The following is a 57,671-nucleotide window of genomic DNA, read 5'->3' as shown; positions in this document are numbered from 1 at the left end:
GTCACACTTTAGGTAATGCGTTACGCCGCATTCTTTTATCTTCAATGCCAGGTTGTGCTGTAACTGAAGTTGAAATTGACGGTGTACTTCATGAGTACAGTAGTAAAGAAGGTGTGCAAGAAGACATCATCGAGATACTGTTAAACCTTAAAGGATTAGCTATAAGTTTAGAAGGTAAAAACGAAGCTGTTCTTACCTTAACTAAATCTGGTGAAGGCCCTGTAACGGCAGCCGATATCCAACATGATGGTGATGTAGAAATTGCAAATCCAACCCATGTAATCTGTCATTTGACAGGTGATGGCTCTATCAGTATGCGTATAAAGGTTGAAATGGGACGTGGTTACGTTCCTGCTTCAACTCGACGTGATGCCGAGGAAGAAGATCGTGCAATTGGACGTTTGTTAGTTGATGCTTCATTCAGTCCTGTTGTAAGAATTGCCTATGACGTTGATTCTGCACGTGTTGAACAACGTACAGATTTGGACAAATTAGTCTTAGACATGGAAACTAACGGTACGTTAGATCCTGAAGAAGCAATTCGTCGCGCTTCAACTATTCTAGCTGAACAGCTAGATGCGTTTGTAGAGCTTCGTGATGTAACTGAAGTAGAGCCAAAAGAGGAAAAACCACTGTTTGATCCTATTTTGCTTCGTCCTGTTGATGACCTTGAACTTACTGTTCGTTCAGCAAACTGCTTAAAAGCAGAAGCAATTCAATATATTGGCGACTTAGTACAGCGTGCTGAGGTTGAACTTCTTAAAACACCTAATTTAGGTAAGAAGTCTTTAACCGAGATCAAAGACGTCTTGGCGTCTCGTGGTTTGTCTCTGGGCATGCGCCTAGAAAACTGGCCACCAGAAAGCATAGCTGATAACGACTAAGTCGATCATCGTTTTTTAATAGTTGAGATAAGGATTAACTTATGCGCCATCGTAAAAGCGGTCGCCAGTTAAACCGTAATAGCAGTCATCGCCAGGCGATGTTCCGCAATATGGCAAGTTCTTTAGTAAAACATGGCGTTATTAAAACGACTGTTCCTAAAGCTAAAGAACTTCGTCGCGTTGTTGAGCCACTAATTACATTGGCCAAAACCGACAGTGTTGCAAATCGCCGTTTAGCGTTTGCTCGTACACAAGATAAAGAAGTAGTAGGTATTTTATTCAACGAACTTGGTGCTCGTTACCAAGATCGTCCTGGTGGTTACACTCGCATTTTAAAATGTGGTTTCCGTACTGGTGATAAAGCCCCTATGGCTTATGTTGAACTTGTTGACCGCCCAGCAGTAGAAGATGCAGCTGAAGTAGTTGAAGAAGTTAGCACAGAAGCATAATTTAGTACTTGTACTAAATTTATTCTGACGATATTAAAAGCGGAGCTTAGGCTCCGCTTTTTTGTGTGCTAAAATCGCTACTGTAAGATAAGAACATTAGCTAAAGCTTGACCCGCCTAGTAATACCTCGTATAACAATTGTCCATTAATAATAAGGTCAGCCATTATGTCATCACGAAATCCTATCATCGCTGTTACCGGCTCTTCGGGTGCTGGCACTTCTACGACAACGGAATCGTTTGAACATATTTTTCGCTCATTAGGCATTACATCCGCAACCGTTGAGGGAGATAGTTTCCATCGCTACTCGCGCCAAGAAATGGATTTAGAAAAGCGCAAAGCGAAAGAACAGCAACTTAAATTAAGTTACTTTGGCGCTGCGGCCAATGATTTTGACGCCTTAGAAGAATTATTTAAAGATTACTCAGAAACAGGTAAAGGCAAAGTGCGCCGTTATCTGCATACATTCGATGAAGCTGTGCCTTATAACCAAATGCCCGGTACTTTTACACCGTGGGAAACTTTGGGTGAGGGCACTGATCTACTTTACTACGAAGGGTTACATGGCGGGGTTGTTACCGAGAATAATGACGTAGCAAAGCATGTTGATCTACTCATTGGTATGGTACCGATCGTTAACTTAGAATGGATACAAAAGATAATACGTGACACCGACAAGCGTGGTCATAGTCGTGAGGCTGTAACCCAAAGTATTGTTAGAAGTATGGAAGATTACATTTCATTTATCACACCACAGTTTTCGCGGACCCATATTAACTTTCAAAGAGTCCCCACTGTTGATACTTCAAATCCTTTTAGTGCTAAAGCAATTCCAACGTTAGACGAGAGTTTTGTAGTGATTCGTTGCCGTGAATCAAGTCAACTCGACTTTCCCTATTACCTCAGCATGATCGATGGATCATTTATGTCCCGCATGAATACCTTGGTTGTCCCAGGCGGAAAAATGGGTTTAGCGATGGAATTATTATTAACCCCGTTAATTAAAGACTTAATGCTTAGAAAGAGTGAAGCAAACAAACAACTTGATTGGATGAGTGATTTGTAACCAAAAGCTGATATTTTTTAAGCCTGTAACAAATTGTTTGATTTGACCTTTACTGCTCCTGTCGTTCTTCTTCTTTTCTCCCTGAGAATCATTTCTTATTTTTTTGCAGGGAGGAAACAATGAGTACGACTTAAAGAATTTAAGGGCAAGCGGTATTTATAACAAGTCAATGAATACCGGCTAGTATCTAAGCCTTGGTATCTTGATATTGCTGTTTAATCATTAAGCTGACTTTAGCTTCTGCAGGATGATTAAACAGGCAATATAAAAAGCTCAAAGCGTCACTAGGGTAAAAGAAGGTTACCCTAGCCGGCACAATGATAATGATAGCCAATGTGTTATAGGCTAATAACCTCGAAGTCGTGAGTAATATTAACCGACTTATTAAGCATCAATGCTACCGAGCAATATTTATCGGCAGATAAACTGACCGCACGCTCAACATGTTTAGTACCAACGTCGTCACCTTGAATAACGAAATGTAAGTGGATATCAGAAAATAATTTTGGCACAGAATCAACGCGCTGAGCTGATATTTCAACTTTACAGCTGGTAATAGTTTGTCGTGCTTTTTCTAATATACTCACCACATCAACTGAAGAACAAGCGCCTAGAGATATTAAAACACTTTCTAATGGGCTAGGGGCCAGAGCACCTGCGTTCGCATCTAATACAATTGTGTGGCCACTTTCAGACGTGCCGATAAACATTTCTTCGCCGATCCATTTTACTTGTGCTTTCATTTATATCTTCCTGAGTGTTAAATTCAGCTGAATTTTAACTAGTTATAATAACATTAGCTACTAACTCCAATGATATTTGTTGTTGAAATCATATCAATGGCGGTTAGGTGAAACTGACATTATGTATTTTGGTAATGATCATATCGGACTACCAGGATTTTATCACCAACAGACAGTTTTAAACCGACCAGTGTCGTAGAGTCAGCGGTATTAATTGACGTTAATTTAGCGTATCAGCTTAGCGATACTTTACAATTATCGGCCGGTATAAATAACTTATTTGATAAGACACCCGATGAGCTTGGTGAGGATGAAGTCTTAAACTTCATTACCAATAGCGCCTTTAAATACCTAGTCAGAGCGCTACCTTATGGCTTCGATGGTATGAGCTATTACGCATGAGTAAACTTTAGTTTCTAGACACTAGTTTCTAGTATTTAGTATTTAGTATTTAGTTTAGAAGGTTAAATTTTATTATCAAAAGAGCACTACTTAGTAGGGCTCTTTTGATTTAAGAACAGTCATAATCTGAGGTTTGAATAAGCGTCTGGTAAATAACTGAAATTAATCTAGGCATCTATTGGGAAAGTGGCCCACCCGACAGGAATTGAACCTGTGACCACACGCTTCGGAGGCGTGTACTCTATCCAGCTGAGCTACGGGTGGTTTTTGATTTGTGTTACGTAGATATAACAAACAATAAGTTATCATTCAATAAGAATAAAATCATCTAATGATCAAATTGATTGTTAACGCTTTATTATTCAACTTTCCTTTTAGAGGCAGTGCTGTATCTAGCTAAACCCTAGGAGCTTATTGAAAAGATTTAAGCGCGGCAAATACTATAGATTATCGTCGTTTATGTCTAGAAGATTGCGAAATTTATTATCTAAAAGCTTCACTTGTGAGTTATTTATGTAAATTAGCTTTAAATGCACTATTAATCTGGCTGTATAACAAGGTGTTTACGCGGTTTGCACTATGCGACGAATAGGTCGTCACATTAACATAAGATTAATACATTGTTAATTAAATGGGGGGAAAGATGTACTTTCGTTATGAAGATGCCTAAAGTTAAGGCCATAATATCTTTTATCTCAAGACCCTATAAGTAAACACTTGCCTATGAAACGATTCTTAATTGTATTTACCTTATCACTTATCTTAATAGCGAAACCGTTATTGGCTCAGTCATATGATACAGAAGTTATCAGCGCTGAACTTTACCGTGACACCATTGAACGTACTGGAAAGCTTGATTACAAGAGAACATTGAGCCTGTCATTTAAAACTAGTGGTTATTTAACGTTACTCAGTATTGACGAGGGCGAGAAGTTTAAGCAAGGGCAATTGTTAGCGTCGCTTGATATTACTGAGTTAACAGAACAGAAAAATTCCAACTATGCACAAATGACACAAGCAAAACGTGAAGTTAAACGCATTACGGGTTTAATGGATAATCAACTGGCTTCTGAGCGCGATATGGACGCTGCTATCACTCGAGTAGAAACTACTCAGGCGGCCTATCAAGTCGCTTATTATAATTTAGTCAAAGCCAAAATATACGCACCGTTTTCAGGCGTTGTTTTAGCCCGCGATACAGAGCTTGGTGAGTTCCAAAGCCCAGGCCATCAAGCACTGAAAGTTGCCAAGCTAGACTGGGTGGTAAAAGTGGCACTAACGGGCCAAGAAATTAGCCAAGTTAGATTAGGTCAAACAGCCAGCGTCGCTTTAAGTCAAACCGGTATGGTTGAAGGCGTTATTAGTAAAATCCCTGCCATGGCTAATGAAAACAGCCACTTATTCATTATTGAGGTTTTGTTACCGAAAATAAAAATAACCTCAGGTATGATCGCGGGACAACTTGCCAGAGTTAGTATTGCTTTTGAAAGTGACCAGTTTGTTTATCAGCTGCCAATAGCAGCACTTGTTGCTGTTGATGACGAAGGTAAAGCCATTGTTATTGTACAGTCATCAGATGATTCAATTTTTAAACAGCATAGTTTCCAAGTCTTCCAGATAGGCAATGATTATGTCTACTTAAAAGCAGTGCGTAATGACCAAGCTTTAAAAGTAGTTACTACAGGTTGGCAAAATATCGTCGTGGCTGGAAATTAGTTATTATGCAGCTCCCTGGTATTGCCATAAAAAATGCTCAGTTTACCTTCACTATTGTTGTGCTGATGGTACTTGTTGGCATATTTTCATATTTTCATATGCCTCGTTCTGAAGACCCTCAATTTGATATTCCAATTACCATGCTGGAAATTATCTACCCAGGCGCGTCACCTACTGATATTGAAACCTTAGTGGTTGACCCGCTTGAAGAAGAATTTTCTGATATTGAAAGCATTAAAAAAATTGAGTCACAAATTAAAAATGGTGGCGCCCGCATCGAGGTAACTTTTTTATATGGTAGCGATCCAAATACCGCTTATAACGAAATTAAGCAAGCGGTATCAAAGGTCAAACCAAGCTTACCTGAAGGTGTGCAAGATCTCTTAGTGTTAAAAGCAACACCCACTAGTGCTGCTATTATTCAGTTGGCTCTTTGGAGTGAAACCACTGACTATAAAAGTATGGAGTTTCACGCAAAACAACTTGAAAAACGCTTGGAAGCCATTGAAGCGGTAAAAAAAGCCGATATATGGGGTTATCCAACACAAGTTGTGGCCGTAGATTTAAACCTTGCGATGTTAAAACACTATGGCATTAGTATGCTCACCATTAATAGTTTGCTACAAAAGCGAGCGATTAACATCACACCAGGTTTTGTTGACGCTAATACACGGCGATTTAACGTTAAAACCAGTGGTAACTTTCAACATATTGACGAGCTAAACAACACAGTGGTATTTTCGAATGACACTGGCGTTATTCGTTTGAAAGATGTTGCCAGTGTCGGTTTTTCTAGTAGAGAGCCTAGCTATTTGGCTTACTACGATACCAAGCCTGTGATATTTTTGACGGTAGAGCAAAGGTCAAATACCAATATATTTACGCTCACTGAAGCTATTGATGAAGAAATATTGGCGTTTAGACAAACCCTGCCAGACACCATTAAAACAGCCATGTTGTTTAAACAATCTGACGGTGTAGAAAGTCGCGTTAATGGCTTTTTTGATAACTTATGGCAAGGTTTAGTACTTGTCGGGCTAATGTCATTAATATTTTTAGGCTTACGCGAAGCTATTGTGGTCATTATTGCCATCCCATTGTCTTTTTTAATTGCTATTGGTTGGCTCGATTTTGCCGGTTTTGGCCTGCAACAAATGTCTATCGTGGGCTTAATTATTGCCTTAGGATTGTTAGTTGATAATGCCATTGTCGTGACAGAGAGTATTCACCGGGAAAAGAAAAATGTACCAACTTTGGCGCAAGCCTCGGCATTAGGCACCAGTAAAGTCGGTTGGGCCATTACGAGTGGCACAGTAACGACCATGTTGGCTTTTTTACCCATGCTTATGCTGGCGAGCGATACAGGTGATTTTGTGCGTTCGATGCCCGTGACTGTGGTATTGGTACTGTTGGCGTCTTTACTAATTGCCTTAACACTTACCCCCTTACTGGCTAGTAAGATTTTTAGTCAAAAACCCAGTAAAATTAAAGCGCTACAACATTATTCCAACCTATTTGCTGAGCGCTATTATGTTGGGTGGCTAGATCGTTTAATGAATGTAAAACTTATCATGTTAGTGCTCGCCTTCGTCGCCTTATTTGCTATGGCATCTCTCTTTGGGCAAGTAGGGGTGAGCTTATTTCCTAAAGCTGAGAAAGCAATGTTGTTAATTGACGTTGAAACACCGGCTAATTCATCATTAGATTATACCAACGATGTTATGCACTCGATGACCGCATTTATTAAAACTCAACCCTATGTTGATAAAGTTGCCCTTAATGTTGGTAGCTCTAATCCCCGTATTTATTACAACGAAATTCCTAAACGTGGTGTAGCAAGTTATGGTCAAGTGCTATTGGTGTTGCAGTCATATGATGAAACAGCAGTAAATACTTTAGTCGAGGCGTTACGAGCAGAATTTTCACAATGGCATCAAGCAAAAATTACCGTGAAAGAATTTACTCAAGGCCCGGTGACTGATCAGCCGATTACCGTTAGATTGATCAGCGAATCCTTATCTGATCTTGAAGATGTTGCTGGTGATTTACAAACTAAAATGGCTGCAATTGAAGGGGTGATTAATCTAGATAATCCTATTGGTATTGCCAATACTGAATTAGCCTTAGTGATAGATTATGATAAAGCTGCACTGTCAGGCATTGACATAAACCAGTTGGATAATAGTATTCAAACCGCGCTTTCGGGCACATTTATTGGACAATTTAATGATGTTAATGGTGAAAACTATCCTATTTTAGTGCGTCGGCCTAAAAGTGGTTTAACCGGGCTTTCTGATATAACGATTGTTAATCAACAAGGTGAGAGTATTCCTTTAGGGCAGTTTGTTGAAATAAAATTACAGAAAGGCCGGACAGATTTTTTTCATTATCAAAAGTTACGTATGGCACGTGTATCATCTGATGCAGCCCAAGGTTATTCTGTGCAAGCCATTACCAGTGAAGTGGTTAACTACCTAGACAAATATACATTGCCAGCAGGTATGTATTACCGCTTAGGGGGAGAAGAAGAGTCTCGACAAGAATCTTTTTCCGGCCTGTCACAAATTATGTTAATAACAGCTATCGGTATTTTTGCTATTCTAGTTTTGCAATTTAAATCATTTTCACAGCCACTGATCATTTTTACTTCAATACCTTTTGCTATGGCAGGCGCAGTATTTGGCTTGTATTTAACTAACCTGTCATTTTCTATGATGGCTTTTATTGGCTTGATAAGTCTCTTTGGTATTGTGGTTAATAATGCTATTATTTTAATCGACACAACCAACCGAAATTTATCAACAGGTTTAGATAAAAAACAAGCTATTTTATCTGCCAGTGCCACGCGTTTTACGCCGATATTATTAACAACAATGACGACTATTGGCGGTTTATTACCCTTAACCCTTTTTGGTGGCAGTTTGTGGCAACCCTTGGGTGTCGTTATTATTTCTGGCTTATGTGTCTCGGCTATTGCGATTTTTATTATTGTGCCCATACTCACCGAGTTATTTACAAAAACAGGTTCTTCAAGAAAGATCTAAGTATAATTTATGGATTTTATTGGTTTATTAGGCTTCTCTTTAGCCGTCGTGGTCTATGCATTACTCGCACTGCTCATTATTGCTGCCCGTAACCGCAGCTTAGTTGCACAGGCGGTATTATTTTGTACCTTAGCCACGTTAAGCAGTAATCTAGTAGCTGCCCTGCAAATTAAATTAGGTTATAGCCTGCAATGGGCTATGTTAGCAGATGGCTTTAAAATAGCCTGTTGGTCGTTATTAATTATTTTATTTAATACTGAGCATCGTGACTTTAAAGCACTGGTGAGCAATTACTACGTTCGCCAATACCTTAGTATTTGGCTACTGTTGATGTTGGCTTGTTGGTTGGCAAGTTACTGGTTAGATCACGCCTACAAATATATATTCCTGCTGTTTCTCGTGCTTAATTTGTGGATATTGGTGTTGCTTGAACCGCTTTATCGCAATGCTAGCCGAGAAGTACGTTGGGCTATTTGGCCATTGGTCGTCGCTCTTGCCAGTGTCGCTATATTTGACTTTGTGCTATATGCACAAGCCGCTATGGTTGATGGCATTAATTTTAACTTTTGGTTTAGCCGAGGTTTCTTAGCGCTATTTGTGGCACCATTTTTATTGATCAGCATTCGCCGTATTAACAATGGCGAAGTGCGTATTTTTGTTTCTCGTCACGTTGTTTTCTACAGCTCGATGTTGATGATAGCAGGCGCTTACTTACTGCTAATGTCAGTTACTGGTTATGTTATAAATTACCTAGGTGGAGAATGGGGTGGGTTAGTTAGCATTGGCTTTTTAATGCTCAGTGGTATTGTCCTTGTTGCTTTGCTGATTACAGAGTCTTTGCGCCGTCGTGTTAAAGTTTTTATCGCCAAAAACTTTTTTGCCAATAAATATGAATATCGCGACGAGTGGTTAAACCTGATTGAAAAAATTGAAACGGCTAGCGGCGAAAGCCATTATCAAATGGCAACACAATTTATGATGTCTAAAGTAGATGCTTCACGTGGGGCGATCATTAAAAATCTTACCAACCAGCAATATCAAATTCAATACAGTCATGGGCTTGAAATCAATGAAGAGATGGAACAGGAGTTTTTGGAAGTAGGGCTATTCTGCCACCAAAAAGGTTGGATAGTTGACGTCAATGAATACGCAAATTCTCCTTTGCTTTATCCTGAGTTAACCTTAGATGTTGCGCTATATCGGATTAACAAGATTCAAATTATAGTGCCAATATTTATTGGCAAAGCATTTTATGGCTTATTTTTACTTGCTGATGAAAATGAACTCAAAGGACTAAACTGGGAGGACAGAGACTTATTATTTGCCATATCTAAACAACTTGGCAACTTTATTTCACTCTATGAAGCCACCGATAAACTCAGTGAATCAAAGCAATTTGATGCCTTTAATCGTATGTCAGCATTTTTGGTACATGATCTGAAAAATGTTCAGGCGCAATTAGCCTTAATTACTTCGAATGCCGAAAAGCATCGAAATAATCCTGAATTTATTGATGACGTTTTTGAAACGGTCGAATCAGCAACACAAAGGCTAGGAAAAGTATTGTCTCAACTGCGAAAAAAACAGATTGAGCAGTCTTCTCATCGCCATACAGATTTAGCTACAATCGTTCAAAAAGTTGTTTCGCAATGTAATCAAAGCTTACCAAGGATTGAATTTGAGCAACATGGTAGTTGTGTGACTTATATAGATAGTGAATCCTTTCAGTCTGTTATGCATCATTTGATACAAAATGCACAAGAGGCAACAACAAAGGATGGTTGGATAAAAGTATCTCTTGTTGAAAAAAAACGTACCATTAGAATTATCATTGCAGATAATGGCTGTGGCATGAGTGAAGAATTTATTAAAAGTCGATTGTTTCGACCTTTTGACTCGACCAAAGGCAATGCTGGCATGGGCATTGGGGTATTCGAAGCAAAGCAGTTTTTTGAAAATATGGCGGGTATGATCAAAGTAGCAAGTACGCCTAAACAAGGAACAGTTTTTACTATTGATCTGCCATTAAAATTAGCGGGCGCAATAAGCGGTCAAGATTTACTATAAGGATCCAACCAGCATGGAAAAGATGTTAATCGTAGACGATGATAAAGGAATCCAAAAGCAATTAAAATGGAGTTTATCTGATTACGATGTTGTACTCGCAGGCGATCGTGAAAGCGCGATTGCTGCGGTTCGCCGTCATGAACCTAAAGTTATCACCTTGGATTTGGGCTTACCACCTGATGCAGCAAACGCCTCAGAAGGTCTCGCTGCATTGCAAGAAATTTTGACTATTGCACCTCATAGTAAAGTTATTGTCATCACCGGCAATGATGATCGAACCCATGCGTTAGCAGCGATTTCTGCTGGCGCGTATGACTTTTATCAAAAGCCGATTGAAACTGACGTGATTAATGTCATTGTTTCTCGTGCATTTAGTTTGGCAGCAATTGAAGAAGAAAACCTGAAAATGCGTGCGCTTGCCAGCAGTGATATGGGTATTATTGGCAACAGTGATAGTATTGAACGTTTGCGCATGATGATAAAACGTATTGCTCCAACCAGCATAACGGCTTTACTGTTAGGCGAAAGTGGTACCGGTAAAGAGGTAGCGGCTAATGCTGTGCACTTAGCGAGTGATCGTAAAAAAAAGCCTTTTATTGCGATAAATTGTGCCTCTATCCCAGAGACCTTATTGGAAAGTGAATTATTTGGTTTTGAAAAAGGCGCTTTTACTGGCGCGCATCGGGCCACTAAAGGAAAAATTGAATGTGCAGAAGGCGGGACATTATTTCTCGATGAAATTGGTGATATGCCCTATAGTTTACAAGCCAAATTGTTACGCTTTTTGCAGGAAAAAAATATAGAGCGTCTTGGCGGCCGACAAGAAATTTCAGTTGATGTCAGAGTTGTTTGCGCGACAAATCAAAATCTTGAACAGATGGTTGCGGATAAGACCTTTCGAGAAGATTTGTTTTATCGTGTTAGTGAAATCACTTTAAATATTCCGCCGTTACGTGATCGAGATGAAGACGTCATCATCCTTGCACAGTACTTTCTTCAACATTATGCTATGGAATATAAGCGTAACGTTAAAAGTTTCTCTGAAGATGCACTAAGCGCGTTTAAAGTGCACAAGTGGCCAGGTAATATACGTGAGTTACAAAACAAGGTAAAGAGTTCGGTTATTATGACGACGGGCACACAGGTAACCGCAATAGATTTAGGTTTCTTTGAGCATCAAGAGCAAGAGAAAAGTTTTGAACCTTCACTTAATTTACGTGTAGTTCGTGAGCAAGCTGAATCAATCGCCATTCAAAAAGCCTATAGGCTATCTGACAGCAACATGTCTAAAGCAGCTGATTTGCTTGGTGTAACTCGGCCAACACTTTATTCATTAATAGAAAAGTATGAGTTAAAAGTTAATGCTTAAATTTCATTTAACTTGATGGACTAAAATTTAGCTTACATGGATCCTAGGGCTGATAATCTAGCCTGGGTCATTTTTTTTAAGTCGGACTTCAGTCCGTCAATCGTTAAGTGGGAAATTAACTTGATAGGCCAAAAAACATTCGCAGTGGCTACTATTTTATCGATTGGCATTTAGCTCAACCTACGCTTAATCTGCGCAGGCAAAGCTATAACCATAAAGTGGGTTATTTTTGTGTGCTCTCGTCTGTATTGGTGTAAATACGGCTTTTATGTTTGAGTATTTTATCAACATAACGGGCCATTTTTATTTTTTGTTTTATATTACCTTCCAGTATTTCTTCTACTTCTCTTAATATCTCTTTAATGCTTTCCACTTTTTCTGAAGAATTTACCACAACTTGACTTGGCTCATTACTGGCCAGCTCTGTGGTATTTAGTGAGCCGGTAAGTTCAACTTCCATTTCTTGTGCAACTTCATTAATCGCATCAGTGTCTATACTTTTCAGTTCCTCCAAAAAACCAAATAAAAGTAACCGGTCGACAAAAATATTTATCTTTCGTGGTACACCGAGTGTTTTCTCATGAATGAGGTCAAATGCCGTATTTGAAAACAAATCATCTTTAATACAACCGGCCTGGTGCAAGCGATGATTTATGTATTCTTTCACCTCTGCTTTTGATAAAGGTTTCAAATGTGCAGAAGCGATAATACGTTGGCGAAATTGCTCCATATTAGGCGCTTGTATAATGCCTTTTAACTCTTCTTGGCCAAGTAAAAAACTCTGTATTAAAGGTTTATTATCCAGCTGAAAATTAGACAACATACGTAACTCTTCAACGGATTCACTCGGTAAGTTTTGCGCTTCATCAACAATTAATAAGGCTCTTTTTCCTTGCTGATGTAATCGAATCAGAAATTTTTCAATGCCTTGCAGTAAATCTGCTTTGCTATTACCAATAACAGAGATATCAAACTCTGAAGCGACTAATTCGAGTAATTCTTGAGGATTAAGCCTAGTGGTAACAAGCTGCGCTGCTACGATACTTTTATCGGCTAAGTTATTTAATAAATTGCGGGCAATAGTCGTTTTACCTGTACCTATAGGCCCAGTGACCACGATAAAACCTTCACCTTGGTCTAAACCATACTGTAGATAAGACAACGCTCTTTGATGATGACTAGACGCAAAAAAGAATCTCGGATCAGGACTTAATTGGAAAGGTCTTTCTTTAAAACCATAGTAAATTTCATACATACTGCTAAAAGCCTTTGGTGATTTTGGCGCTAACGCGGCCTTCTTGATAATTGAGTGGAGCATTGTCAGAGCTTCTGTTTAGATAGCTCAGAGCGAAATTAAAAGACAATACACTATTTAATGATGTTTCGTAGTTTAGTTGGTAACGTCGATACCTATCGGTACGCTCTAGCTCGGTAGCAATCTGCAAGCTAGTTTCAGTATAAGATAATTCAAAACCAAGACTAGAACGACCACTGACTTTTCGCTTTATGCTTAAACTAGCTGAGCTCAATTCGTCTTCAATACGGGTGTCGAGATTTTCGCGATTTTGCTGACTCGCACTAAAACTAATCGTTGTGCGCGGCAGTGTTAGTGAAGAGTTCCAGCTAAGTGTTTTATTAAGTGAAAAAACGTTATCTTCTACTAAAGTAAAATCTTGAATTGTCAATATCACAAAGCCCTGATCATCAGGTTCATTAGGATTTTCAGGAATAATAGTGTCACCCTCACTGAGAATACACTCCTCTATCAGTAACGAATTATTATTAGGACATAAATAAAATCCGACAATGTTAGCCGCAAAATTATTACGAGTTAAGGCCTGGATATCTTCAACATAACTAATGGTGTTGGTTAAGCGCCTATTGCTATGGGTTAAATCAACGCCATAACTATTACCATAAAAGCGTTCAGAAAAGTTTGCTGATAGTTTGGTACGGGGTGATGGTTGCCATAGCACTGCAGCATCAACATAGGCTTTTTGCTCATCGCCATCAATATCGAGTTTTTTACCATTTGGCTTATTATACGAAGTAGTGAGACGCAGTCGGGGAGAAATTAACCAGCGTAGACCTAAACCATATGAATTTGATTCCATTGAACGACTTGAATTATTAAAAGCACCACTATTGTCTTCATTATAGTAGCGCACAAAAGGATTGATTTTATAGTCAGAGATTAACCCTATTATGGCTTCACTTTGGCTCTGTTTACCATTCTGGTTATTGTTGCTTAGCTTTTGATAACTATGCTGTAGTGACCAAAAGACATGTCGAGCGCTTGTGCCGTTGGTACTGTTGATATTGGCAACTACACCTTGACGATTACCAATGTTATCTTCTGAATTGGTTTGACGATAGCCCAGAGTAGAATTTAAGATAAAATCACTATTATCAATATTATACTCAAGGCCACCGTTATAGGTTTCTACTCGCACAGTATCGGCTGAGACGATATCTGCTAAGGCATTTCTACTGCCATTACGGGATTGGTTTGAAATATTCACAGTACCAAAAAGTATAATGCCGTTAGGCCAAAGCTGAAACCGTAAATCACTCGCTACCGTGTGGTAGTCATTATCAAGTTTATGATCATGACTATAAAGTGCAGAATTACTTTGCGACGACAAAGTGAATTTTGCTTGTTGTGCGGTATAACTGGTTTCTATATCAACCCCAGCTTGGCTTACTAAGCTAGCTTGTTGATTATTAGAACCTAAACTAACATTGTCAGTATAGGTTTCATCAAGATGAATGCTCGGATCAAATTGCCAGTCACCTGCAAAGACGAAATTAGAGCAAATCAATGAAATAAAAACAGCATTGAGTTTAGTTTTTTTCGCCATACCCATAACCGTAATATCCATACAAATCCTTATGAGATTTTATTGCTTTATTAAGCACTATCCCCAATGCTAAATCTTCATTGAGGTGTTCAGTAGCAGCTTTAACATCAGCAATCGAAGTCTTTGATTCCTCAACAACAATCAGTGCTTGCCCCATTAAATTCGCCAGAACTAATGTTTCTGTTGTACCAATTAACGGCGGACAATCAAAAATAACGATGCGATCAGGGTAACGGTTAGCTAATTCACTAGCGAAGTTTGCCATCTTTTCACTAGCCAATAACTCGTTAGATAAATGGTGGGGTTTTCCAGCAGGGATTAATTTTAGCTTATCTATGTCAGTATCGTAAATTATATCGCTTACTCGTTCTGAATCACCCAGTAAGTAGTCGATAATACCTGGGTTTTCTTTAACACCCAGTTCACGTACAACACTCGGACGTAATACATCAGCATCGATAAGTAATACGGCTTTATCTTGCTCTAAGGCAATGCTTAAGGCTAAGTTTATAGCAACAAAGGTTTTACCTTCATTGGGTTTAGCACTACTCACCATAATTAAATTACTATGGTGAAGTGTTTTTGCCGCATTGCCGAAAGCATTATTGAGTAGTTTGCGCTTAATTTGACGAAACTCGTTTTTAATACTTTCTCGGGTGCCATTATCAATTAAGTAACCACGTTGGGCTAAGCCTATTTTATCAAGTGCCAATACCTCTTTGGGACCTAAATCAGTAGTATCTTTTTTAACCTGCTCCTGTGGAGAAGGTTGTCCTATATACCCTGAAGTGTCGGTATTTTTCTGCTGTTGTTTTGCAAGCGCTTTCTCGATGATACTCATAAATTATAAAATTCCTCGGAACGGCGCTAATATCGCATTGGGCGCTATGGCATAAAGTATAAAAAATGTCAGTATAATTAATAGCACGCTATTAGAAATAATAAATATCAGGGTTTTTCTTTTATGCCAGCGCTGCAGACCAAGATTTTCTGTCGCTGATACAATCCCAAAGACAGGAATGCCGGTGATTTTTGATACCTGACTACTGGAAGTAACCACGGGGTTAATTTGACTAAATAATAGAGATAAACCAACACCAACACCAAAAGCCAATATAGTCGAGCCAAATAAAAATAGTATGCGTTTGGGTCCTGCGGGCTCTGTAGAGGCTCTAGGCGGATCAATCACTCTAAACTGTATAGGATTAGTTGTATCACTTGCTTGCTGCGCTAATTTAGCAGTTTCTTGACGATTTAGTAGCTCTTCATACTTGTTTTTAGTAATGTCATAACCGCGATTAAGTGAGGTTAATTCCGCTTCAATTTCCGGCAGTATATGAATTTTACTTTCTAGCGCTTTAACTTGCTCACGATAATCTTTCGCTCGTACCGTAGCGGACGCAACTAAACTTTCTAACTGATTCACTTGTATTTGTAACTGTTGAATAACAGGGTTTTGGCTCGTTGAAAGTTTATTCCTATCACCACTATGAGTGGCATTTAAATATTCATCAATCTCTTTAGAACGTTTATTATTTAAGTGGTCAAGCCTACGTTTAACTTCTTTTACATCGGGGTGCATTTCAGTGTAACGTAATTGTAGCGAATCTAAAGTGGCTTCTAATTCAGCAATACGCTCGTCATAAGTGGTTTGAATACTATTAGAGTTCATAATGTTATTTTGGGCATTATCGTTACTTGACGGTGAAGAGCCTAATTGTGCTTTTGCTGACTCTAATTGCGTTTCTTGTTCTAGTAAACTCAACTCGGTTATTTTTAGCTGTTCTTTTACAATATTTAATTTTTGATAATAACCACCATATTGATCAGGTAATACACCACTATATTTCTGCTTAAAATCAGTTAACCTAGATTCAGAGGCTAATAAGCGATTTTCATAGTCTTTTATTTGCGTACTTATAAACTTCTGTGCTGAATTAGAATCATTGCGATTTTCGCCCAAAGTGTTTTCAATAAACACCGTTAAGGCAGAGTTAACAACATTTTTGGCCATTTCAGGATCTTTATGTAGGTAGGTAATGGTAAATATATTATCGTTTCGACCGCCGGTTTTTTTAATAATGATATTAGATTTTAATCCATCGATTAATGACTCATAATCTGCTGGGGTTTTAGCCTGCACATCAAGATCAGTCATACGGGTAATTCGCTCTAAGTTCGGACGACTTAGCAACGTTTTAATCATTAATCGAATTTGCACTTCAGGGTTCGTGTTAACCGTTAAGCCTTTTAACAGCGGACCTAGGATAGATTGAGTGTCAACGTAAATTCGGGCATCAGACTCATACTCATTATCCAGTTGGGCAATATAAACCCATGCCAGTGGGCATATTAACCAAGTAGATATAATAATAAAGCGTCGCTTAAGCCAAATGCCTTTAAGGTAATCTACAATTTGTTCTATAATTTCTTGCATTCCTGACCTCTAAAACAGGTAAAAAAGGTATTATGTTTAAAACCATGTTTCAGGTATTACAATAATATCGCCAGGTAATACATCAACATTAGCTGATATTTCCCCATTTTTAATTAAGTCTTCAATAAATATATCATATTGTTTTTGTAGACCGTTCTCTATTCGCACTAGTATTGCGCCGTTGCCATTGGCAAACTCGGTTAAGCCTCCAACCCTGATCATTACGTCTAATAACGTCATATGCTGAATATAACTAACCGACTGGGGCTGGGCTGCTTCACCAATAATACGGACTTGCTCACTAAAGGGTCCAACAAAATTATTAACCGTTACGGTCACCACAGGTTCTCGCAAATAGGTAGCAAGTATTTCTTCAATTGAGCGGGCAAGTTCCGTTGGTGTTTTGCCTGATACGGGAATATCTTCGACTAGCGAAGTGGTGATCATACCATCAGGACGGACGACAAAGGTGCCAGACACCTCAGGATTACGCCAAACAAAAATATTGACCACATCGCCAGCACCAATTAAATATTTGTATGAGTTAACATCAACAGTATTTGACGGGTGAAGCTGGGCAGGAGGTAATGTAGGTGAACTACATCCGGTTACAATATAACCTAGTGCAAGAAATGTCAGTGCTTTTAATGTATGAGTCATGCATTTTTCCATGGTATGAACCTTCTTATTTACAACTGTTTTTATATAAGCGATCAGATTGTAACTGTTTTTTATATAAGCGATCAAATTGTATGTGATTTTTACATTTGATGCACATTATTTAATGTATTGTAAGGATATTGTAAAATCTAAAGCATTGTAAAGATATTGTTAATGAAGTGAATTAAATATACTAACATTTCAAATACAAATCTTTACATTTAGTAATGGATCAACTCTAATAATGCATCAACTCTAATACACACCCTAGAAAATACAAGCATTGCATGCGGGTTTATTTTTATTCACTGAAAAGGAGCTTTCCAATCTTATGTCGAGCCTTAAATTTCGCGACTTATCTGCGGGTAGCAAGTCCTTAGTCTTAATTGAATTTTTCTGTTTTGCGGGCGCACTTTTGCTGAGCCTATACTTAAATAGTTTATTTAATTTTGTTGTTTACGATACACAAAGTATTGCGCTAAACGTGTTGTTTATCCAGGCAATTGTGTTTGCTTTAATGGTTCAGCTTTCATGTTTGGCAATGGGACTTTATAACTCAAAATTAAGGGAGAACTTGCGAGGCATAATGAAAAGATTACTGGTATCGCTCGTTATCGGTTTCTTTATTGTTTTTTTGCTCAACCCTATTTACGGTGCTGGCGCCGTAGCTATTGAGTTATTAGCTACGGCGTCATTGATAAGTTTTTTCATAGTAAGTGCTGTGAGGTGTTTAACGCTACAAATAGACTTTTTTAGTTTCAATAAGCGCAATATCCTAGTATTAGGAGGAGGTGAACGTGCCTCGATTATAGAAAGGCGAATGCGTCGTGAAGTTGACCGAAAAAACTTTTTTATTCATGGCTTTGTTGTCATTAATGGCGATGCTGACCATGGCATCATCAATGAAAATATCATTAAGTTAGAGACCTCATTAGTTAATTACGTGTTAGAGCATCAAATTGATGAAATTGTTGTGGCCAACGACGAGCGCCGAGAAAACCTACCTGTGGATGAACTTTTTGCCTGTAAAATTAGGGGCGTTGAGATAACAGAAATCCTTGACTTTATAGAGCGTGAAACAGGTCAAATCGCTGTTAATTTAATTTATCCAAGTTGGGTTATATATTCTAATGGCTTTGCATCATCTAATCATCTGCGAAACACTTTAGACTGGATTTTTAATGCAGGTATAGGCTTTATTTTATTGATGGTTACTTGGCCTATTATGCTAATGACTAGCCTATTAATTAAGTTAGATGAGGGGTTGAAAGCGCCTGTTTTTTATTTCCAAGAGCGTGTTGGCGCAGATGGCCAAGCTTTTAGTATTATTAAATTTAGAAGTATGCGACTTGATGCAGAAAAAAATGGTGCTCAAATGGCCTCAGAAAATGACGATAGAACCACAAAAACTGGCAGGTTTATTCGAAAATATCGTATTGATGAACTACCACAAATATATAACGTAATGCTGGGTGAAATGGGTTTTGTTGGCCCTCGTCCTGAGCGTCCAGAGTTTGTTCAGCAGTTGATTAAGAATATTCCATACTATAATGAACGTCATAACGTTAAACCGGGCTTAACAGGTTGGGCGCAACTTAAGTACCCATACGGCGCTACAGAAAATGACTCTTTCGAAAAACTAAAATACGATTTGTATTACATCAAACATCGCAGTTTTATGTTGGATTTACTGATTTTAATAAGAACAGTTGAAGTCGTTTTATTTGGCAAGGGCCGCTAAATTTCCTGTCCTAAGCCCTTTAAATTCAAGTGTATATGCATTTTAATTAAAGCGTTAGCGTCAAAGAATAATTCCACATTTATGTAGGTTTTACAGGGTAAGATGAATCACTTAAAACCCCCTTGTTAACCGCTATTCGTTAACTGAAAGCTGACAGCTAGCAACTTAAAACTTCAAGCTGTTGTTATCATTTAAAGGGTAGGTGCGTTAAGACACAACTCCATAAATCTTCTTTCATTAAAGGGCTCAGAAATCGAGAATCGTCCTAATTGAAATTTGTTAGGCTTTAATTGTTGATTGATAAAGTACCTAAAAGTGAAAGCAAGTTGATATCCTTGTCGATCTATTTCATCAAACATGTCTTTGTTGTAGGTTGAGGCATTGCCCACGGGGTAAGAAATAGACACTATTTTTTGAGTTAATTTTTCTTCTAATAACATTTTTGCATGCGATAATTCATGCGATAGTTCTTTGGCAGTTAAACTTGAAAAAATACGATGCGAATGTGAATGAGCACCGATTGCCATGCCGGCAGACTCCATTTCAGCTATATGCGCCCAAGTCATAAATTCACTGTCATAATGCTCTAATACCAAGCCAGTAATGTAGCGCAATTCTACTAATTGCTTTTCTATAGGCGCCGATGCCAACTTGAATTGGCTGAGTACGGCTCTAATTTTCTTATTTAACGTTGTGTTAGATAATACAATCGGTTTATGCCACGAAGGCAGACTCAGTTCATCTAAATTACACTGGCGAACATGCCAGGCAATTTCATCCCACCAGGGAACAACTTCTGATTCAATTAGCCCAGTAGCAACAAAGAAGGTTGCGGGAACATTCATCGCCCTTAAAACAGGAAAAGCTAATTCGTAGTTATCTAAATAACCATCATCAAAGGTAATGTAAGCGAGCCTTTTATCAACTACCTGGCCACTATTGACTATGGCGATAAAGTAAGCTTGATTGATGATTTCAAAATTATTTTTAATAAAAGACACATGTTTTTCTAAGTCTTCTACGCTACAAGAAAATATATTAGGGTCATACTTGCCTTTATTAGCGTCACCTATACGGTGAAAGTTAAAGCAATAAATGCCATTTTGTCGATAACGCCATAATATTTTTGTCATGCCTAAATGACGGAAAATTCGCGTTCTAATTTTATTCATCAGCATGCGCTATTTCGCAATGAAATCAGGTTTGGGTAAGATATAATCACGGTATTGATGAGGACTTCCTGCCTCATTTGCTTCGGCTGCTTTAATCATATTGTACATTTCCCTGCTATTAACGTAATGCAGTTGATGACGCTCACCATCGTTGTATTTAGCTTCTAAATAAGAAAACATATCATCAACAGGTTTCCCTAATAAAACGTCCATATCTCTTTCTTGTGTACCATGAGTGTGCACTTTAATGAATATCCAATCAGGCTTGCCCTTAACATGCACATCAGCTTCTACCCATAAATCAACACGCTTATCAGTTGGCTCCATGCCTTTTCTAATGTCAGCGTTCTCGATTTGAGGGAAAATGCCTTTTTTTAATTTTTTCCAGTTCAACATCAATGGACCGTTCACTATCATAAGGTCACCCCATGGGCTTCCTCCCACACTCACGTCAACACCCGTGTTATGCGATTTAGGTTTAAGCGCATCATCTTTGGCGTAATAGATACTATTAATGGTTTTAGGTTGTGTACTATGAGGGGCCGACGGATAGGTAAAGTCTGCGTAACAACCGGTTTCTTTTAAAACAATTAATTCGTCGTTTACACCACAAAGCTTACCGTCATGGCCTGAATTGTCTAATGTCCAATTACCATGAATAAAGCCATACATTAATTGCCCCGTTTCTGGGTGATGAGACAAGGCACCATGGTCATTATGTAAAATATGACAAAATTGGCTAATAGAGGCTCTTAGGTTATCAGAAGTGTCATTGTCATGATGCAGGTGTACTTCTATCTCACCAAAACCAGCGCGACATAATTTTGCGATTTTATCTAAATGTTCAACGCGATACTCTTCCTCGGGGTAGAAAAAGGTATGTTGAGGGTGTACACCGTTGGCATCAAGGTGTTTACTTGCCATGGCTGGATATTCTTTACACCAACGGTCAACACGGCTGCGTTCAATATCAATGTTATTTGGCTTACCCCATTGTGGTTCATAGTGATCAACAAAGGAGAAAATAATATGTTTGGTATTTGCCGCGTTGTGGGCTGGCTTGTTCATGCGTTGTTTAATGTATTGTGGCAGCCACTCCTGCATATTTTTTTTCTTTAAAATAAGAAAAAATAGATATAAAGCTATTATAAATAAAAATAAAATGATCACTAGCGAGTTGTCCTTTGCCATGTTCCCTGCACGTTGGAACTAAAATACTTAATGAATCCACACATCAATGCCAGATTCATTGCTACAAAAAATGCTAAAAGTGCGATTAACGTTGGTGTTTTCTTGCCATCTGCCTGTTGTTTAATGCCATAAAAGGCAGTGACATAAAATATTAATTGCGCTGCCAGTATCGCTTGATAAAAACCACTATCAAGTAACAGCACATTGCTAATCAGGGCGAGCAACATCAAATGTGGCACAAACCATCGGCAGACTTTATGGCTAATATAAGCGACAAAGCGCCAACCTAATAACGGGTTTAAAGCCCAATACATCTTAAAAAAAGCTTGGTAATTACCTAAGCCAATGCGCACTCTTCTGCCTTTTTCTTCGGCAAGGTTTGGGGCTATCTCTTCAACTGCTATGGCTTCAGGATCGTAAACTAAACAAAAACCTTGCTTTGCCACATTCATAGCAATTTGAAAGTCATCAACAATGGTGTTTGCAGGCAATGGCATAAACAGTGACTTTCTAATCGCATAAATAGCACCATTTGCCCCTTGTAGCGCATTCAGTCTAGATTCATGAAATTTTAGCACTTGTTCGTAACGCCAATATACGTTGTCTTTATTGTCACCCGTATCGCCATCCACTAAATGCAGCTCACCGCAAACCGCACCAATTTTATCATTGTTAAAATGCCGAGCTAATTGCGCTATAGTATCAGATTGAAAATGGGTATTAGCATCAGAAAATATGATGATATCGTCAATGGTTTTTTCAACTAAGTCATTTAAAACACTCATTTTTCCTCTGTTGGTGTTAAAAATATGCACATATAAATTTTCGATGTCAAAGGCTGAGAGTATGTCTGCGGTTTGATCGTTACTGCCATCTGAGCCAATTAATAACGTAAGCTTTTCTTTTGGGTAATCTAAGCTTAATAGGTTTTCTATTCTGGCTTTGATGCAAGACTCTTCGTTATATGCAGCAATAATGACAGTAACAGCTGGGTAATCCTTAATATTTAAGGTCCGGCGTTGATGTCTGCGCCATAAATACTTAGTGTCACTGAAAGCTTGTTTAATACCACTAAAAGTAAATAAAACTAACGGGTAAATAAAATAACTGTAGATAATTATTGTGACGCTAATCCAAAATAAGCTTTCCATTAACGTGCTGCCCCGTGATTTTTTTTCACATACGCTTTGGCAGGTATACCAAGCATAGTTGAGCCTTTATCAGCATTTTTAGTCAGTACGGCATTAGCACCAATTTTCACATCATCAGCGACGGTGAGCCCGCCAATAATTTTTGCACCAGCACCAACAAATATATTGTTAGCTAAAATAGGTGATTGACCTTTTTCATCGCCAATAACCACGCCACTTTCTAGGGTGATATTATAGCCGCCAACCACCTTAGAATTAATAACGACGCCAATAGGGTGCATAATGACAAAACCTGGGGCAAAGTCAGCACCACTACCGATAACACACGCATTTAAAAATTTATTAGCCCATTGAAAAAAGTAAGCCAATAAGCCAAGTTGGTGAGTAGCGCACCATCGCATACATCGATACAGCACATTAGCGCTTGTACCGTCAGCCATGAAAATCCTGAGCATACTGACATCAGCACCATCTTGGGCAAAAATTTGTTGTTTTCTTCTTAAGTCAGCTTTTAAATTATCCATTTCACTTAACATCTCGATTTATATCTAGATTAACGAGCGATAATAACTGCGCGGCGTTATGCTGCCATTGGCGCTCGCTTTCAATATAAGCACGGGCATTTATACCGACGGCTTTATGCGCTTTTCTATTATTAACAATGTCAAAAGCTTTGTCGATACAGGCTTGTTTATCACCTGCGGGAAACAACCAACTTGTAACGTTATCTCGAACAACCTCGGCAATAGGACTAAAGTCAGGAGCAATCATGCCTTTGCCCATCGCCATAAATTCAAATAATTTCATCGGTGAACCATAATCATTTGAATCGGGTAATATCCCTAAGTCCATGGCAGATAAATAGGATGAAACTTGGTGATGTGGCACTTTACCCGGTAAAATTACTTGCGATTCAACTCCGGCTTCAATCACCTTGTTTTTAATCCCCTCAAAAGCGACACCATCGCCTACTAGCAATAATACTAGTTCAGGTGTTTGTTTTAATCGATGGCAAACTAAATCTACAAACCAGTCAATACCATGCCAATGCACGAATGCACCCACATAACCCAGCACTATTTTGTCTTCAATACCGAGTTTACTTCTTAAAGCGCAGCCTGAGCTTTCATCAATGACAAACTTATCTAAGTCGGCCGCATTGGGTGAAACAACCGAGTTGGCAATCTCACCGTAGGCTTGCTCAGCGACTTGCTTAAATCGCGTTGAAATAAACACTAAGCCAGTAGCATTTTTAAAAGTCCAAGCCTCTATTTTTGCCGCAAGCTTTTTAAAGCTTAATGCACGCACCCTTTGAACTTGGCAAGAATCGTTAATTTCTAACACTATAGGTAAGTTATGACGTTTTGCCCACCAAACACTGGCAAACATAAATAAAGAATAACGTTCATAAATAAGGGTAATGTTTTTTTCTTTTACGGTTTTTCGTAAACGTATTACTGCGATTAAATTGAATGCAAGCTCAAACAGTTCAAAAACAAACTGTGGGACATGTTTGGTAAGATCAGACAGTATAGCGAAACTGCTTTTTTTGGCAGGTGTATGCTTAACTTGTTCAGACGCTAATTCTGTTTCTTCTGCTTCAGGTTCTGCGCCAGGTAAAGATAAAATATCAACCTTATTATTTAACTGCCTCAAGCCTTTAACAACCCCGCGAATATGCACACCTTCAGCACCTCTGCCACGGGTTCTATGATGAAATAATATATTCACTAGTGTTTATTCTCCAGTGCGTTAAAGCTATAGCCTTGTGCAAGCCATTGTGGAATTAGTATATCGAGTGCATCAATGCAGCGTTCGTGGTCGTCATGAAATAGAATAATATCGCCAGACTTAACGGGTTGTTTTAAAAAACGCTCAACAATTTTATTAGTAGGCTCTTTTAAAAAGTCCATCGAGTCTCTACTCCAATGTACGGCCGTTATTTTTTTTTGTAACATAGCAAACAGAAGTCTCATATCCCAGCGTCCTTGTGGAGCTCTAAATAATGTACATGACCGCTCTGTTGTTTGTGAAATAATTTTGTTTGCTTTGTCAATTTGCATTAATTTTTCAGCAAGTGAAATTTTATTAAATGCAGGGTGATTGTATGAATGATTAGCAATAGTATGCCCACGTTTATGTATTTCAGCCATTAAGTTGGGGTTTTTTTCAGCACGACTGCCAATAACAAAAAAGGTTACTTTAATTTGATATTTATCGAGTAACGGTAATAATTTTTTTATTACATTAGGCACTGGACCGTCATCAAAGGTTAAATAAATATTTTTTTCTTGCTGATTTTTGCTTAATAAAAACAATCGGTCGGGTAATACATATGACCTAAGTAGATACTTTAGTTTATGGAGCATTAAATGACCATACCATTAGTCAAAGAAAAATATATTGTAACAGTAACCATTTAGATTTATACCCTGCAATGTATAATTTAAAACTTATTGTAACGATAATAGAGGGATTTTTTATCTTATTAAAAGTTAAACCCAGTAACACAATAGTTTATTTTTCAAAGCTAAAACCCAGTATTTCAGCTGAGGTGTAGCATTTTATAATTCTCTCTGATTGTACCCACCACACTTCAAGATGCAGAATTTAGCAGCTGAAAATCATCATTAATTCCACTGCCTAAAATATCACTTGTTTTAGGCAGTGTTTGACTAATAAAAAACTCCTCAATTTTATCTCTGAATTCCTTCGCGGTTGAAAAATATTTATGATTTCTGACATGCTCATTCATTACCTTCCATAGCCGTTCTATTGGGTTTAAGTTTGTGCTGTAAGGCGGAAAATTATGAAGTTCAATATTAAGTTCATTCGCTTTATCATGCCCTTTTTTTATCCAACCGCAACTTACTTTCATCGCTTGGGTTGGATGCATAGCATCCATGAAAAATATAGGCTTATCAATTTCTTGAGATTTCAGCTCGTTATATCTCTCAATAAAATCAGCTTGTTTTGCTTCATCAAATTTATGAGGCACACCTTGAAGATATTTATAGATAAAACTATGTTGATGAAGCCATTTATTTAACCCTGAAATAGAAAAACGAATCTCGTAGGTTATCCTAATATATTCAATAATTTCATAAGAGCAGCGATAAGTTTGTAGCATGGGGTGAGCAACAACTTCATCTGTTTGTATTTTATTCAAATAAAGTTGTGAGCCACCATTTTCAGGGGCTAACTTATTTTTACTTACATAATCATCAAGATGCCAGGCGATAGTCGTTTCATGAAGTCGTAATGCCTGAGCAATCATCGACGTTGACCAACCTTCTGAACGAAGTAAAGTTGCTTTAATTCGATCTCGAACACGGCCATCAAGACTTGCATCATGCAGGGCTTCAAGATATATTTTTTGGTCGGTGGATATTTTTAAGTTTTTCATGAGGGATATCATGAGCTTAATTATTATATAAATCAAGCATCTCATTGAACACGGGTATATAGCTCTTCGTAGATATTTGAAATTACATCTATTGAAAATCTATCTCTAACTATTTTTTGGGCATTGTTCGTCATGCTAACTATTTTTTCTTCATTATCAATAAAATAATTAATTGCAGTTTCTAGCTGCTGAGAACTGTTAACATCTATTAGTAATCCTGATACCTGATTTGTAATTATGCTAGAAATAGCACCCACTTTTGTCGATATTACGGGTATGTTATTGGCCATTGCTTCAATTAAAGTCATGGGTAAACCTTCAGTATTTGACGTGATTAATAAGACATCAATGGAAGAATAGATGATATTTTCATCTGGTTGTATACCATGAAATACAATGTTTAAATTTGTAGCTATTGCTTCACTTTTTAATTGTTCCAAAAGGGGGCCGTCGCCAAATATTTCGACACTGATATTTTCCATATTATAATTAATGTTACCATTTTTTAATGTAGAAAATATTAATGAAATATTTTTTAATTCAATAAGCCGTGCTACTACACCTAACCGTATCTTAATTTCTCTCTTTGGTATTAGCGCCTTTTTACAGGGAATAACCACTCCATTACCAATAACGGTGATTTTTTCAGGGCTCCAATTGAAGCGCTCTTTTGATGCTTTTCCTGCAGATAAAGAAACAGCCGTAATAGTGTTGAGAAATGGGCGTGATAAAGTATGAGCTAATTTTAAAAAAGCTAATGGCGGGTTTGTTTCACCATGAATAGTGTAAATTGTTTTTTTAAAAAACCATAATGGTAAAATTAAGCATAGAGAACGGAGTACAGGGCTTGAATGAAAATGGAGTATATCTTTGTTTCGACAAATGCTAATGACTTGTTTATTTCTACTCAAAAATGAGCCGGATATGTAATGCACTTTTATCTTAGTGTTTTGTAATTTAATCGCAAATACATCTGTGGGTGAACCATAAGAAATAATATCTACTTCATAACCTTTTCTTTTCTGATATTTTACTAAATTGCAAACCAACTTTTCAGCGCCACCAATATTCAAACTACTAACAAAGTGTACTATTCTCATACATTCACTCGTTTTTTATGTTTCAAAGTCGATGCAATGTTAAGTTAGCATACTTTTATTAATTCAACGCTTTGTCTAGATGAACTTATCATACTACGAAATTTATAAATTTATAAATTTATTTATATTTCTACTATTATTGTTGATTTTAAATGAGAAATCACATTTGCAGGTTACCGTTACTAAACATAGAAAAGAATAAAAATATTTTTAACTATGAACCTAGCTAACTGTTATTCCTCAATAACAAAGAGATTAATTGTTTTTTATTGTTTTCCCAAGAAAATTGTTGACTATGAAGCTTGATGCTTTCTCTATCCCAATACCTAGCTAGAATATAGTCTAAGCCTTCTGCTACAGCTGAGTCTGATTGAGCAGATATTATTTTTCCACAAATATTTTCATTTACTACTTCAGGTATACCACCAACATTAGTGGCTAAAACAGGCGTGCCACAGGCCATTGCTTCAAGTACCACATTGGGTACTCCTTCATTATAGCTGGGTAATGCTAATAATCGTGCTTGGTTAATAAGTCCAGGAAGTTGATCGTGATCAACACCGCCAAGTAATGTAACTTTATCACTAATTGCCATGTTTTTTGCTTGGCTTGCTATTTGGCTACTCAGGTTACCTGGGCCTGCATACAGCAACTTTAGTGTCGGATATTTTGCGCTTATAGCTGCAAACCCGTTAAGTAGCTCAATAACACCTTTTTCTTTTTTTAAATTACCGACGTATAAAATGTAATTATGATTGTTTGGTTCGAATATGGAATCTTTAACTTGAAATTTTTGATGATCTACACCGTTGTAAATCACATGAATTTTTTCTTTGTCGATACCCATAGTGATCATTTCATCCGCTAACGCTTGAGAAACTGACAAAATACCCTTAGCGTTTTTACTGGCATTAACTATTTGCTTAGCACGGGCAGGTATTTTGCCATGTAAGTTAATGTCACTTCCGTGTACTTTGAAATAGAAATCGCAGTTCATTAACTTGCTAACCCAGCTAGCAGATACGGCTTCAGGAAAAGCCCAACTGGCTAATATTTTTTTAGGCTTATTACGCACTAACCATAAACCTGAATGCAGCATTATCGAGGCAAACATCATAGCGCTATAAAATCGACGACCAAGTTTTGGCAGATAAAAGTAGGGCACATATCGTAAGCTTTCTGATTGTTTAATCTCTTTTCTATGCAAAAACCAATCTGGAAAGGCAATAGGCACCAAAACACTTTTGCTAAAGTCATCATCGAGTTGAGCAAATTGCTGGCGGTTAAATGTCGCTCGATTAGGCTCCCAAGGTAACGGATATAAATTCGTCAATATTACTAAAGATGGTTTGTTGTCACTAGACTTCACAAATGGTAACCCTATTTTTACCGCTGGCGGTTAGCGGAATATCATCAACCATATTAAACACTAATTGTAATTCATTTTCAGCGTATTTATTTATTTCTTTAGCAATGTCATCTTTGTTTTGTTCAGTAAAGTGCTTATTGGTAATCAATAGTATCTGCAAACTAGATATTTCGTTTTGCTTAATTTGAAATTTATCTATACCAATAAATTCTTTAAATAAGTGTGGAAAAAGCTCGCCGGGAATTAATTTACCCGACGCGGTTTTAATAATATCGAGTTTACGACCATCAATACTGCTCATAATGGGTAATGGGTTTTCGCAGCCGCAAGGTTGGTCTGTTAAAGTCGCTCTATCGCCATTTATATATCTAATTAACGGCATGCCATAATTATATAAGTCGGTTACAACCAAGTCGCCAGATTCACCGGTTATTGACTGGCCTGTATCGTTAACGGTTTCTACTACTAGGTGATCACTATTAATATGCAGGTTTTTATATGCTTGGCATTCTGCTGACATCAGCATAAATTCACGACAACCAAAAGTATCATAAACTTCACAGTTAAAAGCTTTTTCGATAATTTTTCTTTGAAATTCGTACAATGGCTCGGCGCCAGTAAGAATTGTTTTCGGGGAGAATACCGAAATATTGTGTTCAATAATAAATCGAGCTAATACATATAAAGGGTTCACATAAGAAACCAGCGCGGTAGGTCGATAATTATTTATCTCCTCAACATAGCTAGGCATATTATGGGTATTCATGGCAAAAGAATTGAGCATTTTTCGATTGTAAAAAGCATGATATAAATTATTCTTAAGTGTTTTTAACTTTGTTGGCTGGCCTATATCAGCACCCCATAAATATAAAGTTTTTTGACCTAGGCCTGCATCTAGCCAGCCGTATCCCCGCCACATAATAGCTTCACGCCGTGTATTGCTGTCGGTGTTTAATTCAAACCTAAAGAGTTGCCCTGTCGAGCCTCCTGTTGCTTTTTTGATATTATTAGCATAGTTTTTAGCAACTAACCCTTGGTAGTGCTTGGTAATATCGTCTTTGCTGACCAAAGGAAGCTTTTCAAAGTCATTCATATTTTGAATATCATCAATTGAATCAATCCCCGCTTTGGCCCACATCTCAGGGTAAAATGTTGTGTTGTCAAAAGCATGAATAAGCAGCTTTTTTACTTCATTCCATTGATGCGATTTTAGCTGTTCAGATGACCAGGTTAGATGAGACTCGTATGCATTCAGATAAAAAAGTAAATTTTTACCTTTTATTTTTTCGTAAAGAGGCATGAGCAATTTTTGCAGCAACGAGGGGTAAAATGGCATGGTTTAATCCTTTATACAAATTTTTTGCAATGTACTTAACTCAAGCCTGTGAAACCAAATAAAGACTATTCATTATTATAATGTCAGCCACCATATCTAAATTGTGAATTGTCTCTGTCGATATCAGGGCCTTAAAGCGCATTCTTAATACCGGTCGATTAATGCCAATGGCACCTTTATCATGTTATGAACCTAGTAGTATTAAAATAGCGCTAAATTACAGTTTTAACAAATTAATCACTAATAATTAACCTAAAAATCACCTGGTAAGATTTAATAATAGCCGTTGTTCAACCCTGAATTGATCCTATCAATTGCATCGAATTCACCTTGGCCACAAGCAATAGCACTTAATGGTAATTCATAGCTAGCTGTGTACTGAACACTATTTATCAACAACATGATTCATATGTAAGTAATTGATTTATTTTATTAATTTATACTGGAAAATCACTGAAATTTGGCTCGTATACTAGCAAAGAATAATGCTGGTAATTTACCTTAAACAAGGGATAATACTTAGCCGTTTGCATTTATTGGGAGTTTTCTGCAGTGTCTGAAATATTAGTATCAATTGTTGTACCTGTGTACAACGGTGAAAAGTATCTTAAAAAAACTATTGAATCAATTCTTGAGCAGACTTACTCAAATTTTGAGCTGTTACTAATCAACGACGGTTCCATAGACAGCTCTGCTAAGTTGATTGACAGTTTAGTTGCTACAGATAACCGAATTAAAGGTTTCTCCAAAGAAAATGGTGGCGTAGCAAATGCCCGAAACTATGGAGTGTCACTTGCCAAAGGTGAGCTGATAGCTTTTTGTGACCAAGATGACTTATGGCTGCCAGACAAGCTTGAAAAACAGCTTCCCCTCTTTGAAAACCCTAATGTTGGACTGGTCTATTGCGGTGCAGTCGTTGAAGCGCTTTTATATGGAAAAACCTCCAAGGGTAGTTTAGCCAATAAGCAAAGAGGGTATGTGTTTGACCAGTTAGTGCAGTTAAATATGTTAACGTGTTGCACGGCTGTGGTACGTAAAAAACACTTATTAAAAGCAGGTGGTTTTGATGACGACTTGGCTCTTATGGGGGTTGACGACTGGCACTTATGGTTGAAAATGTCATTGATATGCGAATTTGATTTTGTGCCTGAGCATTTGGCGGTTCATGTTTTTCATGGCGACAATTACTCCTCGAATGATGAGAAAATGCATCAAGCCGAACTGGTTTGCTTAGTAAAAATTAAAGAGCTTGCCACGCAATGTGATAAAACTGCTCAATGGGCTGATATCATACAAAATCTACATATACGCTATGCGCAATGTTATGTGTCTGCGGGTTTGTTCAATTTGGCGGGCGATACTTTTATGCGTGCCCACCAAACGAGAAAAAATAGTTTATTTTGGGCCAAAGGGTATATGCTAAAATTAGTGCCTGATTTTGTTTGGAAAAGCCTGCAAAATGCCAAACGCACTACTGCTAAATAAATCACCATTGAAAAGTCAAATAAGTAGCACTAAATGACAGACACTCAGGATCTTAAAAGTCAGGTATTACAATCACTTAAATGGGTTGCCTTAGGTAAAGTTGCCACTCAGGTTGTTCGCTGGGCAATGACATTCTGGGTTATAAGAATGCTAGTGCCTGAAGACTATGGTGTTGTTGCTATGGCCGACATAGTTTTTGGCTTTCTGCCGCTTTTAATTGGACCATTATTTACGCCTGCGCTTATTCAAGCAAAAAACTTGTCCCAAAAAGCACTCAAGCAAGCTTTTGGCATGATTATCATTCTCTACTCTGCTATTTTCTTTTTACAAATAGGCTTTGCTGATGCTATAGGGGCTTTTTACCAATCAGAAAACGTCGCCAGTATTTTAAAGGTTAATGCTTGGGCTTATCTTGTTATCGCACTAAACGTTATCCCATCAGCCTTGTTAGCGCGCAGTATGGACTTTAAACGAATATCCATAATTGCTGCCATAGCAAATATTACCGCAGCTCTCACCACCTTAGTTTTGGCCTATTTGGGCTATGGTTTTTGGGCACTCATTATAGGCGAAATGGCCTCGTTAATCTTGCGAACTATTTTGATACTAGCGATTAAACCTATTACATTTCTACCTGAATTTAAAATTTCCGAAGTCACACAATATATGAAGTTTGGTGGAATATTAACCTTACATTCTATTATATTTTATGTGTTTTTACATATGGACATCGCCATTGCCGGACAGTTTATGTCGGCTGCTGAGGTAGGGTTATATGCTATAGGATTACATATAGCCCTCATGCCACAAAAGAAAATGCTCCCCTTACTTAAAGAAGTAGCGTTCCCTGCCTTTTCTAAAATTCAAGACCAACCCAAACGTATTAACGCCTATATTGTGAAATCACAAAAATTGAGCCTTTTGGTTACTATCCCGGTATTTTGGGGCCTTGGGGCAACAGTTGACCAAATTATTCCGATTATAATTGGCGAAAAATGGAGTGGTGCCATTATACCCACTATGATCATTTTATTTGTTATGCCGCTGCGTTTTAGTGAAGAACTTTTCAATCCAGCCTTAAAAAGTCTAAAAAAGGTGAAACACTTATTGGGTAATATCCTCATTATGCTGGTTATCATTCTCATTTTTCTGCTTTATTTCATGGATATGGGGGCAACGGGTTTGGCATTGGCATGGGGGGTTGGCTTTCCACTTTCATACCTCATCATAGCAACGAGAAATTGTCGTTCTTTTAAAATACCCGTAACCGATATTTTGAAAAGCTTTCTCTCACCTATTATTGCAGGCATACTGATGATCGTTTCTGTATTCTTAAGTAAGGAATGGTTAAGCGCTGTCGTCATATCCAACCTGCTTGGACAAATCGCTATTGGCGCAGTAACCTTTGCGGCATCAATATGGTTACTGGATAAAAAATCGCTTGTGGAAATGAGTACTATGCTCAGAAATAAAAGGGCTTAATTTATGGAAAAAGTTAAACAGCTATTTCTATTGTGCATTAACTTGTTTCTTTATGGGATAAGCCAGTTAATAACTAAAAAATCAGGTTTATGGGTATTTGGCGCGTGGTTTGGCAGTCGCTATAGCGATAATCCTAAAGCGTTTTTTGAATATACCAATCAACATCAAAAGCAGATAACCGCTATTTGGATAAGTAAAGACCATGCTGTTGTACAAAGTGTGCGTGACCAAGGATACAGGGCCTATCACGCAAATAGTATACTAGGCTTATGGTGGCAAAGTCGCGCCCAATTTGCCTTTGTTTGTCAGGCGTTACAAGACGATCTTTACGCACCTTGCATAAGCAAGCAAACCATAGTGGTGAATTTATGGCATGGCTTGCCACTTAAAAAAATTATGTATGATGTTTTTGGTGAAAAAGTCATTCACAAGAATGTTATTGGTCGATTGTTTGATTACTTATCACCTTATGAAAAACAGCGAAATGACTACCTAATTGCCACTAGCCCTGAAACACAAAAAACCTTGTCAAAAGCTTTTCGTGTACCGATAGAACGCACATTGATTACTGGTTTCCCTAGGAATGATGTTTTTTTAAACTTACCTGTTAAAGCAGAAAACACACCTTATCAATGTATCTATATGCCTACATTTCGCGGTGGTCAAGGCAGTGAATGTGATTTGTTTGCTCAATATGGTTTTGATGTAAACGTTATAGATAGCGTGCTCGCGGAAAATAATATAGCACTCGTTTTACGTATGCACCCGGTTAACAAACCTCCACAAGCCCTTATTGAACAAATTCAGCATTCCCGCAATATAGAGATTGATTACTCAGCAGATATTTTTGACACTATAGCTTTATATGACTGCATGGTGACTGACTATTCAGGAGGTTATTTTGATTTTCTGCTGTCCAATAAGCCGATTCTTTTTGCGCCGTTCGATCTGGAGAAATATAAAAAACAAGAGCGTGATTTATATTATCAGTATGAAGACGTAACGCTGGAGCCATACGCATATAGTTGGCCAGAATTGATTGATAATATCGTCGCGACTAAGCAAGAAGGTATAAGCGCCAATTACCAACAAGCTTACAATTTATTGAAAGTTAAATTTCATCAAGCCAGCGTTGGAAATGCTCAGCTATTTTCTGCGGAGCTCTATCAGCGCCTTGAGCAGCTTAAAATTAACTAAGCGGTCATTATTTTTATCTTGCTGCTATTGGCAAAGGCTGATTATCCCCATTGAAATAAGTAGTCGATCATTCTAAAGCGGTTTCATATGTAGGATCTTAAGGGTTAGTTCTAAAATGTATCACTGTTCTTCTGAATAAAAGGTGCTTTCGTGTCTTATTTATGATCTTATTGTTTCGCCAAAAATAACAAGTAAATAAGACACGAAGCCAATGAACCTTACGATATTAACAGAAAAAATCAATGCTATTTTTAATGAAAAAAAACTTTTAGCTTTAGCTAGAGAAAAGAAGTTTCTTCTACGCTCTCGTCAACTCAATCCTTTGAAATTACTGTTATCAGCCATTACGACTTTAGGCAGCCAATCAAAAGCTAACTTGGCGGACATCCACCGTCATTATCAACATCTCAGCGGCATGACGATTAACTATAAACCTTTTCATAACCAAATTAAAAAGACACAGTGCCATGACTTTTTCAAAGAATGTTTTACATACGTAATGCAGTCTTGGGTACTCCAATCATTAAAACTAACGTCACTTTCAACAGGGGCTGCTTTCCCTTTTTCGCAAATAAAGTTACATGATGGTTGCTCATTTCAAGTACACGATAATTTACAACAGATTTACCCTGGTCGTTTTAAATAACGTTTTCCTGCGGCTGTTGAACTTCACGTTACCATGGACTTACTCACTGGCAGCATCGACTACCTAGCATTAGGGCCTGATACCGCGCCAGAAAGACCGCATGCACCGCAAGCAAGCTCATTACACGATACGTTATTACTCACCGATGCAGGTTATTTTGATCGCAAGAAAATCATAGAAATCGATAAACAAGGCGGTCATACCATTACTCAAGCAGCCTGTAGCATTAATCCTGTTGTGGTGGAAGCTTATGACTTTCAAGGAAACGCTTTAAATAAAGCACAAGGTAAAAAATTAAACACATTAAAATTACGTGATAAAAATAGCACGCTTGATTTAAAAGTACGCTGGCCCAGATATGACTTTAATTTTCGTGTCATTGCATTTTGGTATAAGAAGAAAAAACGCATCGGTTATTTGGTCACGAACTTAGCAAGAGAAACAGTGCCTGCCTCAGATGTCGTTGAACTCTATCGATTAAGGTGGCAGATAAAATTGTTATTTAAAGAGCTAAAGTCATATTGTAATTTGAAAAAATTTAGCACAAGCAATGAAGATATTGTCAGTACCCTTATTTATGCAAGTTTTATTACCGTATTGCTTAAGCGACTTATGGCATATAGCACAGAAGCCTTAAAGTCAGTCTGGATATCTACGCAAAAAACAGCGAGGATGGCTTCTAGTTGGCTGTTATTATTGGTGGTTCACGTTAGCCAAGGCCTTCCAAGTATGGCTGCCCTCACAGAGTGTATTGATACCATTGCCAAGTTATGTGAACGTGCCCCCCTAAACGAGACTTAAGGGATGGGCTGTATCAGTTTGGTGTTATATCGCTGGTTGATATTTAAGCGAATGGCTAAATAATAGGCTTAAGTACCTACATATGAAAGCTGTTTAAATACCATTAATGCGTTGCTTTCAATCCCAATAGCCCGCTATGACTTAATCAAGCGCCTTGTTTATGAAAAATTATCCTCGTTTAAAATTGATCAATTGCTATTCGGTGCTGATCTCGGTTCAGGTGTAATATTAAAAAGGGCATATGGCTTAATATACTGCTTAAGCTTTAGAGCCTTTGATTCTACCAAGTGCCATGAAAGATAGGCGCAAGTAAAAGTAAACAGGGTCGATAGCATGACCATTTGCACAATAGATACCTCGTTTACACTTACGGCTATTAGTTGTTGTACCGGCCACGCATAAATATATATTCCGTATGAATAGTCGCCAAAATTATTGTACTTTCTGATACGACCTTTAGGGATGTAAGCGATGTAAAGTACGATATACGGTAATAGCACAGTATATAAAACAAAAAAGATATCATGGTTAAATGAGGAAATCGCTAAAATGGCTAGGCAACTCCATAATAGTATAGGCTTAAAGGCAATTTTACTTTGACATAAATAGATTACCGCACCATAGAAAAATATTGTTCCAAATCTAAATATTTTATATTTTTCTCCTCTAATTTCAGTAAAAAAGTGAAACTGAAAATAATTTACAACGCAAAAAGTAAAAAAACATATTACTAATATTGCTAGCCAGTTGGCTTTGTATAGTAAGTTGAGTAGTAACGTTATAAAGCCAAAAACACCAAGGAAAGCATACATTCTCAATTCCCATGGTAGGGTCCATAAAGAACCATTTACACTGTTATCAAATGGCGCTGTATCAAACACTCCCGGTAAAATTTGTACATCACCTAGTAACATAAAAGAATTTTTTAAGAAGAAATTAAGCGTTATACCTGAAGAGAAGTATTCATTAATCGTTAATTGGCTCACAGCTGCGCCAATAAGCACACATATAATTACCGCGACAATAAGCCCAGGGTATATGCGCAAGGCTCGTGCAGCTGCGAACTCAAGCAAGTTTTTACGATAGAACAAGCTACGAGCAACCAGTAAGCCACTAGTGATGAAAAATATATCGACGGCAATGTGGCCTGGAGTAATACCTAATAAAGTCCGTAAAGGCTCATTTTGGGCGTTTCCCGTAGCTAATGCAAAACTATGGCTAAACAATACAGCAAAAGCTGCTAACATCCTTATGAGGTTGAAATTGTTATCTTTAGAATTAATCAAATGTGATAAGTGCATAATGACCTCTAAAAATTAAGTGCTGACTAAATGACTTTTATAGGCACTACAAAAAGCAAAGAGGTTTAAAACCATCCAAACCTTCATGGCCAAACTATGATTTTTTGCTAAATTTTTATCGTCTAATAAAGAAAGTACAAAACTTGTATCAATAACTTGATTGGCAATGTTGTTTTTATCGGCAAGGATTTTTCTTGCATCGTCGGCAAAGCTACCACCTAACCATTTGTCTAAGGGTACAGGAAAGCCCATTTTTTTACGGTATAAGACATCATCAGGTAAGTATTTTTCACCGACCTTCTTAAGAATATATTTAGGGGTGTCATGTATTTCTGAGCTTTGATCTGCCAATTTGTTTTTACCGAGCACTTGGTCTTTGGATGAATTCCATTTCAGCTTGTATTTATTCGGAATGCTAAAGGCAAATTCAACTAAGCGATGGTCAACAAAAGGCACTCGTGCTTCTACTGACGTAGCCATTGTCGTCGTATCAACTCGAGATAATAGCCCTTGTAAATGCACCGTTTCGAACGTATACATCATTTTTGTTTGATAATCAGCACCTGATACTTCATTAAAACTTTGTTTAAATTTTTGGTTTAATGCTAATTCGATTGTATGCCAATCAATATTTTTTGCTAACAGGTTTTGCTTTAATGCTGGTTTGGTATAGCTGTAGTTATAGATGAAGTGCTCGACATCTGTTTCAAATTGCTGATCACCATATTTTTTCTCAAAAAGCGCTGAAGTTTCTTGTTGATTTTTTAGTGCATCTTGGTTGATAAAATCATCAGTTGAGCGAAAAATTCGGCCATAGCCGCCAAATATTTCGTCTGCACCTTCACCTGAGAGTACAACAGTAATTTCCTTCTTAAGCTCTTGACTCATTAAATATAAAGGCACTTCATTCGGTACTGATAACGGGGCATCTTTATAAGCAACAAGCTTGTTTAAGGTATCAAAATACTCAGTGGCATCGATATTTATTGCTTTATGATCGGTTTGATAAAGCTTAGCGACACAATCTGCATATTCAAATTCATTGTAACCTTGCTCAGAAAAGCCAATAGTATAGGTTTTAATTGGTTGTGCGGAATACTTTGACATAATCGCAGTCACTAAACTTGAATCTACCCCACCAGAAAGATATGCACCAAAAGGTACGTCAGAAATCATACGGTATTTAATTGAAGAATGCAGTAACTCGTCTAATCGCTTTAGGTAATAGGCTTCGCCTTTATCTTCACTTTGGTCGACAAAATTTGATAATTGCCAATATTGATGCTGTTCGGTGCCTGATGGTGTTATACGTAAGTAACTACCCGGCTTTAGGTTTTTTATACCTTCGAAAAATGTTTCGTCTAAAATAGAATAACGATAGGAAAAATACGACGAGACCGTTTTTTTATTTAGGTTAAATTTTTGTTTTGCTAAGGGTAAAATAGACTTTACTTCGGACGCAAATATATAGCCATTGCCCTTAGGAAGATAAAACAAGGGTTTAATACCTAACCTGTCTCGCACAACATAAGTACAATCAACCCCAACTCTTTTATCTACAATGATGAAAGCAAACATGCCAATAAATTGTTGAATACAGTCAATACCTAAATGTAGATAAGACTTTAATAATACTTCAGTATCTGACTGAGTATTAAATACAATTCCAGCACTTTCTAGCTCCGCTCTAATTTCTTTAAAGTTGTATATTTCACCATTGAAAATAAGCGCGACACCTTTACACTCAGAATACATAGGTTGGTGACCAGCCGAAGACAAATCAAGAATACTTAAACGTGTATGCCCCAGCCTGTTACCATGGAATTCATCAAAACCAATATCGTTTGGGCCGCGATGTGACTGCAGCTTTAACGCCGCATGAAAGTCTGCCTGGCTGATGTTTTGCTTGATATCACCTATGGTCGCTAATATTCCGCACATATATTGCCTGTCCTTGCTTGAATGTCTTTCTGAGTTATTAGTCTTTACGTAAATCTAACAATACGTTGTTAATTAGTGTAGAGGAAGTGCCTTTACTATAGGGGAAGTACACTACACGTACACCTACTTCTTGGAATTTCTGGTCAATACTTTCCCACTTCTCGGTTTTAAACCAGTCATCACCAACAAACATAACATCAAACTTCACCTTCTCCCACTGAGTATATTTATCCATATCTTCTTGCGGAATTACCGCGTCGACATAACGACAAGAACGGACGACTTCCATGCGCTCTTCAAATGAAATAACAGACTTTTTATTTTTATAACTCACCAGTTCGTCGGTCGTAACGCCTACCACTAACTTGTCACACATGCCTTTTGCGTTGCGAAGTAAATTAACATGTCCGACATGGAACAGGTCAAAAACACCGGTTGTGTATCCTAAAATCATTCCTTTCCCCTAATTTTTAATAAAATGGCTTATAAACCCACTTTTAGCGCCGCATAAACAGCAACAATTATCGCCCAAGAATACCAGGCACATTTTATCAACATGCGAGGTTCGAATAGTTGCTCTAGCTCTGGTCTCATTTGAATAATACGTAAATGGCTAGCGGTAAACATACCCAAAAACACGAACAGTAACAACGTAAAGTGCCTGCTGATGAAAAATGCCGTGATCATAAAACCGACCATGGAAAAGAAGAGGGTTTTATTTATTTTCAGTTCAGCAGCATATTTAAGTTTTAATTCTGCAGTTACATCTTCTTCATCAAAGGTCATATATTTTTTCATCAATAAGTAGCCTACCAACATAGACAATATTAATACGCCGCCCCATAAACTATAACCCGGCACACCCAACTCTGCAGCAACATGAATGTAGGAATTATGTGCGACCAGGCCGTGTTCTTCTAAAAAGTTACCCATACCAACACCCAGTAGGGGGTTTGCCATTAACATTTGTACACCGGCATACCAAGCTTCCAACCGTCCCTGTGAAGAGTCATCGTCAGATGATAAACCGCCAAACTTAGTTAACAGTGTTGCGGCGATGGGCGCAGCCAAGAGTGCAAATAGTATGAGTTTTGCTCCAGCTTTAGTGATGAGGTAATAAACACAAATGAGGCAGATTATGCCAAGCAGGGTGCCTCGTGAGCCAGTCGCATAAATGCCATAGCAAAGCGCTGCGAATATTAAAAGCATCACCCATTTCTTGGTAAAACCACCTTCACTGTAAAAATAGGCAACAAAGGGAACATTTAACACCAAAAACATCCCTAGGTCATTTGGGTCACCGAAAAAACCTAAATACGCGATACGCATTTCGATACCGCCAACAGACTGTGAATGCCCGATACCATATCCGGCCTGTCCATTAAAATGCGTTTGTTGATAATAGCCGTTGTAGACCATAATAAGCGCCGCAAAAATGCAAAGGTACATCAGCATATGTTGTCTTTTAATGCTAGTGGTACAAAGGCTAAAGAGAAAAAATGGAATGATGGAACTTATAAAGAGTTTTTCCGCTTCTTCTATACCTTCCATGCCTGAACCGTTAAAAAATCCCGATAGTACAATGAGCGGGGCTAAGGCAAATAGCATTAAGTGTTGAGGAATAATTTTAATAGGACGTAAGGTGAAAATAGTAAAAACAAATGAGATTATGGCGAATATTTGAATAAATATATATTCTTCGGTTGCTATAGAGAATTCATGTGGGCGGATCAGAATAGAAAAGGTATAAAGATACAAAAAGAAAAAGGCGATGGAGGCGTCAGTAGCTTTTTTTGGCGGTAACTGTCGGGCCATTGTAATATTTATCCATTAAAAAGTAAGTTTTGCTTTTGTCGAAACGCGGTAAAAAGTTCGAAAGTATGCAAATTAGTACGGTATATTTTTAATCAATATCGGGGCGTTCAAAAGATTGCACATGTTGTCCAAAACCCATCTTTGCAATAACACTTTGCATGGCAATATTGTCTTCACTGGTATCAATATATATAGCATCGGGAGCGAATTTTTTTCTTAAAGAAGCGATACATTCTCTCAAGCCTAACGTAGCTAAGCCTTTACCGCGGAACTGCGTATAAGTAAATACCGGACCAATAACATGTTCTGATGCTGCTATGGGATAATGTTTACATATCCCAAAAGTGACTAGGCCATCACTTGCTATTTTATTTTCATACACCACGAAATAATAGGCGTTTCTACCCATTGCTATTTTAATGATGAGTTTTAGCAAGTTGCTTGACATACCATAACGTTTCACTAGCAGTGGCAAATGCTTACACAAGTTGAATAAACTTGCTATAAAAACGAAGTCAGCCTTACTTTCCTTTGATTGATGTGTTGAAGGTGGTACGTCTATTGATGAGTCGAGTTTATAGATAAGCTGCAGCATTTAATTAAGGCTCCATTTTATGTGGTAAGGCATAAAGTTGAATTTCTTTTTAAAGCGTTTCAAGGTTGGTGATGCACCAATATAACCACCGTAAATAAAGGCTTTTATCTGCGGGTGATTTTCAATGGTGTGGTTGGCAATCGACGTGATAAGTAACGGCACAACACCATTTTTTTGATGTTCGGCATGGCCATAAAAATGAGACATTTCTATTACTTCACCCGCTAAAAAACACCCAGCATAGGCCACTAATTTATTTTCGGGATCAAACACACCGAAGTAGGGATAACCGTGGTATACCGTATTACTTTTGGGGTCAGCGTTTTCTTTGGGTCTATTGTTTATAAAGGAATCAGCTACATCGCCTTGTCGGGTTCTGGTAGACCGTCTAATATCCCATATGTCATCAAGGTGCTCATTGTAGTTAATCGTTTTAAATGTATAGCCATTCTTTAGGGCTTTTTTAACATTTCGATGGCCGGAACTTTCAATGCTTTTTATATACACGGCATAACTATCAGGTAATACGCATACACCCACTGCGCGGGTCATTTGCCTAAATAGGGGGATTTTTCTGCGTCTTTTAGTCACTAATTTGTAAAAATTAACGGTGATTTTTTTATAAAAAGGATCGTTGCCCTGTGTTTTTTCAAGCATCAGAGACAGCGATAATTTTGGAGACTGAAAGAGTAGTTTATAAATTTCTGCTATTTTATTTATTTTACCTTGCCATTCCATTTAGGACTCTTTCCTTACTTGAATAGTTATATTGCCTTTAGAATACCTTTGAGGTAGGGGTAAATCAATTAAAACCGAGTTTTTTAAAGACTTTATTTAAGAAAATCTTCCCTTTATTTAGGTCTATTTTGATATTTGCCATAGGGACTTGCTCCCCCCCAAATCTTGCTTTGTAACTATCGTTATTGCTACCCATCATAAAATCATAATACTGTTGTTCGCAATGGTCGATACTCCAAAGGTGTAATGACATACCCAGTGAAATTTTGGCATAGTTTGTTTCATCCCAACCACATTGATAAAAATATAAAGTCTTGGTATCAAGCAAGTAGTAGTTTATCGCTACCGGATGACCATCAACTACAATAGCACTCATTCTAATGTTTTCATGTTTGGGGTTGTTTCTCATTTTATGATGGAATTCAGAAAAGTCAGGGTGAACAAAAGCACCTTTTTGGCCTTTTTTTTGCCAACGTATTTGATGATATTTTTTTAGTAACTTTAGATAGGCTTCGTAATCCTGCGGAGCTACCCAACTAAAATTTGCGTTAATTTTCGCTAATTGATTGCATGAGCGATTGTACCTCGCACGGGTGTTTTTGCTTAGGCTTTCAAGTGACCATGTTGAACGTTCAACAAGGTAGCGAGAATGACTTGGCTGAAAAGCATAATTAACCGTTTGTTGTAATAGTGTTATCAAGTGGCTGTTATATAAAATAGCCCGGAAACACAGTTGGTCTACATCCAGTCGCTTGATTTTTTTTGCCAGCGCAGGTAATACAATATCTTCATAGTGTGGGTGTAATAATAGGTCGAAATATTCGGAAAACACTTCTGAGGATTCAGGTTCTCCAGTCCCTAATGGAAATATTGATTTTGTAGTAAAGCCATGTTTTTGTAACTGACGATAGAGTGGAAAAATGGCAATGAGCTTTTTTTCATGCCATCCGGTGATAACCTGCAATTGCCAATGACTTTGCCAATAGGTTTCAATCCAAATGCTATTCCACAATGGGGAAGTAAATAAATTACCTTTTTCACAGCGGGTGTTTAAGGCACACCAATCATCTTTAATTGCGCTTAGTTCATCTAAACTAGTGATATCACGCCACGTTATATCTGTTGCATTTAGACTGTCTTTCATAAAAAATATTTATTAACCTTGGCGGCCCATGTGGTTGTGACTAATCCTAACATTTTTTGATCCTATATTATTTTTAGTAAGAGCACTCAAAATTAAAGCTCTTCTACTTGTGTGTATCCATGCGCTTATGAGCTAGCCTAATTACCGACATTTATGTTGGGATCAATCAAGTGGGTATAAATTACTTCATACTTTTCCATGGTTTGTTTTATAGAGTAGTTTTTTTCAAGTAGTGTGCGGCCATTCCTTCCAAATTTTGCGCGTAAATTTGGATCGACTATTAAACGTTCGAGGGCGTCTGATAATTCTTTTTGTTGCTTGTTAGTAACTAAAAAGCCAGTTTTGCCGTCAATGACAATTTGAGGGATTCCGCCAACATTTGTCGCCACTACGGGCAGTTTGGCGGCCATGGCTTCTAAAATAGTCATTGGAATGCCTTCTGATGATGAGGTTAATACAAAAATATCTAATATATTTAGAATGTCTGGAATGTCTTGTCGTTCACCTAACAGGGTGATTTGTGCACTAGCGTCTAAATTCTCTATTAATGCCTCGATATCACCTTTTAGCGGACCGTCACCTATGATGAGCAAATGAATGTTAGGGTAATTACGCGATAGCGCTTTTATTGATTTAACTAAAATGGCGTGGTCTTTGGGCTTTGACAATCTCGCCACAATGCCTAAACAAACGTAGTCGTCTTGCAAACCCAAAGAATGTTTAGTTATTTTTTCATCGTTCAGTATTTTTTTAGACCTTAAAGGTGCGCCGTTCGCTATATATTCAGCGGTATAACGACCGTCATATATCCAGCCATTCATTAGTTTGGTAATATCTGCGGAAACCCCTATCGTTTTACTGCTTTTTAGGGTAATTCTATTAATTTTTGCGGCGAGCCCTGTCTTGGGAATGTGTTGGCCATGTTTTGTTAGAACGACCTTCATGTTCCCTAATAGTTTGGCACAAATACTGCCATAAAAATGAGCTTGTAAGTTGTGGCAATGCACTATTTGGGGTTGTTGTTTTTTTAACTCGTTATAGACGTTAACTATTCCACTAAATATGCCGCCAGAAAGATGCAATACCTTAACATCAATGTCGTGACTTATTTGCTCACCCAGTAGACCTAATGTATTTAAACAGACGATGGAGGTTATCGTTTTATCTCTGGCGGTAACCAAATCACACACTAAACGCTCCATTCCTCCAACCGCTAAGGAGGGGATTAAATGTAATACCTTTAAGTCACTCATCTGTTTTTTTAGCCTTTACTTGGCATCATAAGATCGAATGAATTATCTTTAGATTCATTCCAACAATGAATGCGTCCCCATATACCTGTCAAATATAGTAGTTAAATATTAACTTCTTAGCAAATACAGGGCAAGATCATAAATTCAAGACGTTGTTAGTTTTCCACTTCAATAGTCCATTACATCCAATGCTGCTGCTAACAAGGTACGGTAAAAGCGTGAGTGTTTTTTATGAACACTTAGCTTAAACAATGAACTCCAAAATTTAGCAGCAAATTTAATCGTTAGCTCTTTGTAGACCTTTGACCATAAACTGTCCTTAATTGCCTCATTAAATAGCTATCACGGACCTGAGTATCTCAGCAATACGCTAGCGGACTTGGCCAGGTAAAATGGCATTGAATTGCTCTTCATTCAACCCGGTAATCCTCAACAGAATGCCTATATTGAACATTTTAATCGTACCGTTCGCTATGATTGGTTGGGATATTACCTATTTGAAAGTATTCAAGAAGTCCTGCAACGAGCCACAAAATGATTATGGCCATATAACCACGAACGACCCAATATGGGACTAGGCGGCATTACACCAAAATAGAAATTGGCGTTAGCTGTATAAAGGTCTATTTTTAACTTCGGGGGGATTACCGATACCCAACAATGGATATCGAATTTTTACCAAAGCCAGGCAACACATAATGAATTATATTATTGACTATGATAGCTAAGTATAACGCTGGTTTAAGCCCAAAAGAGTCAGAAAGAGACGACTAACTTTATTATAAAACTGTAGCCAATATTACTTGGCCACTTCAAGGAGAATATGCAGTATGTGCGGAATAGTTGGAATATTTCAATATGGGAATAGGAAGGTCCCGATTGACCCTAAGGTATTGATTGCGATGCGTGATAGCTTATCTCACCGCGGACCGGATGATGCAGGGATATGGATTGATGACGAGCATGGTATCGGCTTAGCACATCGCCGGCTGAGCATCATCGACTTATCCAGTGCCGCCAGACAACCTTTGTCGGATGCCAATAAACAGATGTACGTGACTTTTAACGGCGAGATTTATAACTATCGTGAAATACGTGAAGCCCTTTTAAAAGACGGACTAGAATTCCTGACTCAATCAGACACTGAGGTCATACCGAATATTTACCTGAAAAAAGGCCTGGATGGGATAGCGGATCTGAATGGCATGTTTGCATTTGCCCTATGGGACTCGCTAAAACAGCAATTAGTACTTGTACGGGATCGGCTTGGAATCAAACCAGTATATTACACCAAACAAAACGGTAAGTTCATTTTCGCCTCTGAGATAAAAGCCTTATTACAGCATCCCGAGATCGTTCCCAAGCCAGACTTGACATCGATGATGCACTATTTAACTTTTAAAACAACACCACACCCACACACCATGTTTGCGAATATTAAAAAGCTGGAGCCGGGTAATTATCTAATATGTGACAAAAATGGCAATATTACTGTCAAGCCTTATTGGAACGCAACTTCACCCAACCGCTCACTTAATGATGACATTACTGAATCAGAGGCGGTCGCGGAAGTTACTTCTTTGTTGACACAAGCGGTAAAAGACCGCTTAGTTGCCGATGTACCTGTGGGGGCTTTTTTAAGTGGGGGACTGGACTCGAGCGCAATTGTTAGCTTGATGAGCAGTCAATTGTCCCACCCTGTAAAAACCTATGCAATTGGCATCAAGGATGTCGAAGGCCAGAATGAATTAGAGCATGCAGCATTTGTCGCCAACTACTGCGGTACAGATCACCAAGAGATTATGGTGGGGTGGGAGGATGTTAAGAATTATATGCCTCAACTCGTCTACGGACAAGATGAACCCTTGGCTGATCCGGTTTCGGTGCCGATATATTATCTATCAAAGTACGTAAAAAACGACAATGTGCCGGTTGTCATGGTAGGCGAGGGTAGCGACGAATTATTCTTTGGCTATGATTCTCGACTAGATTTTTTTGAAAGTTTTAGAAAAAACTGGCAGCCCCTCCTTAATTTTCCCGTTCCAATTTTGCGGTCTCTCCAACACCTGGCCTACAGCGGTCAGTTCTTGTCTAGCTCCTTTAAGCGATATGGTGAAATTTTTGAGCGAGCGGCCAATCGAGATGCCTTGTTCTGGGGCTCGACCGCTTTTAAAGAAAGCGAACGAAATGACATATTGCTCGACTCGCTAAAACAGAATTCCAATATTTCCCAAAAACTATTAAATAATACAGTCATGCCCTTAAAGCACTTGCTACCCAACGCTGACATTGGTACACAGGTTACCTACACGGATCTCAAAATCCGGCTTGCCGAACTGCTGCTAATGCGCACTGACAAGATCACCATGTCTGTTGGTTTGGAGGCCAGGGTACCCTTTATGGATTACAGACTTGTAGAATTCATGCTTTCACTTCCACTATCGGTAAAGTTGTCCAAGGGTAATCCCAAGCATCTGTTGAAAAAGGCCATGTCGGGCATAGTGCCTGATCAGATCATTAATCGTAAGAAAATGGCTTTCTCCGCGCCGGTCAGTCAATGGCTGAATCAGGGCATGATGCCATACGCCAAGCAATTGATCTTCGAATCGAAAATATGGGAGTTGAATCTATTTAACGAAAAAGCTATACGAGAATTGGTGCAAAGTCATGAAAACCGGACCTGCGATAACGGGGTGAAAATCTGGACATTTATGAACCTGGCCATGTGGTATGATCACTGGATGTAGTACGTAGAAATGTGTCTAAGCGAAATATTTCCAATATCACCCAAAGCAATTTCATACCTGTCTTACAAAGTCGGTGGCCGGCCATAACCGGCATGAGATAGCAGATACCATGCATCACTATAGCTCTCAAGCCTATATCTAAATTACTTGAGGGCTAAATTCTGTTTGATTTTCACCTGCTAATGGCTTGGGTATATATGTCTTAACTAACTGGCTATTTTTTTGGAGAGAATCACAGTTAAATTAATGCACTGAAACCAACTGACAGTATCGACCACCTGCTGCCAAATCACACACCAAACGCTCCATTGTACCAAGGGCAAGGTAGGGAATTAAATTTAATACGCTTAAATCACTCATGTGTGCTTTTTAGTCATTGTTGGCCATCATCAGTTCGAACAGGGTGTCTTTAGATTCATTCCAACAGTGAATTCGCCCCCACAATTCAATGTTTAATAATGTCCACCTTGATGGATCGTCTTTCGGCAGCTCGTTATAGACGGCTGCAACATTGACACATAAGAGTTCCTGTAAATACCCCCCTTTTAATAGGCATGATGACGATGCAAGCCAAAGGTTAGTTAAGGTTGGAAATGCATACTTTTTACGAAAGGCGACGTCTTCTCCTATATAAGCACTAGTAAACTTTCGCCATAACCATTTTTTATGGCCCTTATTTACTTTGTATTTGTAGGGTAAATGTAGGCCCAAATTGATCAACGCAGCATGAGCAAAAGGGTAGTGTGTGATCCCTCCTTCAAATTCATCGTTTTCAAAAAAAATGTGGTTAAGACCGGATGGAACTTCTTTGAGTTGAATCCAGCTAAATATGTCGGCGAACCGCTCTGTTGAATTGCTGCCAGGTGGAAATTTCATGACTTCAGTCAATAGTTCTGCTCTTTCCAAGTCACCCATGGCAATTCGTGCTAGGTCTTCTGTCGGGGATACCTGTGACATATCCATGACCCATGCGGCATCAGAAATGAGGCCACGGTCCAATTGCATGCGTATTCTTTTTGGTAAAGTAGATAGCATTCGTATTATTCGGACCATTGGGCTTAAACGGCTAAACGGTGATAAGCCACCAAATACTGTATCTGCGCCCTCTCCGGTAATAAACACCTTGTCACCAGCGGCTAAAGCCAACTTTCTCGCATAAAAACCACCTACTGCGTTTGGCCCTGTCATAGGTTGAGGGCTTTGAATCATGGTATCTAATAGATTTTCCAGAAAAACTGTTTTGTTTAAATTCGCGTATTCACAGGGAATATTAAGTTGTTGAGATAATGGTTTCATCCATTTATCTTCACTTACCGGTGCTTCAGGTTGGTTGATGCACCAATAAGTCACTTTTTGTCCGCGTTGTGCTAGATAAGCGCCAAGAAAAGACGAATCTACCCCACCACCGCAGGGTACAGAAACATGAGGTTCATTCTCTAGAGGTTCTAAGGCGGCATCCATTGCAATTTTTATTTCTTTTAATACGTCAGCTTCTGTTAACGACTTAAACTTTTTTTGTGTTTCGACACTGTACTGAGAAGACTCAGTGAGTAACCACTGATGCTGAACAATTTTCCCTTGGGAAAAGGTACTAACACTGCCTGGCGATATGGTGTTTAGGTTTTGCCATAGCGTTCTTTTCCCTGTTCTATGGGCATACACCAACATTTCATTAATTTTATCGGTATTTATTCCTGAAAAAGTTGTATTTTGTCTGACTGTTTCCATGTTTGATGAAAATACCAAAATGTTCTTAGTAAAATTGTAGTAAATCGGCATGAAACCCGCAGCATCTCTGAAAACGCTCACGCGTGCTAGTCTAGGTTGTATTACAAACGCGACAGCACTAGGCAGTAAAAGATCGGTGATCTCTTTATGGAAATTGCGGAATAATATTTCGTCACTGATTTCATCTTTTTGCAGAAGATTTTCATGCGAAATTAACTCTGTGAGTCTAGCTGATTTTTCTTTTGATAAACCTATGGTAAGAATGAATAGATCATCACTAACTTCTTTAACTGAAAATGGGCTTAAGGACTCGATAAAGAACATGTCACTATGATATGTTTTTGGCCCTATTGCAGTTTTCACATCCTTAAAAGGTTCACATTTTATCCAGCCAGCGAATCCCGTTTTTATCTGTGGCGAAAGTCCTTTAAAATTCATTTTATTTCCTTTAACTAGCTATACCTATGAGGTATATAAATTAAATATTAACGTCATAACAAAGAAGAGAACTAGAGTAAATCTAAGTATTTTTCCTTTGAATTATGCTGTGACTTTTATTCAAATTTGAGGTTGTGGACATCCTTCGGGCCAACGAACGATGTAAATTCATCATCACTGGTAATATTTGAAGGATTTACATACATTCTACCGGCTAAAGATTCATACTCAGGGAGCGGTGATGATAAGCCAGTTATGTTGAACCTAAACAGAATGGATTCATCATCTTTGGCACACAACCAGTGAATGTTATCTCTATTATCATGGTTAGTTGTATAACCACCGGCGCTTAGATTTTGATCAATTGTCTTTTTACAAATTACCCCATCATCTAAATATTTAGACACATGATAATGTTTTATCCCTACCATTCCTTTAAGCACCAAGAAACCAGATACTACACCTCGATGAGCATGAGGTGGTATGCAGGCTCCTTTTTTAAGAATGAGTAAATCTAACCGAATTTTGCAATGCCGCAATAAAAAGAGCCTTTTATTCCAGAATTTGAAGGTATTGAGGTACCAAGGGCAGGGGCTTTTATAATTTAACACATCAACTTTATAACCAGAGTTAATGAGTTGTGGATATAATTCATTAAATTTTATTTGCTTTAAGAGCTTATTGATATCGGTATTATGATAAAAATGATCTAGCTCGTTAGCCAATATAGTCATGGCTATTTCATTATTGTGTAAAGCGATAGCTTTACACAATAATATGTCTAAGGGGTCTTTACTCTTAACTAAATAGAAATTGAGCAGTTTCACTAAATAATTTTTTATTTTAAACTTTACGTTAACAGGCATAATTTACACCTTGTTATGTTGAAAGAAATTTCGTGACTTTTCATAAGGATCTTTCAGTGGGTCCCAAACGGGCTTTACCATGGTTTTAATTTTTGCAAAGACACGGGTAGCATTGTTAGCGACTGAAATAGGTAGATGTAGCCAGCGACAATAGAGAAAAATACGACGCCTGAACACCCAATGGTACATGGCTTGTTCGGCATAAAAATTATACCCCCAGCGTTGTTCAAATAAACGTGATGACTTGGAGGTAAGTTTATATCCCCAGCGGAAAAAGAAATACTCCATATCGCACAAATGCATACGAGTACCTAAGTTATCAAATACAATAATTGATTTGGGTTGTGTGATGATTTTTCTGCCCATTTTGTGCACTTGAATAGCAATGTCGATATGTTCTCGAATGACCATTTGCGGTAACTCAATGGTTTTTAATATCTGGGTATCAAATAAAACGCCGTGTAGTTCAAACATTTCAGAGGGAACAACGTCGGAGGGAATATCTTCGGGGAGGGCTCGACGTAGATGTTTTTCTTCCAATAAGTAATCTGTGCCTGCTATCTCGACCATGCGAATTTCATTGGTGTATAAATGGCTTCGTAGCGCAGCGCCTTTATCCACCCCTTCTTTTTCTAGGGTCAGCGGGTTTACTATCGCGGCATGTTCGGTTTCGGCAGCGATAATTAAGGGCATTAACCAGCCTTCAGTCACGTTTGAGTCGTTATCTAAAAACATGGTGTAGGGCGTGGTAATACAATCACGTACTTTGCGCATCGCTTCCATGGGGATAATACGGCCATAGTCATAAATTTCTGCATTGCTTTTACTGGCGAGTAACTGTTTTAGCTGTTTTTTTATCGCCTTGGGATAACCAAGATCAAGCACTTTTAAGTCAAATGGCTCAGGTGTTAATGCATATAAGCTTTCAATACATTCAATGACCAAGGTGTATCTGTCTCTTGGTGTTATGACTATGGTTACTTTTTTTTCTTCCATGGGAGTACCTAGTGTTTGAGTAAGCATCAGCTTGTTAAATGGGCGCTACTGTTTGAGTGAATATAGTTAAGTAATGATTAATCATAGTGCTAATTGAAAATTTTTCTTGTATGCGTAAATAGGCTTGTTCACCTAGTGTTACTCTGAGCTCTGGTGAACAAATCAAGCGTTGCAACGCTTGGGCCAACTCTTTGGGTGACTCGGGCGCAACTAAATAACCGGTTTCTTCGTGTAAAATAATTTCTTTTATACCACCAACCCTAGTAGCGACGACAGGTTTGGCTTGTGCACCCGCTTCAATAAAAACTAGCCCAAACGCTTCTTCAATCGACGGCTGTACAAAAATATCGCAGGCGATTAGCCATTGAAAAACATTACTGATTTGTCCCAGCAAGGTCACGTTATTTTCAAGTTTTAGCTGACGTATTTGATCCTCAAGTTTTTGTTTTTCGGCTGAACTGCCATCACCGGCAATATATAAATGAATGTTAGTAGGTAATGCTTCATTTTTTAGTGAAAATAGTGCGGTGATAGTATCTTGATGCCCCTTGATGTGACCTAAATGACCGACGCTCAACAAGGTTATTTGGTTGTTAGGAATAGTTAATTCGTGTCTAGTGAGTGTAATTAATTCTGCTGAGGGTGATACTTTAATGGCGGTTCCACCGTGTACAACATGGCATTTTTTTAGGGGCAAATTAAGGTTTTCAGTTAACAGCGACAGACGGTCATGAGAAACCGTGACGTATTTGTGGACAAAAAAACCAATAAGTCGATTGACTAAACTGGGTTGATAGCGGGCTAAATCGGAACGATGAAAAGTACCTACCACCTTAGTGTTACAGGTAAAACTAGCGATACCTGCATATAGCTGACTTAGTTCACAATGAGCATGTACTAGGTTGATTTTATGTGTTTTTATGAGGGTACGGATTTTTAAAATGAGGTGAAAATTAAAGCCTTGCTTACGCTCTATTATGTGCAAATCGCCAATATCAACCCAGTCAACAGGTTGTGATAAGCATAAAGGTAAAACCGTTATTTTTCGTGCCCTAAGACCTGATACTGTGTCAGTAAAACGGGTGGTTCTGCCGCCTTTTTCTAAGCTTTGTACTACTTCTAATACTCTTAATGTCGTGAGCGATGGCATGCTACTTCCTTGACTTTGTTCATAATGTTAGACAATCGGCGTATCAAAAAAATTGAAACTCAATTATCATCTGTGTTCGTAGTCCAAATATAGCTTAATTGCAATTAGAAGCTAACTTAGTTGCAGTTTATGGTTAACTTAATTGCAGCTATAAATTAACTTTAAAGGAAAGTCTTAGTGATAAAGTAGCTCATATAGTTAGTAGCTTAAATATTGGTGGTGCAGAACGTTTTGTTATTGACTTGTGTCAAATGCAAAAAAATTAGGAGATAAACCTACGGTTATTTTTTTTGGGCAACTAATTAGTTGCTGAATGCGAGTATATTAATATTCCAGTTATTACTTATAATGGTGGCTCAATATGGAAATTAATACGGGTATTTGAAGCATTACGTAAATTTGATGTCATTCATTTTCATTCACAACATGCGTTAAAATTTTTAAATATTATTTTACCGTTATGGAATAAAAAAATTATTTATACTCATTATGGTGCCGCGCGATTAACCTCGTCAAAATAGATGAAATTACACCGCGAAGCTAGCGGTTATGTGGACGCTATTATCTTTGTTTCACAAGAAGGGGCCGATAACTTTCATCAACTACGATTGGGCTCTGTCGTGCGAATGATACCTTTAAAAAATCAATTGGCATTATTAAAACAGTGCAATTGTGAAGAAAAAAATTAGAAGAAAATATTGAGTTGCACTTTTTTGGTCATGGAGAATGTTGAGCTGAGTTGCAATCTTTTAAAGATAATTACTTAGCTGAGGTAGAGGTAAGTTTTCATGGTATGGTGAGCGACCGAGAGCAGATATATTCAAATTTTGATGTGTTAGTGGTTACCTCTGAAACTGAAGGCTTGTCTATGGTGATTATGAAGCTATGGTTAATCATATTCCTGTTATTGCTACTAATATTAGCGGTAATCCTAAACTGGTTGTTGATAACCAAACGGGTTGGTTATTTGAGTTTGCTGATGATAAAAAACTTGCGAGCAGACTTTTGCATATTATGGATAATAAACCGCTAATAACTGACTTTGGTGATTCGGCTTTTAACTATATTAGTGAGAATTTTTCTATTAAAACAGCGGCGAAAAAATATGCTCAGCTTTATCAGCGCTAACAAGTAAGGTTAATAATACAGTGGAAAGTAAACTCAGTGCTTGGGCTAACTATAAACGTTTCGTCTCTTACCTATTTTCTTGGTATTTTATTGGTTGCTGTTGTGCTTGTATTCTGGTGACATTACTACCTTGGTGGCCTTCTTTTGAGCTGTTAGTTATACCGAAATACTTGTTGTTATTTGGACCCCGTTGGTGGTTAATTGTACTTGTTATGGTCATTCCGTTTGGTTGGAAGTGTCTTTCAAAACGACAGTTAGCTATTGTGCCTTTTTTGTTAGTTTTATCTTTAAATTATCTTGATTTTCAATTACCTCAGTTTTGGACTAGTCTTGGGTTAAATGACAATGAGCGCACTGAATTAAAAGTATTTACCGCTAATATTGGGGGCGGAGGGCTTAATGCAGAACTTAAAATACATATTGAACACGCTGTTCCAGACATTTTATTGTTGCAAGAAGCGAGGAAAATAAATATTTCCAAACTCTTTGATATAGATTATTTCACAGAATGTCACTCTGGGTTATGCATTGCCAGTAAGTACCCCTTTGAGCAGGAAAATTCGCTAAACCGAAAGCTCGTAGGAGGTTGGGGCAAGTTTGCCATTTTTTATCGTATCAACACCCCTAATGGCGACGTTTTGTTGGCAAACATTCATTTTGAAACACCGCGTTCAGTATTGATGGGCGCTATATATGGCTATCCTAATTTTGATTACGCAAAAGAAGTAGATAGCAATAGGCAGTTTGAAGCCAGCTTAGTGGGTTTATGGGCCAGTAATAAAACGCACACCTTAATTACAGGCGATTTTAATATGCCCGCGGACGAAAATATATATCGACAAAATTTTTCTGCTTTAAATAATGCTATTGATGTTAGAGGAATGGGCGTAAATTATACTAAATTCACCTCATGGCATGGTGTCAGGATAGATCATATTTTATATTCGGATGACTTTGAATTGCTGGCAGTAAAGGTTATCAATACTACATCAGGCGATCATAAGCCCGTAATGGCAACGTTTAGCATGATAAATAAATATGATTAACTATGGGTCGATCAGGCAATTCCAGAAAGTATGCAAATAAAAAAATGGCACAATGACTATTCTCTCTTTGACCTGATTGTTTGATGCGTTTATTTGAAAAGGTATTTATGCAAAACTTCTTGAAAAAAATTGTATATACGCTGTTTTTCGCTTCCTGCTGTAGCAACGCCATTTCGCCGGTATTTGCGCTAGAGCCAACTATTACAATTAGCTCTCCAACGCTTATCTTACCCGTCCCCAATCATACTATTGCTAATAGTTCGATTATTCATCTTACCCTTAACAATATTGACCTTAATGCTGACGTTTCAATTTTAAATAACTAGCCTTCATCATCCGAAGACAAATATGTCCGTCTACTTAGATTAGAAATTGACCATAACCTGCCATTATCTGGGCATTTAAATTTGTTCTGGAGCAATACTAAAAAAGTGTTGAAAGCACTAAGGCCCCCAAAACTAATATGATTCACCTTTTGACGGTTAATCACGATAGCCGTATGGCAGTCAATGGTGATATTAATGATGAGTTTAGTCTTGTATATCCGTCGTTGAATTGGTTGGCTCGAAGTGTGTTGTTACACCCAAAGCAAGAACACACAAATAGCAGTTGGTATATTGAGCCACAAAAAAAATATGCCCATTATTTGACCAATCAAGCTTTGCTAACCAAAAAAGGTTACCCCGCTCGCAAAGTAAGTCAATGGCTGTATGACCGCCCTCAAGCTATTTATCAACTATATTTAATGTCAGGGGAAACAGAATGGTTAATAAAAGCTAACGAACTCGCTGACTTTTATATTAGCAATATTGATGAAAGTCGCTTGTTTGTGCTGAAAAAACTTTGACCCTAAATACTTAATGCCAAAAGGGTTACTGTATCGTTATTTACTCACTGGTGACGTTGAAGCCAAAAGAACGCTCAAGCACATTTATTGACGTTCGCTAGATTGGGATGAAAGCTATAGTTTACGGCGTGGTTTTTGGACTGAGCGTAATCAAGCTGCGGCGTTAAATGTGGCGGTTTCTTAATGGGAGCTTACTAATGATGACACGGCGCTAGGGCGTATCAATGACATTATTGATGCAACGGTGGCAATGACGTTTAACCCGAGCAATGATTGGCCATTAATAGGTTGTCCTCAGCATAGCTTTAAATCACATGAAGGCTGGGGGATGACACGCCAGCTTATTCGCCTTGGATGATGGCTTTACTCGGTGATGCGTTATGGCGCTTTTATCAACTAACGGGTGATGTGCGAGCCGCGTCTTTAATTGATGCCTTTGGCGACTTTATTTTGAATTATGGCATTCACTATGGTGATGCTAGGGTAAAGAATATTGTTATTGCTAAATACATAGTATCTATAGAAAACCCTAAACAGGAAGAGTTGAATCAATGGACAGATCCGCAGCATGCTTGTGATGTTGCCGCTTTATTGGGTAAGTCAGCCTATATTAAGCAAAAAACCAATCAAGATAACTTTTTGGTGAAAATGTTATTTAATGCTTTATTAGAGCAATGTGCGGGAAGTTATACTAGATTAAAAAAAGCACAGAATAGCAAACGTGAGAAAGAATACTGGGTACTTAAACCACCGCGACGTTTTGGTTGGATGTATTCAACGACCAGTGATTTACCTTGGTTAAAGAGTTTGTTGCTCAATGATTATTGATAATGAAATAGTTATTGAAGGCCGATTTAAAAATGCTGGGCAAACTAAATGCTGGGCAAACTATATATACCGATAGAATAGATTAGCGTAAACACTGTATTTATCATTACCACCAAACGCTAGGGGAACTAGCGACTGATTGTATTGATAATAGCCAACAAGTCTTTTCAGGTAAAAGTTTTACAGCATGGCCCAGTGGCAATGCGTATCCCGAATACTTTATGTTTGGCAAACTCCATATTAATTATTATGAAGGCAGTGTTTTATTTGATGATATACCTTAGAGGTTTTGTAACTCAGCTTTACAATAGCGTTGCTGGCAGGGGATAAATTTCCAATGTAGTTTTGTCTGATTAATGTTCTTGGCCGCCATGGTTAATCGGGCCATTTTAAACGCGCTAAGTGACGAAAATTGCTGCTGGTTAATTTCATAACTGGTAACAATTACTGCAGTTTTACCTGCCTTAAATACAGTATATATTTTCTGATTTTTGCGAACCTTTTGCTCAATAGATTGCCAACCACTAGGGATTAAATCATTCTCGTAATAACTTGGCTTACCGTCTAATTCTTTACCACTAAAAAAATACGTAAGCTCAATAGCCTTGTCTTTTGAAGCTAAGCTGTTAGTAACCAAAGTATAAAAATGAATTTTTGGTTTCAGTTCAAATACAGCATCGCTGGTTAAATTACTAGCGGTTGGAGCAGGTATCAACATTGTGCTGAAAGTGGTTGATGACACAGCCAATATTACTAATAAAACCGCTAAAGCAGACTTATTAGTACTAGTACGGCTTTTAACTTGTGATGTATTTAGATGTTTAGTTGATTCTGGAATGTAATCTGATTGTGTGGCAGTTAAATCAATATCAGAATTTTTATTACCCCACCAAAACAAAATGAACATAAATGGAATAAACAAATACCAGCCAAAAGTATTATGATCTGTCATCAAACTACTTTCCATATTGGTATACTCACCAATTAATATTAAAGCTGTAATTCTTATCCAGTTAGTGAGTAGTGCCCCAAAAATAGCGAGGGCAAAAAATCCTAACGCCTTTTTGAGATTATTAATATATAGAAAGCTAAATAGTGAACTGATCGCTAATGAAACGATCATGTACCTTAAACCACTACAACCATCGGCTATTTCAAAAACACCTGCAGGAATAGTGACCAAGTTACCTTCAACATAAGTCGGCACACTGGTAAAACTCATAAAGTAGGTCACTACGCTGACCGATATTTCTTGAAGTATATTGGTCATCATGCCCCAAAGTGGCATGATGAAAATTAGAAATATGCTAGGGAAAACTATATACCTGTTCAATT

General features: G+C 37.9%; 46 protein-coding genes, 1 tRNA gene and 3 pseudogenes (2 of these 50 running past the window's edge). 20 read left to right on the top strand and 30 right to left on the bottom strand.

Annotated features, from left to right (window positions below; genetic code table 11):
- The 3 genes from H4J54_RS17635 to H4J54_RS17625 all read left to right on the top strand — a co-directional run.
- Nucleotides 1-884, top strand: the 3' portion of a protein-coding gene (locus H4J54_RS17635) for a DNA-directed RNA polymerase subunit alpha (protein WP_146877766.1). It extends 106 nt beyond the left edge of the window; the window shows 884 of its 990 coding nt (coding positions 107-990); its start codon lies off the left edge, out of view; its stop codon occupies nt 882-884.
- Nucleotides 885-925: 41 nt separating this feature from the next.
- Nucleotides 926-1,333: a 50S ribosomal protein L17 gene (rplQ, locus tag H4J54_RS17630; protein ID WP_182192289.1), complete on the top strand. Its 408-nt coding sequence runs from the start codon at nt 926-928 to the stop codon at nt 1,331-1,333.
- Nucleotides 1,334-1,499: 166 nt separating this feature from the next.
- On the top strand, nt 1,500-2,399 hold the full coding sequence (locus tag H4J54_RS17625) for a phosphoribulokinase (RefSeq protein ID WP_182192288.1): 900 nt from the start codon (nt 1,500-1,502) through the stop codon (nt 2,397-2,399).
- A 338-nt stretch (nt 2,400-2,737) separates the two neighbouring features.
- Here the strand turns inward: H4J54_RS17625 and H4J54_RS17620 are convergent, their stop codons facing one another.
- Nucleotides 2,738-3,142: an OsmC family protein gene (locus H4J54_RS17620; RefSeq protein ID WP_182192287.1), complete on the bottom strand. Its 405-nt coding sequence runs from the start codon at nt 3,140-3,142 to the stop codon at nt 2,738-2,740.
- Between the two features lie 106 nt (nt 3,143-3,248).
- Here H4J54_RS17620 and H4J54_RS17615 point away from each other — a divergent pair.
- Nucleotides 3,249-3,544 (top strand): annotated as a pseudogene (locus H4J54_RS17615) (ligand-gated channel protein); the annotation flags it as partial.
- Between the two features lie 187 nt (nt 3,545-3,731).
- On the opposite strand, the gene H4J54_RS17610 reads toward H4J54_RS17615, so the two are convergent.
- Nucleotides 3,732-3,808 (bottom strand) — tRNA-Arg (locus H4J54_RS17610).
- A 459-nt stretch (nt 3,809-4,267) separates the two neighbouring features.
- Between H4J54_RS17610 and H4J54_RS17605 the strand changes: the two genes are divergently transcribed.
- Genes H4J54_RS17605 through prsR form a run of 4 tightly spaced genes read left to right on the top strand, consistent with a single transcriptional unit; the run spans nt 4,268 to nt 11,740 of the window.
- Nucleotides 4,268-5,260 carry an efflux RND transporter periplasmic adaptor subunit gene (locus H4J54_RS17605; RefSeq protein ID WP_182192286.1) on the top strand — a complete coding sequence of 331 codons (993 nt, stop codon included), beginning with the start codon at nt 4,268-4,270 and terminating at the stop codon, nt 5,258-5,260.
- Nucleotides 5,230-8,304 (top strand): efflux RND transporter permease subunit, encoded by a 3,075-nt coding sequence (locus tag H4J54_RS17600; RefSeq protein ID WP_259367056.1) that lies wholly within the window; start codon nt 5,230-5,232, stop codon nt 8,302-8,304. The genes H4J54_RS17605 and H4J54_RS17600 overlap by 31 nt, the downstream gene beginning before the upstream one ends.
- 9 nt (nt 8,305-8,313) lie before the next feature.
- Complete coding sequence (gene prsK / locus H4J54_RS17595; RefSeq protein WP_182192285.1) at nt 8,314-10,371, top strand: XrtA/PEP-CTERM system histidine kinase PrsK; 2,058 nt, start codon at nt 8,314-8,316, stop codon at nt 10,369-10,371.
- A 13-nt stretch (nt 10,372-10,384) separates the two neighbouring features.
- Entirely contained in the window at nt 10,385-11,740 is a 1,356-nt protein-coding gene (gene prsR, locus H4J54_RS17590; RefSeq protein WP_182192284.1) for a PEP-CTERM-box response regulator transcription factor, read from the top strand.
- 223 nt (nt 11,741-11,963) lie between these two features.
- Here prsR and H4J54_RS17585 read toward each other — a convergent pair whose 3' ends face one another.
- Genes H4J54_RS17585 through H4J54_RS17565 form a run of 5 tightly spaced genes read right to left on the bottom strand, consistent with a single transcriptional unit; the run spans nt 11,964 to nt 17,698 of the window.
- Nucleotides 11,964-12,995: an XrtA/PEP-CTERM system-associated ATPase gene (locus tag H4J54_RS17585; protein ID WP_182192283.1), complete on the bottom strand. Its 1,032-nt coding sequence runs from the start codon at nt 12,993-12,995 to the stop codon at nt 11,964-11,966.
- Between the two features lie 4 nt (nt 12,996-12,999).
- A complete protein-coding gene (locus tag H4J54_RS17580; RefSeq protein WP_182192282.1) occupies nt 13,000-14,622 on the bottom strand; it encodes a TIGR03016 family PEP-CTERM system-associated outer membrane protein in 1,623 nt (540 codons plus the stop codon).
- Nucleotides 14,585-15,442, bottom strand: a complete 858-nt coding sequence (locus tag H4J54_RS17575) for an XrtA-associated tyrosine autokinase (protein ID WP_182192281.1) — start codon at nt 15,440-15,442, stop codon at nt 14,585-14,587. The genes H4J54_RS17580 and H4J54_RS17575 overlap by 38 nt, the downstream gene beginning before the upstream one ends.
- 3 nt (nt 15,443-15,445) lie before the next feature.
- On the bottom strand, nt 15,446-17,038 hold the full coding sequence (locus tag H4J54_RS17570; RefSeq protein WP_182192280.1) for an XrtA system polysaccharide chain length determinant: 1,593 nt from the start codon (nt 17,036-17,038) through the stop codon (nt 15,446-15,448).
- A gap of 36 nt (nt 17,039-17,074) precedes the next feature.
- Entirely contained in the window at nt 17,075-17,698 is a 624-nt protein-coding gene (locus H4J54_RS17565; protein ID WP_259367055.1) for an XrtA/PEP-CTERM system exopolysaccharide export protein, read from the bottom strand.
- Between the two features lie 331 nt (nt 17,699-18,029).
- Between H4J54_RS17565 and H4J54_RS17560 the strand changes: the two genes are divergently transcribed.
- A complete protein-coding gene (locus H4J54_RS17560) occupies nt 18,030-19,439 on the top strand; it encodes a TIGR03013 family XrtA/PEP-CTERM system glycosyltransferase (RefSeq protein WP_182192278.1) in 1,410 nt (469 codons plus the stop codon).
- 191 nt (nt 19,440-19,630) lie between these two features.
- On the opposite strand, the gene H4J54_RS17555 is transcribed toward H4J54_RS17560, so the two are convergent.
- From H4J54_RS17555 to H4J54_RS17510, 10 genes are all read right to left on the bottom strand, one after another.
- Nucleotides 19,631-20,611, bottom strand: coding sequence for a polysaccharide deacetylase family protein (locus H4J54_RS17555; RefSeq protein WP_182192277.1), 981 nt, complete (start codon nt 20,609-20,611; stop codon nt 19,631-19,633).
- A 9-nt stretch (nt 20,612-20,620) separates the two neighbouring features.
- Nucleotides 20,621-21,715, bottom strand: a complete 1,095-nt coding sequence (locus tag H4J54_RS17550; RefSeq protein ID WP_259367054.1) for a hypothetical protein — start codon at nt 21,713-21,715, stop codon at nt 20,621-20,623.
- A 65-nt stretch (nt 21,716-21,780) separates the two neighbouring features.
- Nucleotides 21,781-22,953, bottom strand: coding sequence for a glycosyltransferase family 2 protein (locus H4J54_RS17545; RefSeq protein ID WP_182192275.1), 1,173 nt, complete (start codon nt 22,951-22,953; stop codon nt 21,781-21,783).
- Nucleotides 22,953-23,477 (bottom strand): serine O-acetyltransferase, encoded by a 525-nt coding sequence (locus H4J54_RS17540; RefSeq protein ID WP_182192274.1) that lies wholly within the window; start codon nt 23,475-23,477, stop codon nt 22,953-22,955. The genes H4J54_RS17545 and H4J54_RS17540 overlap by 1 nt, the downstream gene beginning before the upstream one ends.
- A gap of 1 nt (nt 23,478) precedes the next feature.
- Entirely contained in the window at nt 23,479-24,684 is a 1,206-nt protein-coding gene (locus H4J54_RS17535; RefSeq protein WP_182192273.1) for a glycosyltransferase family 4 protein, read from the bottom strand.
- Nucleotides 24,684-25,322 carry a polysaccharide deacetylase family protein gene (locus H4J54_RS17530; protein WP_182192272.1) on the bottom strand — a complete coding sequence of 213 codons (639 nt, stop codon included), beginning with the start codon at nt 25,320-25,322 and terminating at the stop codon, nt 24,684-24,686. The genes H4J54_RS17535 and H4J54_RS17530 overlap by 1 nt, the downstream gene beginning before the upstream one ends.
- A gap of 227 nt (nt 25,323-25,549) precedes the next feature.
- On the bottom strand, nt 25,550-26,371 hold the full coding sequence (locus tag H4J54_RS17525) for a transposase (protein WP_182192508.1): 822 nt from the start codon (nt 26,369-26,371) through the stop codon (nt 25,550-25,552).
- Between the two features lie 29 nt (nt 26,372-26,400).
- Complete coding sequence (locus H4J54_RS17520) at nt 26,401-27,459, bottom strand: glycosyltransferase family 4 protein (RefSeq protein WP_182192271.1); 1,059 nt, start codon at nt 27,457-27,459, stop codon at nt 26,401-26,403.
- Between the two features lie 226 nt (nt 27,460-27,685).
- Complete coding sequence (locus H4J54_RS17515; RefSeq protein WP_182192270.1) at nt 27,686-28,828, bottom strand: glycosyltransferase; 1,143 nt, start codon at nt 28,826-28,828, stop codon at nt 27,686-27,688.
- Nucleotides 28,818-30,164: a phenylacetate--CoA ligase family protein gene (locus H4J54_RS17510; RefSeq protein ID WP_182192269.1), complete on the bottom strand. Its 1,347-nt coding sequence runs from the start codon at nt 30,162-30,164 to the stop codon at nt 28,818-28,820. The genes H4J54_RS17515 and H4J54_RS17510 overlap by 11 nt, the downstream gene beginning before the upstream one ends.
- Nucleotides 30,165-30,716: 552 nt before the next feature.
- Between H4J54_RS17510 and H4J54_RS17505 the strand changes: the two genes are divergently transcribed.
- The 5 genes and pseudogenes from H4J54_RS17505 to H4J54_RS17485 form a co-directional block, all read left to right on the top strand.
- On the top strand, nt 30,717-31,649 hold the full coding sequence (locus H4J54_RS17505) for a glycosyltransferase family A protein (protein ID WP_182192268.1): 933 nt from the start codon (nt 30,717-30,719) through the stop codon (nt 31,647-31,649).
- A gap of 33 nt (nt 31,650-31,682) precedes the next feature.
- The gene (locus tag H4J54_RS17500; protein ID WP_182192267.1) at nt 31,683-33,131 is read left to right on the top strand and encodes an oligosaccharide flippase family protein; all 1,449 of its coding nucleotides are present in this window, start codon (nt 31,683-31,685) and stop codon (nt 33,129-33,131) included.
- Nucleotides 33,132-33,134: 3 nt separating this feature from the next.
- A complete protein-coding gene (locus tag H4J54_RS17495; protein WP_182192266.1) occupies nt 33,135-34,328 on the top strand; it encodes a CDP-glycerol glycerophosphotransferase family protein in 1,194 nt (397 codons plus the stop codon).
- Nucleotides 34,329-34,539: 211 nt separating this feature from the next.
- A complete protein-coding gene (locus H4J54_RS17490; RefSeq protein ID WP_182192265.1) occupies nt 34,540-34,974 on the top strand; it encodes a hypothetical protein in 435 nt (144 codons plus the stop codon).
- Between the two features lie 21 nt (nt 34,975-34,995).
- Nucleotides 34,996-35,775 (top strand): annotated as a pseudogene (locus H4J54_RS17485) (IS4 family transposase); the annotation flags it as partial.
- A gap of 188 nt (nt 35,776-35,963) precedes the next feature.
- On the opposite strand, the gene H4J54_RS17480 reads toward H4J54_RS17485, so the two are convergent.
- From H4J54_RS17480 to H4J54_RS17445, 8 genes are all read right to left on the bottom strand, one after another.
- A complete protein-coding gene (locus H4J54_RS17480) occupies nt 35,964-37,076 on the bottom strand; it encodes an acyltransferase (protein WP_182192263.1) in 1,113 nt (370 codons plus the stop codon).
- A 15-nt stretch (nt 37,077-37,091) separates the two neighbouring features.
- A complete protein-coding gene (gene asnB, locus H4J54_RS17475; RefSeq protein WP_182192262.1) occupies nt 37,092-39,017 on the bottom strand; it encodes an asparagine synthase (glutamine-hydrolyzing) in 1,926 nt (641 codons plus the stop codon).
- A 37-nt stretch (nt 39,018-39,054) separates the two neighbouring features.
- A complete protein-coding gene (locus tag H4J54_RS17470; RefSeq protein ID WP_182192261.1) occupies nt 39,055-39,471 on the bottom strand; it encodes an adenylyltransferase/cytidyltransferase family protein in 417 nt (138 codons plus the stop codon).
- 29 nt (nt 39,472-39,500) lie between these two features.
- Entirely contained in the window at nt 39,501-40,832 is a 1,332-nt protein-coding gene (locus tag H4J54_RS17465) for an O-antigen ligase (protein ID WP_182192260.1), read from the bottom strand.
- Between the two features lie 88 nt (nt 40,833-40,920).
- Complete coding sequence (locus H4J54_RS17460) at nt 40,921-41,427, bottom strand: GNAT family N-acetyltransferase (protein ID WP_182192259.1); 507 nt, start codon at nt 41,425-41,427, stop codon at nt 40,921-40,923.
- A complete protein-coding gene (locus H4J54_RS17455) occupies nt 41,428-42,165 on the bottom strand; it encodes a hypothetical protein (protein WP_182192258.1) in 738 nt (245 codons plus the stop codon).
- Between the two features lie 64 nt (nt 42,166-42,229).
- Complete coding sequence (locus H4J54_RS17450; protein WP_182192257.1) at nt 42,230-43,309, bottom strand: GNAT family N-acetyltransferase; 1,080 nt, start codon at nt 43,307-43,309, stop codon at nt 42,230-42,232.
- 137 nt (nt 43,310-43,446) lie between these two features.
- Nucleotides 43,447-44,562: a glycosyltransferase gene (locus H4J54_RS17445; RefSeq protein WP_182192256.1), complete on the bottom strand. Its 1,116-nt coding sequence runs from the start codon at nt 44,560-44,562 to the stop codon at nt 43,447-43,449.
- A 343-nt stretch (nt 44,563-44,905) separates the two neighbouring features.
- Here H4J54_RS17445 and H4J54_RS19610 point away from each other — a divergent pair.
- Both H4J54_RS19610 and asnB (H4J54_RS17435) read left to right on the top strand, forming a co-directional pair.
- Nucleotides 44,906-45,097, top strand: a pseudogene (locus H4J54_RS19610) (integrase core domain-containing protein); the annotation flags it as partial.
- Nucleotides 45,098-45,392: 295 nt separating this feature from the next.
- Entirely contained in the window at nt 45,393-47,309 is a 1,917-nt protein-coding gene (gene asnB / locus H4J54_RS17435; RefSeq protein WP_182192254.1) for an asparagine synthase (glutamine-hydrolyzing), read from the top strand.
- Between the two features lie 369 nt (nt 47,310-47,678).
- Here asnB (H4J54_RS17435) and H4J54_RS17430 read toward each other — a convergent pair whose 3' ends face one another.
- From H4J54_RS17430 to H4J54_RS17415, 4 genes are all read right to left on the bottom strand, one after another.
- Entirely contained in the window at nt 47,679-49,475 is a 1,797-nt protein-coding gene (locus tag H4J54_RS17430) for an asparagine synthase C-terminal domain-containing protein (protein WP_182192253.1), read from the bottom strand.
- A gap of 116 nt (nt 49,476-49,591) precedes the next feature.
- Nucleotides 49,592-50,341 carry a hypothetical protein gene (locus tag H4J54_RS17425; protein WP_182192252.1) on the bottom strand — a complete coding sequence of 250 codons (750 nt, stop codon included), beginning with the start codon at nt 50,339-50,341 and terminating at the stop codon, nt 49,592-49,594.
- A 3-nt stretch (nt 50,342-50,344) separates the two neighbouring features.
- Nucleotides 50,345-51,337, bottom strand: a complete 993-nt coding sequence (locus H4J54_RS17420; protein WP_182192251.1) for a glycosyltransferase family 2 protein — start codon at nt 51,335-51,337, stop codon at nt 50,345-50,347.
- Nucleotides 51,338-51,371: 34 nt separating this feature from the next.
- Nucleotides 51,372-52,487 carry a glycosyltransferase family 4 protein gene (locus H4J54_RS17415; protein WP_182192250.1) on the bottom strand — a complete coding sequence of 372 codons (1,116 nt, stop codon included), beginning with the start codon at nt 52,485-52,487 and terminating at the stop codon, nt 51,372-51,374.
- 885 nt (nt 52,488-53,372) lie between these two features.
- Between H4J54_RS17415 and H4J54_RS17410 the strand changes: the two genes are divergently transcribed.
- The 4 genes from H4J54_RS17410 (at nt 53,373) to H4J54_RS17395 (ending at nt 56,336) form a co-directional block, all read left to right on the top strand.
- On the top strand, nt 53,373-53,615 hold the full coding sequence (locus tag H4J54_RS17410; protein ID WP_182192249.1) for a glycosyltransferase: 243 nt from the start codon (nt 53,373-53,375) through the stop codon (nt 53,613-53,615).
- 20 nt (nt 53,616-53,635) lie between these two features.
- A complete protein-coding gene (locus H4J54_RS17405; RefSeq protein WP_182192248.1) occupies nt 53,636-54,661 on the top strand; it encodes an endonuclease/exonuclease/phosphatase family protein in 1,026 nt (341 codons plus the stop codon).
- Nucleotides 54,662-55,124: 463 nt separating this feature from the next.
- Nucleotides 55,125-55,508, top strand: coding sequence for a hypothetical protein (locus H4J54_RS17400; protein ID WP_182192247.1), 384 nt, complete (start codon nt 55,125-55,127; stop codon nt 55,506-55,508).
- A gap of 354 nt (nt 55,509-55,862) precedes the next feature.
- Nucleotides 55,863-56,336, top strand: coding sequence for a hypothetical protein (locus tag H4J54_RS17395; RefSeq protein ID WP_182192246.1), 474 nt, complete (start codon nt 55,863-55,865; stop codon nt 56,334-56,336).
- Nucleotides 56,337-56,616: 280 nt separating this feature from the next.
- Here H4J54_RS17395 and xrt read toward each other — a convergent pair whose 3' ends face one another.
- On the bottom strand, nt 56,617-57,671 hold the 3' portion of the coding sequence (gene xrt / locus H4J54_RS17390) for an exosortase (protein ID WP_182192245.1). 367 nt of this gene lie beyond the right edge of the window; 1,055 of the gene's 1,422 nt are visible here — the last part of the coding sequence; its start codon lies beyond the right edge, outside the window; the stop codon is at nt 56,617-56,619.

The organism is Colwellia sp. MB3u-8 (assembly GCF_014076985.1).
Taxonomy (GTDB): Bacteria; Pseudomonadota; Gammaproteobacteria; order Enterobacterales; family Alteromonadaceae; genus Cognaticolwellia.
This window is presented reverse-complemented; position numbering and strand designations above follow the sequence as displayed.

Coding starts and splice junctions, on each gene's coding strand:
- rplQ (WP_182192289.1), top strand. CDS start 926: ATGCGCCATCGTAAAAGCGGTCGCCAGTTAAACCGTAATAGCAGTCAT.
- H4J54_RS17625 (WP_182192288.1), top strand. CDS start 1,500: ATGTCATCACGAAATCCTATCATCGCTGTTACCGGCTCTTCGGGTGCT.
- H4J54_RS17620 (WP_182192287.1), bottom strand. CDS start 3,142: ATGAAAGCACAAGTAAAATGGATCGGCGAAGAAATGTTTATCGGCACG.
- H4J54_RS17605 (WP_182192286.1), top strand. CDS start 4,268: ATGAAACGATTCTTAATTGTATTTACCTTATCACTTATCTTAATAGCG.
- prsK (WP_182192285.1), top strand. CDS start 8,314: ATGGATTTTATTGGTTTATTAGGCTTCTCTTTAGCCGTCGTGGTCTAT.
- prsR (WP_182192284.1), top strand. CDS start 10,385: ATGGAAAAGATGTTAATCGTAGACGATGATAAAGGAATCCAAAAGCAA.
- H4J54_RS17585 (WP_182192283.1), bottom strand. CDS start 12,995: ATGTATGAAATTTACTATGGTTTTAAAGAAAGACCTTTCCAATTAAGT.
- H4J54_RS17580 (WP_182192282.1), bottom strand. CDS start 14,622: ATGGATATTACGGTTATGGGTATGGCGAAAAAAACTAAACTCAATGCT.
- H4J54_RS17575 (WP_182192281.1), bottom strand. CDS start 15,442: ATGAGTATCATCGAGAAAGCGCTTGCAAAACAACAGCAGAAAAATACC.
- H4J54_RS17570 (WP_182192280.1), bottom strand. CDS start 17,038: ATGCAAGAAATTATAGAACAAATTGTAGATTACCTTAAAGGCATTTGG.
- H4J54_RS17565 (WP_259367055.1), bottom strand. CDS start 17,698: ATGACTCATACATTAAAAGCACTGACATTTCTTGCACTAGGTTATATT.
- H4J54_RS17560 (WP_182192278.1), top strand. CDS start 18,030: ATGTCGAGCCTTAAATTTCGCGACTTATCTGCGGGTAGCAAGTCCTTA.
- H4J54_RS17555 (WP_182192277.1), bottom strand. CDS start 20,611: ATGAATAAAATTAGAACGCGAATTTTCCGTCATTTAGGCATGACAAAA.
- H4J54_RS17550 (WP_259367054.1), bottom strand. CDS start 21,715: ATGCAGGAGTGGCTGCCACAATACATTAAACAACGCATGAACAAGCCA.
- H4J54_RS17545 (WP_182192275.1), bottom strand. CDS start 22,953: ATGGAAAGCTTATTTTGGATTAGCGTCACAATAATTATCTACAGTTAT.
- H4J54_RS17540 (WP_182192274.1), bottom strand. CDS start 23,477: ATGGATAATTTAAAAGCTGACTTAAGAAGAAAACAACAAATTTTTGCC.
- H4J54_RS17530 (WP_182192272.1), bottom strand. CDS start 25,322: ATGCTCCATAAACTAAAGTATCTACTTAGGTCATATGTATTACCCGAC.
- H4J54_RS17525 (WP_182192508.1), bottom strand. CDS start 26,371: ATGATATCCCTCATGAAAAACTTAAAAATATCCACCGACCAAAAAATA.
- H4J54_RS17520 (WP_182192271.1), bottom strand. CDS start 27,459: ATGAGAATAGTACACTTTGTTAGTAGTTTGAATATTGGTGGCGCTGAA.
- H4J54_RS17510 (WP_182192269.1), bottom strand. CDS start 30,164: ATGCCATTTTACCCCTCGTTGCTGCAAAAATTGCTCATGCCTCTTTAC.
- H4J54_RS17500 (WP_182192267.1), top strand. CDS start 31,683: ATGACAGACACTCAGGATCTTAAAAGTCAGGTATTACAATCACTTAAA.
- H4J54_RS17495 (WP_182192266.1), top strand. CDS start 33,135: ATGGAAAAAGTTAAACAGCTATTTCTATTGTGCATTAACTTGTTTCTT.
- H4J54_RS17490 (WP_182192265.1), top strand. CDS start 34,540: ATGAACCTTACGATATTAACAGAAAAAATCAATGCTATTTTTAATGAA.
- H4J54_RS17480 (WP_182192263.1), bottom strand. CDS start 37,076: ATGCACTTATCACATTTGATTAATTCTAAAGATAACAATTTCAACCTC.
- asnB (WP_182192262.1), bottom strand. CDS start 39,017: ATGTGCGGAATATTAGCGACCATAGGTGATATCAAGCAAAACATCAGC.
- H4J54_RS17470 (WP_182192261.1), bottom strand. CDS start 39,471: ATGATTTTAGGATACACAACCGGTGTTTTTGACCTGTTCCATGTCGGA.
- H4J54_RS17465 (WP_182192260.1), bottom strand. CDS start 40,832: ATGGCCCGACAGTTACCGCCAAAAAAAGCTACTGACGCCTCCATCGCC.
- H4J54_RS17460 (WP_182192259.1), bottom strand. CDS start 41,427: ATGCTGCAGCTTATCTATAAACTCGACTCATCAATAGACGTACCACCT.
- H4J54_RS17455 (WP_182192258.1), bottom strand. CDS start 42,165: ATGGAATGGCAAGGTAAAATAAATAAAATAGCAGAAATTTATAAACTA.
- H4J54_RS17450 (WP_182192257.1), bottom strand. CDS start 43,309: ATGAAAGACAGTCTAAATGCAACAGATATAACGTGGCGTGATATCACT.
- H4J54_RS17445 (WP_182192256.1), bottom strand. CDS start 44,562: ATGAGTGACTTAAAGGTATTACATTTAATCCCCTCCTTAGCGGTTGGA.
- asnB (WP_182192254.1), top strand. CDS start 45,393: ATGTGCGGAATAGTTGGAATATTTCAATATGGGAATAGGAAGGTCCCG.
- H4J54_RS17430 (WP_182192253.1), bottom strand. CDS start 49,475: ATGAATTTTAAAGGACTTTCGCCACAGATAAAAACGGGATTCGCTGGC.
- H4J54_RS17425 (WP_182192252.1), bottom strand. CDS start 50,341: ATGCCTGTTAACGTAAAGTTTAAAATAAAAAATTATTTAGTGAAACTG.
- H4J54_RS17420 (WP_182192251.1), bottom strand. CDS start 51,337: ATGGAAGAAAAAAAAGTAACCATAGTCATAACACCAAGAGACAGATAC.
- H4J54_RS17415 (WP_182192250.1), bottom strand. CDS start 52,487: ATGCCATCGCTCACGACATTAAGAGTATTAGAAGTAGTACAAAGCTTA.
- H4J54_RS17410 (WP_182192249.1), top strand. CDS start 53,373: ATGGTTAATCATATTCCTGTTATTGCTACTAATATTAGCGGTAATCCT.
- H4J54_RS17400 (WP_182192247.1), top strand. CDS start 55,125: ATGATTCACCTTTTGACGGTTAATCACGATAGCCGTATGGCAGTCAAT.
- H4J54_RS17395 (WP_182192246.1), top strand. CDS start 55,863: ATGATGGCTTTACTCGGTGATGCGTTATGGCGCTTTTATCAACTAACG.